Origin of the sequence: Gordonia sp. Swx-4, assembly GCF_030316175.1 — a bacterium.
Lineage (GTDB): Bacteria > Actinomycetota > Actinomycetes > Mycobacteriales > Mycobacteriaceae > Gordonia > Gordonia alkanivorans.
In genome coordinates this window covers 3,735,692-3,790,475 of sequence record NZ_CP128197.1, presented here as the reverse complement: position 1 = coordinate 3,790,475, position 54,784 = coordinate 3,735,692, and the positions used below count along the sequence as shown (strand labels likewise).

60 protein-coding genes and 2 pseudogenes (2 of these 62 cut by a window edge) are annotated in these 54,784 nt (G+C 67.6%); 33 read left to right on the top strand and 29 right to left on the bottom strand.

Annotation, left to right across the window (positions count from 1 at the left end):
- The 3 genes in view from PWF70_RS17375 to PWF70_RS17365 are tightly spaced (at most 50 nt apart) and all read left to right on the top strand, a layout consistent with a single transcriptional unit that may run on beyond the window.
- A protein-coding gene (locus PWF70_RS17375; protein WP_006357387.1) for an SDR family oxidoreductase crosses the window boundary here: on the top strand, positions 1-460 show its 3' portion. 464 nt of this gene lie to the left of the window's left edge; 460 of the gene's 924 nt are visible here — the last part of the coding sequence; its start codon lies off the left edge, out of view; it ends in the stop codon at positions 458-460.
- Positions 457-1,236, top strand: coding sequence for a fructosamine kinase family protein (locus tag PWF70_RS17370; protein WP_075863842.1), 780 nt, complete (start codon positions 457-459; stop codon positions 1,234-1,236). Before PWF70_RS17375 ends, PWF70_RS17370 begins: the two co-directional genes overlap by 4 nt.
- Before the next feature lie 50 nt (positions 1,237-1,286).
- Positions 1,287-1,850: a nucleosidase gene (locus tag PWF70_RS17365; RefSeq protein WP_075863841.1), complete on the top strand. Its 564-nt coding sequence runs from the start codon at positions 1,287-1,289 to the stop codon at positions 1,848-1,850.
- Positions 1,851-1,865: 15 nt separating this feature from the next.
- Here PWF70_RS17365 and PWF70_RS17360 read toward each other — a convergent pair whose 3' ends face one another.
- From PWF70_RS17360 to PWF70_RS17345, 4 genes are all read right to left on the bottom strand, one after another.
- Positions 1,866-2,801, bottom strand: coding sequence for a DUF6542 domain-containing protein (locus PWF70_RS17360; RefSeq protein ID WP_197028032.1), 936 nt, complete (start codon positions 2,799-2,801; stop codon positions 1,866-1,868).
- A gap of 4 nt (positions 2,802-2,805) precedes the next feature.
- Positions 2,806-4,035: a DNA recombination protein RmuC gene (locus tag PWF70_RS17355; protein ID WP_035751071.1), complete on the bottom strand. Its 1,230-nt coding sequence runs from the start codon at positions 4,033-4,035 to the stop codon at positions 2,806-2,808.
- A 55-nt stretch (positions 4,036-4,090) separates the two neighbouring features.
- Complete coding sequence (locus PWF70_RS17350) at positions 4,091-4,654, bottom strand: methylated-DNA--[protein]-cysteine S-methyltransferase (RefSeq protein WP_035751074.1); 564 nt, start codon at positions 4,652-4,654, stop codon at positions 4,091-4,093.
- 68 nt (positions 4,655-4,722) lie between these two features.
- Positions 4,723-6,255 carry a DNA-3-methyladenine glycosylase 2 family protein gene (locus PWF70_RS17345; RefSeq protein WP_035751077.1) on the bottom strand — a complete coding sequence of 511 codons (1,533 nt, stop codon included), beginning with the start codon at positions 6,253-6,255 and terminating at the stop codon, positions 4,723-4,725.
- A gap of 106 nt (positions 6,256-6,361) precedes the next feature.
- Here PWF70_RS17345 and PWF70_RS17340 point away from each other — a divergent pair, with 106 nt between their 5' ends.
- From PWF70_RS17340 to PWF70_RS17320, 5 genes are all read left to right on the top strand, one after another.
- Positions 6,362-6,691: a hypothetical protein gene (locus PWF70_RS17340; RefSeq protein WP_230461821.1), complete on the top strand. Its 330-nt coding sequence runs from the start codon at positions 6,362-6,364 to the stop codon at positions 6,689-6,691.
- Between the two features lie 86 nt (positions 6,692-6,777).
- Positions 6,778-8,079 (top strand): AI-2E family transporter, encoded by a 1,302-nt coding sequence (locus PWF70_RS17335; RefSeq protein WP_035751080.1) that lies wholly within the window; start codon positions 6,778-6,780, stop codon positions 8,077-8,079.
- 83 nt (positions 8,080-8,162) lie between these two features.
- Positions 8,163-9,242: a redox-regulated ATPase YchF gene (gene ychF, locus PWF70_RS17330; protein ID WP_035751083.1), complete on the top strand. Its 1,080-nt coding sequence runs from the start codon at positions 8,163-8,165 to the stop codon at positions 9,240-9,242.
- The gene (locus PWF70_RS17325; protein WP_035751086.1) at positions 9,235-9,591 is read left to right on the top strand and encodes a zinc ribbon domain-containing protein YjdM; all 357 of its coding nucleotides are present in this window, start codon (positions 9,235-9,237) and stop codon (positions 9,589-9,591) included. The genes ychF and PWF70_RS17325 overlap by 8 nt, the downstream gene beginning before the upstream one ends.
- A gap of 45 nt (positions 9,592-9,636) precedes the next feature.
- The gene (locus PWF70_RS17320; RefSeq protein ID WP_231380817.1) at positions 9,637-10,161 is read left to right on the top strand and encodes a putative immunity protein; all 525 of its coding nucleotides are present in this window, start codon (positions 9,637-9,639) and stop codon (positions 10,159-10,161) included.
- Here PWF70_RS17320 and PWF70_RS17315 read toward each other — a convergent pair.
- Positions 10,158-10,244 (bottom strand): annotated as a pseudogene (locus PWF70_RS17315) (carboxymuconolactone decarboxylase family protein); the annotation flags it as partial. The gene PWF70_RS17320 and the pseudogene PWF70_RS17315 sit on opposite strands and share 4 nt — an antisense overlap.
- 93 nt (positions 10,245-10,337) lie before the next feature.
- On the opposite strand from PWF70_RS17315, the gene PWF70_RS17310 reads away from it, so the two are divergent.
- Positions 10,338-10,784, top strand: coding sequence for a VOC family protein (locus tag PWF70_RS17310; protein WP_035751089.1), 447 nt, complete (start codon positions 10,338-10,340; stop codon positions 10,782-10,784).
- A 93-nt stretch (positions 10,785-10,877) separates the two neighbouring features.
- On the top strand, positions 10,878-11,381 hold the full coding sequence (locus PWF70_RS17305; RefSeq protein WP_331271827.1) for a nucleoside deaminase: 504 nt from the start codon (positions 10,878-10,880) through the stop codon (positions 11,379-11,381).
- 38 nt (positions 11,382-11,419) lie between these two features.
- Here PWF70_RS17305 and PWF70_RS17300 read toward each other — a convergent pair whose 3' ends face one another.
- The 4 genes from PWF70_RS17300 to PWF70_RS17285 form a co-directional block, all read right to left on the bottom strand.
- Positions 11,420-12,727 carry a S1C family serine protease gene (locus PWF70_RS17300; protein WP_035751092.1) on the bottom strand — a complete coding sequence of 436 codons (1,308 nt, stop codon included), beginning with the start codon at positions 12,725-12,727 and terminating at the stop codon, positions 11,420-11,422.
- Positions 12,728-12,827: 100 nt separating this feature from the next.
- Positions 12,828-13,331 carry an SRPBCC family protein gene (locus PWF70_RS17295; RefSeq protein WP_035751095.1) on the bottom strand — a complete coding sequence of 168 codons (504 nt, stop codon included), beginning with the start codon at positions 13,329-13,331 and terminating at the stop codon, positions 12,828-12,830.
- Complete coding sequence (locus PWF70_RS17290; RefSeq protein ID WP_035751097.1) at positions 13,328-14,035, bottom strand: hemerythrin domain-containing protein; 708 nt, start codon at positions 14,033-14,035, stop codon at positions 13,328-13,330. The genes PWF70_RS17295 and PWF70_RS17290 overlap by 4 nt, the downstream gene beginning before the upstream one ends.
- A 30-nt stretch (positions 14,036-14,065) precedes the next feature.
- Positions 14,066-14,713, bottom strand: a complete 648-nt coding sequence (locus PWF70_RS17285) for a TetR/AcrR family transcriptional regulator (protein ID WP_035751099.1) — start codon at positions 14,711-14,713, stop codon at positions 14,066-14,068.
- 202 nt (positions 14,714-14,915) lie between these two features.
- On the opposite strand from PWF70_RS17285, the gene PWF70_RS17280 reads away from it, so the two are divergent.
- The gene (locus PWF70_RS17280; protein ID WP_035751101.1) at positions 14,916-15,779 is read left to right on the top strand and encodes an AraC family transcriptional regulator; all 864 of its coding nucleotides are present in this window, start codon (positions 14,916-14,918) and stop codon (positions 15,777-15,779) included.
- A 34-nt stretch (positions 15,780-15,813) separates the two neighbouring features.
- On the opposite strand, the gene cynS is transcribed toward PWF70_RS17280, so the two are convergent.
- A complete protein-coding gene (cynS, locus tag PWF70_RS17275) occupies positions 15,814-16,266 on the bottom strand; it encodes a cyanase (RefSeq protein WP_006357409.1) in 453 nt (150 codons plus the stop codon).
- 319 nt (positions 16,267-16,585) lie between these two features.
- Here cynS and PWF70_RS17270 point away from each other — a divergent pair, with 319 nt between their 5' ends.
- On the top strand, positions 16,586-17,464 hold the full coding sequence (locus tag PWF70_RS17270) for a formate/nitrite transporter family protein (protein ID WP_035751103.1): 879 nt from the start codon (positions 16,586-16,588) through the stop codon (positions 17,462-17,464).
- Here PWF70_RS17270 and PWF70_RS17265 read toward each other — a convergent pair.
- Positions 17,451-19,535 (bottom strand): DUF2339 domain-containing protein, encoded by a 2,085-nt coding sequence (locus PWF70_RS17265; protein WP_286352681.1) that lies wholly within the window; start codon positions 19,533-19,535, stop codon positions 17,451-17,453. The genes PWF70_RS17270 and PWF70_RS17265 overlap by 14 nt on opposite strands.
- 98 nt (positions 19,536-19,633) lie before the next feature.
- On the opposite strand from PWF70_RS17265, the gene PWF70_RS17260 reads away from it, so the two are divergent.
- Both PWF70_RS17260 and PWF70_RS17255 read left to right on the top strand, forming a co-directional pair.
- Positions 19,634-19,966, top strand: coding sequence for a hypothetical protein (locus PWF70_RS17260; protein ID WP_280089270.1), 333 nt, complete (start codon positions 19,634-19,636; stop codon positions 19,964-19,966).
- 71 nt (positions 19,967-20,037) lie between these two features.
- Positions 20,038-21,324 carry an MFS transporter gene (locus PWF70_RS17255; protein ID WP_042375694.1) on the top strand — a complete coding sequence of 429 codons (1,287 nt, stop codon included), beginning with the start codon at positions 20,038-20,040 and terminating at the stop codon, positions 21,322-21,324.
- On the opposite strand, the gene PWF70_RS17250 is transcribed toward PWF70_RS17255, so the two are convergent.
- Positions 21,305-21,907, bottom strand: a complete 603-nt coding sequence (locus tag PWF70_RS17250; RefSeq protein WP_006357414.1) for a TetR/AcrR family transcriptional regulator — start codon at positions 21,905-21,907, stop codon at positions 21,305-21,307. The two genes, PWF70_RS17255 and PWF70_RS17250, sit on opposite strands and share 20 nt — an antisense overlap.
- A gap of 179 nt (positions 21,908-22,086) precedes the next feature.
- Here PWF70_RS17250 and PWF70_RS17245 point away from each other — a divergent pair, with 179 nt between their 5' ends.
- From PWF70_RS17245 to urtE, 6 genes are all read left to right on the top strand, one after another.
- On the top strand, positions 22,087-23,133 hold the full coding sequence (locus PWF70_RS17245; protein ID WP_006357415.1) for an oxygenase MpaB family protein: 1,047 nt from the start codon (positions 22,087-22,089) through the stop codon (positions 23,131-23,133).
- Between the two features lie 300 nt (positions 23,134-23,433).
- Positions 23,434-24,717, top strand: coding sequence for an urea ABC transporter substrate-binding protein (gene urtA / locus PWF70_RS17240; protein WP_035751107.1), 1,284 nt, complete (start codon positions 23,434-23,436; stop codon positions 24,715-24,717).
- 84 nt (positions 24,718-24,801) lie between these two features.
- Positions 24,802-25,689, top strand: coding sequence for an urea ABC transporter permease subunit UrtB (gene urtB / locus PWF70_RS17235; protein ID WP_006357417.1), 888 nt, complete (start codon positions 24,802-24,804; stop codon positions 25,687-25,689).
- Complete coding sequence (gene urtC / locus PWF70_RS17230; RefSeq protein WP_006357418.1) at positions 25,686-26,798, top strand: urea ABC transporter permease subunit UrtC; 1,113 nt, start codon at positions 25,686-25,688, stop codon at positions 26,796-26,798. The genes urtB and urtC overlap by 4 nt, the downstream gene beginning before the upstream one ends.
- Complete coding sequence (gene urtD, locus PWF70_RS17225; RefSeq protein WP_006357419.1) at positions 26,795-27,676, top strand: urea ABC transporter ATP-binding protein UrtD; 882 nt, start codon at positions 26,795-26,797, stop codon at positions 27,674-27,676. The genes urtC and urtD overlap by 4 nt, the downstream gene beginning before the upstream one ends.
- 5 nt (positions 27,677-27,681) lie before the next feature.
- A complete protein-coding gene (gene urtE / locus PWF70_RS17220; protein WP_006357420.1) occupies positions 27,682-28,374 on the top strand; it encodes an urea ABC transporter ATP-binding subunit UrtE in 693 nt (230 codons plus the stop codon).
- A gap of 1 nt (position 28,375) precedes the next feature.
- On the opposite strand, the gene PWF70_RS17215 is transcribed toward urtE, so the two are convergent.
- Complete coding sequence (locus tag PWF70_RS17215; RefSeq protein WP_035751111.1) at positions 28,376-29,119, bottom strand: hypothetical protein; 744 nt, start codon at positions 29,117-29,119, stop codon at positions 28,376-28,378.
- Positions 29,120-29,184: 65 nt separating this feature from the next.
- Between PWF70_RS17215 and PWF70_RS17210 the strand changes: the two genes are divergently transcribed.
- Positions 29,185-29,364, top strand: a complete 180-nt coding sequence (locus PWF70_RS17210; RefSeq protein ID WP_035751114.1) for a hypothetical protein — start codon at positions 29,185-29,187, stop codon at positions 29,362-29,364.
- Between the two features lie 67 nt (positions 29,365-29,431).
- A complete protein-coding gene (locus tag PWF70_RS17205; RefSeq protein ID WP_035751115.1) occupies positions 29,432-29,854 on the top strand; it encodes an Rv0313 family protein in 423 nt (140 codons plus the stop codon).
- Positions 29,855-29,976: 122 nt separating this feature from the next.
- On the opposite strand, the gene PWF70_RS17200 is transcribed toward PWF70_RS17205, so the two are convergent.
- Complete coding sequence (locus PWF70_RS17200) at positions 29,977-30,312, bottom strand: transglycosylase family protein (RefSeq protein WP_035751117.1); 336 nt, start codon at positions 30,310-30,312, stop codon at positions 29,977-29,979.
- A gap of 274 nt (positions 30,313-30,586) precedes the next feature.
- Positions 30,587-31,897 (bottom strand): cytochrome P450, encoded by a 1,311-nt coding sequence (locus PWF70_RS17195; protein WP_075863837.1) that lies wholly within the window; start codon positions 31,895-31,897, stop codon positions 30,587-30,589.
- 89 nt (positions 31,898-31,986) lie between these two features.
- Here PWF70_RS17195 and PWF70_RS17190 point away from each other — a divergent pair, with 89 nt between their 5' ends.
- On the top strand, positions 31,987-32,580 hold the full coding sequence (locus PWF70_RS17190; RefSeq protein WP_035751122.1) for a TetR/AcrR family transcriptional regulator: 594 nt from the start codon (positions 31,987-31,989) through the stop codon (positions 32,578-32,580).
- Between the two features lie 3 nt (positions 32,581-32,583).
- Here PWF70_RS17190 and PWF70_RS17185 read toward each other — a convergent pair whose 3' ends face one another.
- On the bottom strand, positions 32,584-33,669 hold the full coding sequence (locus PWF70_RS17185; protein ID WP_006357427.1) for an NADH:flavin oxidoreductase/NADH oxidase: 1,086 nt from the start codon (positions 33,667-33,669) through the stop codon (positions 32,584-32,586).
- A 56-nt stretch (positions 33,670-33,725) separates the two neighbouring features.
- On the opposite strand from PWF70_RS17185, the gene PWF70_RS17180 reads away from it, so the two are divergent.
- The 4 genes from PWF70_RS17180 to PWF70_RS17165 all read left to right on the top strand — a co-directional run bounded on the left by PWF70_RS17180 (position 33,726) and on the right by PWF70_RS17165 (position 36,700).
- Positions 33,726-34,244 (top strand): SdpI family protein, encoded by a 519-nt coding sequence (locus PWF70_RS17180; RefSeq protein WP_230461820.1) that lies wholly within the window; start codon positions 33,726-33,728, stop codon positions 34,242-34,244.
- An 18-nt stretch (positions 34,245-34,262) separates the two neighbouring features.
- Complete coding sequence (locus PWF70_RS17175) at positions 34,263-35,045, top strand: enoyl-CoA hydratase-related protein (RefSeq protein WP_006357429.1); 783 nt, start codon at positions 34,263-34,265, stop codon at positions 35,043-35,045.
- Between the two features lie 203 nt (positions 35,046-35,248).
- A complete protein-coding gene (locus tag PWF70_RS17170; protein ID WP_231380820.1) occupies positions 35,249-35,437 on the top strand; it encodes a hypothetical protein in 189 nt (62 codons plus the stop codon).
- A 126-nt stretch (positions 35,438-35,563) separates the two neighbouring features.
- Complete coding sequence (locus PWF70_RS17165) at positions 35,564-36,700, top strand: 3-ketosteroid-9-alpha-monooxygenase, oxygenase component (RefSeq protein ID WP_006357431.1); 1,137 nt, start codon at positions 35,564-35,566, stop codon at positions 36,698-36,700.
- A gap of 60 nt (positions 36,701-36,760) precedes the next feature.
- Here the strand turns inward: PWF70_RS17165 and PWF70_RS17160 are convergent, their stop codons facing one another.
- Positions 36,761-37,372, bottom strand: coding sequence for a TetR/AcrR family transcriptional regulator (locus PWF70_RS17160; RefSeq protein WP_035751127.1), 612 nt, complete (start codon positions 37,370-37,372; stop codon positions 36,761-36,763).
- 107 nt (positions 37,373-37,479) lie between these two features.
- Here PWF70_RS17160 and PWF70_RS17155 point away from each other — a divergent pair, with 107 nt between their 5' ends.
- On the top strand, positions 37,480-38,232 hold the full coding sequence (locus tag PWF70_RS17155; RefSeq protein WP_035751129.1) for an SDR family NAD(P)-dependent oxidoreductase: 753 nt from the start codon (positions 37,480-37,482) through the stop codon (positions 38,230-38,232).
- Positions 38,233-38,245: 13 nt separating this feature from the next.
- Here PWF70_RS17155 and PWF70_RS17150 read toward each other — a convergent pair whose 3' ends face one another.
- The 4 genes from PWF70_RS17150 to PWF70_RS17135 form a co-directional block, all read right to left on the bottom strand.
- Entirely contained in the window at positions 38,246-38,998 is a 753-nt protein-coding gene (locus PWF70_RS17150; protein WP_035751131.1) for an IclR family transcriptional regulator, read from the bottom strand.
- A gap of 262 nt (positions 38,999-39,260) precedes the next feature.
- Positions 39,261-39,935, bottom strand: coding sequence for an IclR family transcriptional regulator (locus tag PWF70_RS17145; protein ID WP_006357435.1), 675 nt, complete (start codon positions 39,933-39,935; stop codon positions 39,261-39,263).
- Between the two features lie 182 nt (positions 39,936-40,117).
- A complete protein-coding gene (gene bphC / locus PWF70_RS17140) occupies positions 40,118-41,032 on the bottom strand; it encodes a biphenyl-2,3-diol 1,2-dioxygenase (RefSeq protein ID WP_035751133.1) in 915 nt (304 codons plus the stop codon).
- A 29-nt stretch (positions 41,033-41,061) separates the two neighbouring features.
- On the bottom strand, positions 41,062-42,234 hold the full coding sequence (locus PWF70_RS17135; RefSeq protein WP_006357437.1) for an acyl-CoA dehydrogenase family protein: 1,173 nt from the start codon (positions 42,232-42,234) through the stop codon (positions 41,062-41,064).
- A 240-nt stretch (positions 42,235-42,474) separates the two neighbouring features.
- Here PWF70_RS17135 and PWF70_RS17130 point away from each other — a divergent pair, with 240 nt between their 5' ends.
- Positions 42,475-42,960, top strand: a complete 486-nt coding sequence (locus PWF70_RS17130; protein ID WP_006357438.1) for a nuclear transport factor 2 family protein — start codon at positions 42,475-42,477, stop codon at positions 42,958-42,960.
- 16 nt (positions 42,961-42,976) lie between these two features.
- On the opposite strand, the gene PWF70_RS17125 is transcribed toward PWF70_RS17130, so the two are convergent.
- The 3 genes from PWF70_RS17125 to PWF70_RS17115 form a co-directional block, all read right to left on the bottom strand.
- Positions 42,977-44,086: an oxidoreductase gene (locus tag PWF70_RS17125; protein ID WP_040003976.1), complete on the bottom strand. Its 1,110-nt coding sequence runs from the start codon at positions 44,084-44,086 to the stop codon at positions 42,977-42,979.
- A 96-nt stretch (positions 44,087-44,182) separates the two neighbouring features.
- Complete coding sequence (locus PWF70_RS17120; RefSeq protein ID WP_042375614.1) at positions 44,183-44,722, bottom strand: nuclear transport factor 2 family protein; 540 nt, start codon at positions 44,720-44,722, stop codon at positions 44,183-44,185.
- Positions 44,719-45,222 carry a flavin reductase family protein gene (locus PWF70_RS17115; RefSeq protein ID WP_006357441.1) on the bottom strand — a complete coding sequence of 168 codons (504 nt, stop codon included), beginning with the start codon at positions 45,220-45,222 and terminating at the stop codon, positions 44,719-44,721. Before PWF70_RS17115 ends, PWF70_RS17120 begins: the two co-directional genes overlap by 4 nt.
- Before the next feature lie 182 nt (positions 45,223-45,404).
- On the opposite strand from PWF70_RS17115, the gene PWF70_RS17110 reads away from it, so the two are divergent.
- The 3 genes and pseudogenes from PWF70_RS17110 to PWF70_RS17100 all read left to right on the top strand — a co-directional run bounded on the left by PWF70_RS17110 (position 45,405) and on the right by PWF70_RS17100 (position 48,189).
- Positions 45,405-46,271 carry an alpha/beta fold hydrolase gene (locus PWF70_RS17110; RefSeq protein WP_155225442.1) on the top strand — a complete coding sequence of 289 codons (867 nt, stop codon included), beginning with the start codon at positions 45,405-45,407 and terminating at the stop codon, positions 46,269-46,271.
- Positions 46,268-47,122: pseudogene (locus PWF70_RS17105) on the top strand (MaoC/PaaZ C-terminal domain-containing protein). The gene PWF70_RS17110 and the pseudogene PWF70_RS17105 overlap by 4 nt, the downstream one beginning before the upstream one ends.
- Positions 47,123-47,124: 2 nt before the next feature.
- The gene (locus tag PWF70_RS17100; protein WP_042375607.1) at positions 47,125-48,189 is read left to right on the top strand and encodes a ferredoxin--NADP reductase; all 1,065 of its coding nucleotides are present in this window, start codon (positions 47,125-47,127) and stop codon (positions 48,187-48,189) included.
- A 62-nt stretch (positions 48,190-48,251) separates the two neighbouring features.
- On the opposite strand, the gene PWF70_RS17095 is transcribed toward PWF70_RS17100, so the two are convergent.
- From PWF70_RS17095 to PWF70_RS17075, 5 genes are all read right to left on the bottom strand, one after another.
- Positions 48,252-49,799, bottom strand: a complete 1,548-nt coding sequence (locus tag PWF70_RS17095) for an FAD-dependent oxidoreductase (protein ID WP_042375605.1) — start codon at positions 49,797-49,799, stop codon at positions 48,252-48,254.
- A 146-nt stretch (positions 49,800-49,945) separates the two neighbouring features.
- Positions 49,946-51,097, bottom strand: coding sequence for an acyl-CoA dehydrogenase family protein (locus PWF70_RS17090; RefSeq protein WP_042375604.1), 1,152 nt, complete (start codon positions 51,095-51,097; stop codon positions 49,946-49,948).
- Positions 51,098-51,117: 20 nt separating this feature from the next.
- Positions 51,118-52,350: an acyl-CoA dehydrogenase family protein gene (locus tag PWF70_RS17085; RefSeq protein WP_042375601.1), complete on the bottom strand. Its 1,233-nt coding sequence runs from the start codon at positions 52,348-52,350 to the stop codon at positions 51,118-51,120.
- A gap of 90 nt (positions 52,351-52,440) precedes the next feature.
- Positions 52,441-53,634, bottom strand: coding sequence for an AI-2E family transporter (locus PWF70_RS17080; RefSeq protein ID WP_006357448.1), 1,194 nt, complete (start codon positions 53,632-53,634; stop codon positions 52,441-52,443).
- A gap of 107 nt (positions 53,635-53,741) precedes the next feature.
- Positions 53,742-54,512, bottom strand: coding sequence for an IclR family transcriptional regulator (locus PWF70_RS17075; RefSeq protein WP_035751149.1), 771 nt, complete (start codon positions 54,510-54,512; stop codon positions 53,742-53,744).
- A gap of 128 nt (positions 54,513-54,640) precedes the next feature.
- Here PWF70_RS17075 and PWF70_RS17070 point away from each other — a divergent pair, with 128 nt between their 5' ends.
- Positions 54,641-54,784, top strand: partial view of a 2-keto-4-pentenoate hydratase gene (locus tag PWF70_RS17070; protein ID WP_035751151.1) — the start only. It continues 669 nt past the right edge of the window; 144 of the gene's 813 nt are visible here — the first part of the coding sequence; it begins with the start codon at positions 54,641-54,643; its stop codon lies off the right edge, out of view.

The window sequence follows — 54,784 nt, the reverse complement described above, 5'->3', positions numbered from 1 at the left end:
GTCGGCCGCCGGGCTGCTCGCCCTTCCATGGCACGCCGCCTACAGTGCGAGCAAGTTCGGGATCCGCGGCGTCTCCGAGGTCCTCCGGTTCGACCTGCGCCGCCACCGGATCGGGGTGTCGCTGGTGTGCCCGGGTGGGGTGGACACACCGCTGGTCGACACCGTCGAGATCGTCGGCGTCGACCGCGATGATCCGCGAGTCAAGGCCGCCATCAACAACTTCCACAAGGTCGCGGTGTCGCCGGAGACCGCCGCCGCGGCGATCCTCAAGGGAATCCGCAAGAACCGTTTCATGGTCTACACCTCCTTCGACATCCGGTTCGGCTACTGGTGGGCACGGAAGTTCGCGCTGCCCTACGAGATCGTGATGCGGGTGGCCAACGACCGGTTCGACAAGCTCGCGCGCATCAGCGGTACCAAGCTCGAGGAGCGGGCGCGCGACCACCATTCCACTCAGTGAGCCGCGTCTTCCGTAAGACGCTGCGAGGCAGCGGTCCGCCGGGAGGGCATCCCGACTTCTTCGCCGCCGAAGCGGCCGGTCTGCGCTGGCTCGCCGACGCCGGTGCGCCGGTCGCGAAGGTGCTCGCCGTGAGCGAGGACGCCATCGAACTCGAGAAACTCGACACGACCCGTCCCGACCCCGAGGCCGCCCTCGCGTTCGGCGGGGCGCTGGCGAGGATGCACGACGCCAGTGCCCCGCGGTTCGGTTCACCACCCACCGGCTTCGACGGCCAGTTGTTCATCGGCCGACGCCCGCTGAGTTCCGTCGAATACGACTCGTGGGGCGAATTCTATGCACGGGAGCGCGTCGAGCCCTATCTGCGTCCGGCCCGGGATGCGGGCAACCTGACCGCCGCGGACTCCGACGCCGTCCGCGCCGCCTGCGAGCTGATCGCGAGCGGCGCCTTCGACGACGACGAACCCGCCGCCCGCATCCACGGCGACCTCTGGAACGGGAACGTGCTGTGGACCCCGTCGGGCGTCGTCCTGATCGACCCGGCAGCGCACGGGGGTCACCGCGAGACCGACCTCGCGATGCTCGCGCTCTTCGGCTGCTCGCTACTCGACGAGATCGTCGTCGGGTATCAAAAGACGCATCCGTTGGTCCCCGGCTGGGAGGACAGGGTCGAGCTCCATCAGTTGCATCCGCTCGCGGTGCACGCGGCCGGACACGGACCGGGGTACGGCACCGCGCTCAGCCGAGCGGCCCGGGCCGTACTCGGCGCTCACGCGTGATCGGGACACGCGATAATCACCCGGTGTCTGATGACGGAGTGTGGAGCGGCGTGTCCGGAAGCGTCCTGATCGTGTCGGCGACCCGAGCCGAGGCGCGGCATCTGCCTGCCGGGTCGCGGTTGCTCGTCACCGGGATCGGCAAGGTCCGGGCGACGATGGCGCTGAGTCGGGAGCTGGCCGCCGGTGCACCGGTCCGACAGGTGATCAACATCGGTACCGCGGGTGCGCTGCGGGACGGTGTCGTCGGTTCCGGGCGCGATCTGTTCACCCCGTCGGCGGTGCTCGAACACGACATCAGCAGTGCCGAACTCCGCGCCATGGGCTACGAGATGACCGACCGCTGGGAACTCCCGGACGGCGACGGCACGGTGCTCGCATCGGGGGACACCTTCGTCGCCGACCCGGTGCGTCGGGCCGAACTCGCCCGCCACGCCGACCTCGTCGACATGGAGGGGTGTGCGGTCGCCCATGTGAGCGCCCAGTTCGGCGTCCCGTGCCGGCTCGTCAAGGCCGTCACCGACAACGCCGACGAGGGCGCGATGGAGTGGCCCGATCTGGTCGACGCCGCAGCCCGCCGGCTGGGGCAGTGGATCGAACTGAACGTCGGTGGCTGAGGGCCACCCGGCAGATCAGGAACGGGTGTCGGCGACGTCGGCCGGACTGGCGTCGGTGGCCGACTCGTAAGCCTGGAAACTCGACGGGGCGGCCTCGGTGCGAGGTGTGTCCGCCTGACCGGTGAGCGGGGCGTCGGACGGGGTGAGATCGGGTGCGCCGAGGTCCGCGACGGTCGGGCGAGCGCTGGTCGGGGTCCGCTGGGCAGTGGTCCGTTCGACGGTCGCCGTACGAGCCGTCGTGGCCGGACGTTCGGACGAGGCCGGACGTTCGGACGAGGCAGGTCGCTCCGACGCCGAGCCGGGACGGGACCGCTGTGGCCTCGACCGGTTGGACGGCGACGTGGTGGTCTGTGCGGCGCCGGTCTGGCCGGAGCCGGACTTGGTCCGGCGATGCGTCGTCGCGCGCTCGGTCGTTTCGCCGGTCTTCGCGCGGTCGGCCTTGTCCCGGCCTGCGCTCCGCGATGCGCTGCGGGTCCCGGTCGGCTTCCCGCGGCCACCGGAGTTCTTGTCGTCGTCGCCACGGGTCAGGAACCACCGGACCAGCACCAGCGCGAGGGTCACCAGGAACACCGTCAGCATCCAGGGGAAATCCGCGGCGATCGGCAGCAACACCTTGAAGATCAGACTCTTCAGTCCGGACGACGCCTGCTCGGAATTGAGTCCGTACAGCGTGGCGATGCCGACGAAGAACGCGATCAGTGGGGGCTGCGCGGCAGCGGTGAACAGTGCGCGGCGACGGACGGCGAGGGCGGCGACGACACAGCCGACGAGATAGCAGAACTTGTAGATCCCGCCGAGCGAGTCATTGCTGCCGGCGTCGATCGCCGCGCCGAGGGCCGTGATCCCGGTAGCCAGGAGAACGGCACCCCACCACGGCACTCCGCGGACCGCGGGCATCACGGACTGCTGGTCCAGTGGTACCGCGGTCTGTAGACGTTGCGGGGAAGGCACATGGTCACGGTACCGGTTCATCGGCGGAAATCGCTCCACCCCCGGACCGTGGCGTGGACGCGGCCGCCGATGTCGTCGCAGGTGCCGCCACGGATCCGGCGGACCTGCAGGTGTCGTGGATCACCCGGGGGCGGGGTGGTTCGCTCACGTCGCCCAGAGCGTCGAGTTCGGCGAGGCGTCGAGCGGTGACGCCGAGGCGGCTCTCGACCGAGCCGATGGTCGAGTTGTAGGCGTCGACGGTGCGTTGCAGTGAGGTGCCGAGTGTCCCGAGATGCCCGAGGACACCGGCGAGCCGCTGGTGGAGTTCCATGCCGAGGTCGTGGATCACCGCTGCGTCGCGCGCCATCGCGTCGTGGCGCCAGCCGAGCGCGACGGTCCGCAGCAGTGCGATGAGGGTGGTCGGGGTGGCGATCACCACATTGCGGGCGAAGCCGTACTCGAGGACGTCGGGGTCGGTGCGCACAGCGGCCTCGAGTACCGCGTCGGCGGGCAGGAACAGCACGACCATCTCCGGGGTGTTCTCGAAGGCCGTCCAATAGGCCTTCGCGGACAACCGCGCGATGTGCGCGCGCAGAGCCCGAGCGTGCTCGCCGATCAGACGGTCTCGTGCCTTGGCGTCGGTGGACTCCGCGGCGCGCAGATAGGCGTCGAGCGGCACCTTCGCGTCGACGACGATGTCTCGTCCGCCCGCGAGGTGGACGACGAGGTCTGGCCGGACCGTCGTTCCTTCCCTCGTCTTGTCCGGCAGCGACACCTGGGTGCTGAAGTCGCAGTGCTTGGCCATACCGGCCAGCTCGACGACCCGTTCGAGCTGTACCTCGCCCCACCGGCCGCGCGAATGGGAACTGTGCAGCGCGTTGGCGAGCTGTCGCGTCTGGTCGTTGAGCGCAACCGACGCCGCATGGATGCCGCGAACCTGCTCGGTCAGTCCCGCGTAGGCGCCGATCCGATTGGACTCGACCCGGCGCAGCTCGTCGGAGAGCTGGGCGAGGGTGGCGCGCAGCGGTTCCACGATGTGCTGCACCTGGCCGCCGATCGCGGTGGATTGTCGACGTGCCGCATCCTCGGTGGCCCACGACAACGACGACGCCACCTCGCTGCGGCCCTCGCGCAGCATCTCGACCTCGGCGCGGGCAGCGGCGACCACCCCGGCGCTGCGCGCGGCGTGCGCCCACCAACCCAGCGCGATGCCGAGCAGGACGCCGAATACGAGTGACAGGGCTGCTGCGATCATGCCCTGATGGTGTCGGATGCCTCCGACAAAACCGGCTGGGCGGTGTCGCGCCGGTTCAGTCCCCGGCGGGGGCCTCGAAGTCGAGCAGCCACTTCTTGGTCTCCAGCCCGTAGCGGAAGCCACCCAGCGATCCGTCGCTGCGCTTCACCCGGTGGCATGGCACGAACAGTGCGGCGGCGTTGCGAGCGCACGCGGTTGCCGCTGCCCGGACGGCGGCCGGTTCGCCTGCCCGCTCGGCGAACTCGGTGTAGGTGACCGGCCGGCCCGGTTCGACGAGGCGCAGGGCGTCCCACGCCTTGTTGAGGAAGGTCCCGCCGGAGAGTTGGACCACCTCGACCCGGGACGGTGCCTCGACCTCGCCCGCGTAGTACGCCGACACCGCGTCGGTGAGCTTGCCCAGCGTCTCGGAACGCTGCAGTGATTCCGGGCGCAACGACCGGTGGATGAGTGCGGAGAGGTACGCCGGATCGTCGGTCCACCCGGACGCGAGTACACGTTCGGAGTCGTCGGCGACAACGGTGAACGGGCCGTTGGGGGTGTCGACGGTTGCGTATCCACCGGTGCCGGTGTTGGTCGTGCTGACGTCGGCGTCGGAGACGGTGGGGGACGGTGCGGACATGTCGCTCCTGTCGGATCGGGGTTCGGATCGAATCGGTGTCGGAGGGGGCGTCATAGGAGATCCGCTCGTCATACGTCCTCGCCGTCGCCGGCGAGGCGGTGTCGCCACAGGTGCACCGTCGCGTACGACCGCCACGGTGCCCAGTGGTGCGTGTCGCGCAGATCGAGTCCGAGGTCGGCGGCAGCCCGGGCGACGACCAGGTCGCTCGCGAGCAGGACGTCGGGATCACCCGTCACCCGCATGGTGACGATGTCGGCGGTCCAGGGGCCGATGCCGGGCAGCTCGATCAGCTGCGCACGTAGATCAGACGCATCGACCCCAACATGCGGTTCCACCCGACCTTCGGCCAGGGCCTCGGCCACCCCGATGACGGCGTCGATGCGACGGCGCGGTCCGCGTAGGACGTCCCGCCCGTCGGCGGCTATGGCAGCTGCGGTCGGGAACGCCTTCAGGATGAGGTCGCCCTCGGTTTGCCCGGCGTCGTGCAGCGGTTGGCCCAGCGCGTCGACGAGCCGGTCGATCTGATGCCGTGCGGCCGCGAGACTGACCTGCTGGCCGAGCATCGTGCGGATGATCATCTCGGCGGCGTCGAGACTGCCCGGTACGCGAAGTCCGGGTGCGTCCTCGATCGGCGTGCGGAGCGTCGGGTCGTCGGCGAGGGCGTCTTCGGCGGCGGTGATGTCGGCGTCGAGGTCGAGGAGCCGACGCACGCGGTTCACCGCGGCTCCGAGATCACGCATGTCGAGATGTGTGAGGACCACACCGACGTGGTCGTCGTGGGGTTCGATCTCGGCGACTGCGGGTCCGTGCGGGAGAGCGATGACGCGCTTGAACCGCCAGCCGAGCGGTGCGTCGGCGTCGTCGACCACCGTCTCGACCCCGGCCGCCGCGTGCGCGGACAGGAACCAGCGCATCCAGGGCCAGCGGTAGGGCGAGCGGAACGGCAGACGCAGGGCGACGGTGCCCGGGGCGGACGCCGCGTCGGACCGCGGGCGGTCGCGCCGGTTGCGGAGGCGGCGGAGTTCGGTCGGAGTGAGTCCGAAGACGGCACGGATGGTGTCGTTGAACTGCCGGATGCTGGCGAAGCCCGCGGCGAACGCGACGTCGGACATCGGTAGTGACGTGCACTGGATCAGCACCCGGGCGTTGGTGGCGCGGTGTGCGCGGGCGAGCGCGAGCGGACCGGCTCCCAGGTGGTCGGTGAGGACTCTGTTGAGGTGTCGGGGTGAGTACTTCAGCCGCGCGGCGAGACCGGCGACGCCCTCACGTTCGACCACGCCGTCGGCGATCAGACGCATCGCGCGGGCGGACATGTCGGCGTTGACATTCCACAGCGACGAACCGGGGACGGCGTCGGGGGCGCATCGTCGGCAGGCGCGGTAGCCCTGCTGCTGGGCCGCGGCCGCGGTCAACACGAACGCGACATTGTGCGGTCGGGGCGTCTGCGCGGGACAAGACGGACGGCAGTAGATCCCGGTGGTGCGGACGGTGACGAAGAACTGGCCGTCGAACCGTGCATCCCGGGCTTGGACGGCGCGGTAGCAGCGGTCGAAGTCCGGAGCCGAGCCCGGGATGGTCTGTTCGACGGATGCTGTGGTCACCTGTCCACTCTGACATCCGGCACGCACGAGTTCTGGCGGAAATCGGACGCGGCAACTGACGCCGAACATGTGATCTGAGTAACAGTCCTGTGGCACGATATGCGCCATGTCCACACGGTTCGATGGCCGACGCGGAAGCCGGCATGACGACCTCCCCCTCGCCGGGCTACCCGGATGGGGCCTGGAGATGATGATGGGCCTGTACGGCCCGGAGACGATCCAGCGCGCGCTCACGGAAGAGACCGAGCAGGGCATCACGCCGGTGCCGTGGGACCGCGGGCGAGCCGACGAGTCGCCCAGCGGGCCGATCGACGCGCCGGACATCGAGATGTGCGGTCGGGACGACGTTCCGCCGGTCTTCAACCAGGTCGACGCCGAACTCGAGGCGGTCAACTCGCTGATCCGCTTCCTCGGGCGCAAACTGCGCCGGCGCTGACCGGCCCGAGGGCGTTCGCGCTGGCGAGGCGATGCCATCCGTCACGTCGACGCCGCAATGTCATCGTGGTGTGTGAAGATCCACGGGTGACTGACAGCTCGGATGATCAGCGTGCCGACGGCGAGGCCGGAACCGACAACTCGGATTCCATCCCGGTAGGGGCCGATGCCGTCCTCGGGGGTGACGCCGTTCTCGGCGGGGTCGAGGAGAAGGCGTACCCGACGCGCGCCCAGGTGATGATGGCCGGCCTGCGCTCCTGCGCGACCGTCGGTCTGCAGATCGTGCTGGTGGCGGCCGCCCTCTGGGTGATGTTCTGGCTCCTCGGCAAGTTCTGGGTGATCCTGCTGCCGGTCCTGCTGGCCATCATCGTGTGCACGATCCTGTGGCCGCCGGTGCGATGGATGCGCAATCGTGGCGTACCGGCCGCCGCGGCGTCGTTGCTGATGATGCTGATCGGGCTCGGAGTGCTCGGTGGCGTCATCGGGCTGATCGTGCCGTCGATCGTTTCCCAGGCTCCGGAACTCGCCAACCGTGCGACCGAGGGCGTGCGGCATCTGCAGGACTGGGTCCAGGGACCCCCGCTCAACATCGAGGACGAGCAGCTCGACAACATCGTCAATGCCATCACCAGCAAGTTGCAGTCGAGTGCGTCGACCATCGCCTCGGGTGTGTTCAGCGGCGTGGGCACTGCGACGTCGCTGCTCGTCACCGTCTTCACAGCGTTCGTGCTGGTGTTCTTCTTCCTCAAGGACGGGCCGAAGTTCGTGCCGTGGCTCGACCGTTCGGTCGGCAAGCCCTCCGGTACCCACGTCGGCGAGGTGCTGACCCGGATGTGGAACAGCCTCGGCGGTTTCATCCGTACGCAGGCGGTCGTCAGTTTCGTCGACGCCGCTCTCATCGGTCTCGGCCTGTTCATCCTCGGGGTCCCGCTGGCCGGGGTGCTGGTGGTCGTCACGTTCCTCGGCGGCTTCATCCCGATCGTCGGTGCCTTCGTCGCCGGCGCGCTCGCCGTCCTCATCGCGCTCGTGTCGAACGGCCTGACCACCGCACTCATCCTGCTCGGCGTCATCCTCGCGGTGCAGCAGCTCGAGGGCAACGTGCTGCAGCCTTGGCTGCAGGCAAAGTCGATGGATCTGCACGCTGTGATCGTGCTGCTCTCGGTCACCTTGGGCGGCACCCTGTTCGGCATCACCGGTGCCTTCCTCGCGGTGCCCGCGGTCGCGTCGCTGGCGGTGGTGCTGCGCTACCTGAACGAGCAGATCGCCGAACGGGCCGGGGAGACACTGGCGCCCGAAGGTGCGCCCGTCACGAAACAGAAGGGCGTCCCCGACAAGGAACCGCCGAACGACCCGCCGAACCCGGTCAAGGGTCTGCTGGACCGCGACTGACGACGGGGCCGGCGATCGGAGCCGAGCAGCTAGGCCCGACGCAGCGTCGGGCCTCGCGGCCGGTGCCGATAGACTGGGCGCCCGTGAGTCTCACCCTGGGAATCGTCGGTCTGCCCAACGTCGGTAAGTCGACCCTGTTCAACGCCCTGACCCGTAACGATGTGCTGGCGGCCAACTACCCGTTCGCCACCATCGAGCCCAACGTGGGCGTGGTCGAATTGCCCGACGCACGACTGAAGCGTCTCGCGGAGATCTTCGGCAGCGAGCGCATCCTGCCCGCCACGGTGTCGTTCGTCGACATCGCCGGCATCGTCAAGGGCGCCTCCGAGGGCGAGGGCATGGGCAACCAGTTCCTCGCCAACATCCGCGAGGCCGACGCCATCTGCCAGGTCGTCCGCGTCTTCGACGACGGCGACGTCGTGCACGTCGACGGCCGCGTCGACCCGTTCGCCGACATCGAGGTCATCGAGACCGAGCTGATCCTCGCCGACATGCAGACCCTCGAGAAGGCGATTCCGCGTCTCGAGAAGGACTCGCGCAAGAACAAGGACCTAGTCGAGGCCCTCGAGGCGGCGAAGAAGGCGCAGGAGATCCTCGATAGCGGCAAAACGCTGTTCTCGCAGAAGGATTCGTTCGACCTGTCGTCGGTGCGCGAGCTGCACCTGATGACCGCCAAGCCGTTCCTCTACGTCTTCAACTCCGACGAGGGCGTGCTCACCGACGATGCGAAGAAGGCCGAACTGCGTGCCGCCATCGCACCCGCCGACGCCGTGTTCCTCGACGCGAAGGTCGAGAGCGAACTCCTCGAACTCGACGAAGAAGACGCCCAGGAGCTGCTCGACTCGATCGGCCAGAACGAGCCCGGCCTGACGTCGCTGGCCCGCGCCGGTTTCCATACCCTCGGCCTGCAGACCTACCTCACCGCAGGCCCCAAGGAGTCGCGCGCCTGGACGATCCGTCAGGGCGACACCGCACCCAAGGCCGCCGGAGTCATCCACACCGACTTCGAGAAGGGCTTCATCAAAGCCGAGATCGTGTCCTTCGCCGACCTCGACGAAGCCGGCTCGATGGCCGCGGCCAAGGCTGCCGGCAAGGTCCGGATGGAGGGCAAGGACTACATCATGCAGGACGGCGATGTGGTTGAGTTCCGCTTCAATGTCTGACCAGTTGCCGCCCTGCCCGGAGTGCTCGCAGGAATTCACCTACGAGCAGGGCGCACTCCTGGTGTGCCCGATGTGTGGGCATGAGTGGTCGGCCTCTGAGGCTGCGGAAGCCGCTGCCGAGGCGGTCGTGAAGGACTCGGTCGGCAACGTGCTGGAAGACGGCGACACGGTCACCATCGTCAAGACCGTCAAGGTCAAGGGCGGTGGCGGCGGCGTCATCAAGATCGGCACCAAGGTGCGCAACATCCGGCTGATCTCCGACGGCGTCGGCGACCACGACATCGACGCGAAGGTCCCGGATTTCGGTCAGATGCAACTGAAGTCGACCGTGGTGAAGAAGGTTCTCTGAACCTGGCAGTTCTTCTCGATGTGACAGGCTCGGATGATGGCATCGATGCAGACCCTGAGCGATTCCGACCGTCGGCTGCTCGCGCGCTGGGCGCTGGAGTGCGCCGAGCGGGTACTTCCACTGTTCGACGCCGATACGTCGGCGCAGGCCGAGATCCGGGATGCGGTGGCTCGCACGCGCGCATACAGCGCAGGAGAAGGCAGTACAGCCGAGGAGATCAGCAAGCGTCTTGTGGCGGTGAAGGCGGCGAAGGCTGCGACCACGCCGGCCGGTGCTGCGGCAGCGAGGGCGGTCGCCCAAGCCTCGGCAGTAGCCCACATGGGGGCGCACGCGCTGGGTGCGGCCGCCTATGCGGTCAAGGCGGTTTCGCTGGCGAACAAGGATCAGCCAGAACTGGTGGCGGACGAGATTCGTTGGCAGCTGACGCAATTGACCGATCGCGAGCGCGCCGCATTGCGGTTGCTGCCGCCCTTGGGCGCGGATGAATCTGGTCCCCTGGGTCCCGGACTTCTGTCGCAGGGAATTCTGGGGTCGACGATCCGGGAGATCCAGGAGCGGATCGGCGACTAGGGGCCGACGGGGTGGTGGCTCCGAATCGCGACGCGGTTCCACGCGTTCATGACGACCGCGAGCCAGCTGACAGCGGAGATCTGTATGCGGCGACGACGGCCAGCCGATCTATAGCTCGAATTCGCGCTGACCGCGGTTTGAAGCTATGAAACGGCGGGCGGGGTTACGGTGGCGACATGGCCATCAAACTCGAGAACGTCGGAATCGCCGTCCGGGACATCGAGGCGGCGATCGCCTTCTTCACCGATCTCGGCCTCACCGTCGTCGGCCGTGACGAGGTCAGCGGCGAATGGGCTTCCACCGCAGTCGGACTCGACGGCAACCACGCCAAAGTGGCGATGCTGCAGACGCCCGGCGCGCAGGGGCAGCTCGAGCTGTTCGAGTACATCCACCCCGACGCCATCGAGACCACGCCGACGCTGCCGAACGAGATCGGGATGCACCGCGTGGCCTTCTCGGTCGACGACATCGACGCCGCGCTGGAGATCGCCGCGCGGCACGGCTGCCACCCGCTTCGCGGCGTCGCGAACTACGACAACATCTACAAGCTCACCTACCTCCGCGGTCCGAGCGACATCATCGTGATGCTCGCGCAGGATCTGACGACGAGCCCCGTCGACTGATTCGGTGCTGGTGTGCCGGTCGTTCTCGACGCGGAGTTGGCTCGGACCGTCCCGATCCATGGCTCGAAATCGCGCTGAGCGCGGGTTGGAGCTATGAAACGGTGGGGTATGAGTTCTCGCACCGACGCCTCGGGTATCGATCTCTCGCTCCTGCTGGACACCGCCTACCAGCAGGCCCGACTGGGTCTCGACGAGGGCGGCATCCCGATCGGTGCCGCACTGTTCGCCGCCGACGGGACCCTGCTCGGGGAGGGGCGTAATCGCCGTGTCCAACACGACGACCCGTCGGTGCACGGTGAGACCGACGCCTTCCGTGCAGCCGGCCGGCAACGGGACTACTCGTCGACGATCATGGTCACCACGCTCGCACCGTGCTGGTACTGCAGCGGACTGATCCGGCAGTTCGGCATCGGAGCAGTGGTGATCGGGGAGAACCGTTCCTTCCAGGGCGGACAGGACTGGCTCGCCGAGCTCGGGATCTCGGTCACGATCCTCGATGACGAACGCTGCTACACGATGATGTCGGACTTCATCGCGACCAATCCTGGCCTGTGGAACGAGGACATCGGCGTCGTCGGCGAGGAGAACCGGACCTGACCGCCCCGATGCGATCACCGTCGGCTGAACTCATCCGGTCAGGGCAACTGACCGAACGGGTTGCCGCCGAAGGGAAGACGTGATCCTCCGGACTGTCCGTCGGACTCGGGGACCGTCGTCTGCTGCTTGTCGACGGTGCTCCCCAGCTTCACCTTGACCGTGCGGGCGCCGGAACCGGAACCGATCGTCACGGGTACCGTCTCGCCCGGTGCGTGCGTCAGCACCTGTGCCATCAGGTCGGCGTAGTCGGCGACCGGAGTGTCGCCGATCTTCGTGATCACATCGCCGCTCGAGATACCCGCCGACGCGGCCGGCCCGCCCTTCTGGACCGTTACCGTCGCGCCGTCCTCCCGGTCCGACGACGACAACGAACCAGACACTCCCAGAACGGGTTTCGTTGCCTCCCCGTCCTTCAGCAACTGGTTCGCGATGCGTTCGGCGGTGTTGATCGGGATTGCGAAGCCGAGTCCGAAGGACTGCGGGCCACCGGAGGAGGCCTGCCCGGTGTCGACGGCTGAGTTCACCGCGACCACCTGGCCCTGCAGGTTCACCAGCGGCCCACCGGAATTGCCCGGGTTGATGGGGGTGTCGGTCTGCAAGCCGTTGTAGACGGTGACCCCGGAACCGCTCTCGTCGCCGGCGGCCACGGTCCGCGAGAGTGCGCTGACGATGCCGGAGGTCACCGTGTTGGAGAGGCTGTCGGGGCTACCCACGGCCACCACCTGTTCGCCGACCTGCAGGGCATCCGAGTCACCGAGAATCGCCGGGGTGAGGCCCGACGCGCCGTCGAGCTTGATCACCGCGAGGTCGTACGACGGGGAGGTGCCGGTGATCGTAGCGGGATATTGCTTTCCGTCGCTGGTGGACACCACGATCTTGCTACCCGATCCGGCCCCTGCCACCACATGGTTGTTGGTCAGGACATATCCGTCCGAGGAGAGGACGATGCCGCTGCCCACCGCTGTGCCCTGCGCCATCTGCACCTTGATGTCCGCGGTCGATTTGGACGCAACCTGTGCCGCGTAGGTCACCGACCCGGGCTTGACGTCGGCCGCGTTCACCGTGTTCGCGGGTTGCGAGCTGAGTACCGGCGCAGTCGGTGTGGCCTGGTGGTCGAGTAGCGCGCTCCCGCCGACACCGATGGCGCCGCCGAGGAGGCCCGCGAGCAGAGCGGTCACGATGATCGGCTTCGTCACGGTACGGGGGCGTGGCGACGGGGATGGCGAGCCGGGCGCGGGTACCGGATCGACGGGCGGACCGTCCCAGCCGCCGTACGGGGGCAGGGGCGGGCCGGGCTGACCCAGCGGCGCGGTGGGGGTGCGGTCGGGGGACTGAGGTGCGTTCACGGCACCACGATGCCGGTGCTCCTTGAGAACAAGCCGCTGATTACCTGCGAACTTCCTGACAGCTCAGATGGTGGGCTTCAGGTGTTTCTCGGAATGGTCGTCACGCGTCGTGGGTCGGGAGTGGTTTGCGCGGGCGGGCTGCGGCGAGTGCGGCCAGTCGATCGAGGTCCTCGGCGAGTGCGGCCCGCCGATCGCGGTGCCCCTTGATCAGGAGCCAGTAGATGCGGTCGAAACCCGGTGCGACATGGAGCACGTCGTAGGCCTGCACGATCCGCGTGCCGCCCGCTTCCGGTTCGAGCGTGATCCGCCATTCGGTGCTGTCGATCTTGCCCATCAGCCCGGTGGTCTTCCAGGACAGTAGATGTGGTCGCTCGACGGTGGTGAACACACACGACCGGCTCCACAGGTAGATGCCGGACTTGTTGGTGCCGCGGAAGCGGACGCCCGGCGCCGCTGCCTGCTCTGGACCGACCCAGTGCGCGCCGCGGCACTCGTGACTCCACTCGCCGACCCGCGTCACATCGGAGACGATGTCGAAGACGGCCTCGGGCGGCGCTTCGGCATACGACTCTGTGCGTCCATGGTGGGCCACGCGCCGCGTCATGATGCGCTCTTCGCGCCGACGGTGACCGGGCCGATCCTCGACGCCCCGCCGTGTCCCCAGATGAGTTCGGCGCGGCGTCGGTAACCCCGCGCGAAGCCGTGGACGAGGATGAACCTCGGTACGGCCGGCACCACGCCGAGGATCAATGCCCGATCGTCATCACTGAGACCGTCGATGGCCCAATGCCCCTCCCGGCCGAGTTCGACGAATCCCTTTGGTTTGACGAAGTATTCGTGTTCGACATCGCGATACTCCGCGGTGCTGATCGTGGCCGCGACGACCGGCATCGCCTCGAGCTCCTCTCGTTCGAGGTGGGGGAGTAGGACTTCGGAGAGCCGATCCAGCGCGTCGAGAAGCGTGTTCCGTGCCTCCGCGTCCGTGCGGTAGGCAGAGGCGGCGTCGACCAAAGCGTCGACGGCGGGGGCGATGCGAAGGTGGTCGGCTTCCATGTCATCGAGAAGTGCTGCGGCACCGGGGTTTCGCGACCGGATGAGCGGCCACAGTCCCTCGTCCTCGCCGGTGTGGTGGAGATGGAGGAAGTGCATCATCCACGTGAGGTGGTCGGCGAGGGCGCGTCGTCGGGCGTCTTCGGGATAGGGCGGTGACGTGAGAACGACACGGGCACGCCTTAAGTCGCGGCGGAGCGCGCTGTGCACGACGCCCATGCTCCGGGTGTCGGCGGGTTCGTGCGGGGTGGTGGACATGGCGCTGTCCTCTCATTCGAAGGGCTGGAGTCAATTTGGACCGAGCAGCCGCAGGGTGGCGTCGGCGAGCCAGTTTTGATAGCGCGTCTGGCTCCATCCGGCGTTGTTGACGAGCAGGTCGTAGACCTCGGTGCTGATCACCGCCCACAGCCCCCCGGCTTCGTCGTCGGTGAGCGTGCGTCCGGCGATCGATTCGCCGGCGGTCCGCACGTCCGACCGTTGACGGCGGTACGCGTCGGCGAGCCGGGCGGCGAGTTCGGGGTCGAAAGAGGCGCCTTCCCGCAGCGCGCGGTACAGACCCGCGGTTCTGCCGTAGACCTCGGCGGCCAGGGCGGCGCCGGCTGCCGCACGTTCACGACGATTGCCGGCGGACATCGCGGCGAACCCCGGGCGCTCGACGAGGGGGACCGGACGATCGTCCCCGACGACCGCCACGTCGAACGCGGCGAGGAAAAGCCTTGTCTTCGAGCCGAATTTGGCATAGACGGTCTCGAAGGACACGCCGGCCCCGGCCGCGATCTCGCGTACCCCGACCGACCATCCACGCTCGGCGAACATCCTGATGGCCGTGTCGAGCACACGTGCGCGGGTTTCAGCCGCCTGGTCACGTCGCAGTGACGAGTCGTAGCTTCTCCGCGTCGCGGTGGCTGCGGAGGACTGCGGGTCTGACGTGCCCATACCTGAGTATGCGACTGGGTTCAATTCAATACAAGGGGTGTCAGACGAAAAGTTCGAGCGAGTGATCTGCGCGGCGCCGTTTCATAGCTCGAAGCCGCGGTGGGCGCGAGTCGGAGCTATGGAACGCGCTGATAATTCCTGCCCGGAACGATCGGGTCCGGGGCCATGCAGAGGGACCATGATCGTGGACGAAAGGAGAGCCATGATCGGCACGCTCAACGCACTCGTCGACCTCGTCGACCGGACCACCGACGAGCCCATCGACCTGGCCGGATTCGCCCGGTCCCACGGGACGACGGAGTATCACCTGCGTCGGATGTTCGCCTCGCTGGCCGGGATGCCGTTCTCGGAGTACGTGCGGCGTCGTCGGATGACCCTCGCGGCAACGGATCTCGTGAGCAGCCACACCGGCCTGCTGGATCTCGCGGTGCGCTACGGCTATTCGTCGGTCGAGGCGTTCGGCCGGGCCTTTCGCACGGTTCATGGAGTGTCACCGTCGGACGTGCGGGCACATGGCGGTCCTTTCGAAACACAAGCCGTACTCAGGTTTCGCCTGATCGTCGAAGGGAGTCGTCCCATGGACGTCACGATCACCGACCGACCCGCATTCGTACTCGCCGGGCACGCAGCACAGGTGCCGCTCATCTACGAGGGGGTCAATCCGCACATCCAGCAGCACATCGCGTCGATCGCGCCCGAGGAACACGCCCGACTCAAGTCGCTCAACGACACCGAACCCGCCGGCATCCTGGCCATCACGGACGGAAGCGAGCCCGACGCGCCCGAAGGGATACTGGTCACCTACCTGCACGGTGTTGCGCTGCAGCACGATTCGACGGTGCCGGCGGACCTGTCGGGCATCCCGGTGACCGCCGGGGCGTGGGCCACATTTCGGTCGTCCGGTCCGTTCCCGCAGACGCTCCAGAAGACCTGGGCCGCGACGGCCACCGAGTGGTTCCCGTCGAATCCGTGGCGACTGCGGCCCGGCCCCACATTCGTGCGCTACCTCGAACTGACCGCGTCGTACGCCGACGCCGAGATCTGGATGCCGGTCGAACGAGCCTGAGCACCACAGAACGGCGGCGAGGCCGACGAGGCGGTCACCAGTTGTAGTCGAGGAACTTCCCGTCGAAGGTCACGACGACGCGGTCGCCACCCGGGTCGGCGCGACGCGCGATGTCGACCTTGAAGTTGATCGCGCTCATGATCCCGTCGCCGAACTCCTCGTGGATGAGTTCCTTGAGCGCCGGACCGTAGACGTCCAGGGCCTCGTAGAAGCGGTAGATCGTGGGGTCGCTGGTCGCGGCTTCGTCGGGGGTCCGGGTCGGTTGTCGGCGCAGGCTCTCGGCGACGCCCTCGCCGAGGCCGAGCATCTCGACCACCGCGGTGGCCTTGTCCGCCGGGACGGGATGTTTGCCGAGCAGGGCCGCGACCGTCCACACCAGCGGCGCGTCGATCTTCTCGGCGATCGCTGCCCAGGTGAGTCCCTGCCGGATTCGGGCCGCGACGATGAGGTCGGCGGCGTCGGACTTCGGCATGATCGGGGTGGTCATCGTGTCTCCTCGGTCGGTTCGGTGATGCCCGTCGACGCGGGGATCGGCGATCTGGTCGAATCCTGTTGATACGTCGAGGGTGATCTCCACCATGCGCACGTGCCGGCGGATTTCCAAGGTGCTGCCGGACTCAGCCGAAGAGTTCACACGACGGACACGGCGGTACGAGGAAGAGGTAATCGCGGTGAAACATCACCGCGGCGAACCGCTCGAGAGAGGTCGATGTAACACCGGGTCGTCCCGACGACACCTCCACGACATGTGGCCTCGTTTCGATGGGGGACAAGAGTCACGAATCGAAACGCTCGGGGAGAATGTCTTGTCTTATGTGAATCCGTCCGAATTCGCGGTGAAGATGGTGGACGCCGGTGAGGCGAAGGTGTTCCTGTCCACCCGCGACACGATCATCCGCGCTTACATGGCCGGAGCGATCCTTGCTCTCGCGGCCGCATTCGCTGTGACGGTCACCGTCCGCACCGGTGAACCACTGCTCGGGGCGTTGCTGTTCCCGGTCGGCTTCTGTCTGCTGTATCTGATGGGTTTCGACCTGCTCACCGGGGTGTTCACGCTCGTCCCGCTCGCCCTGATCGACAAACGACGCGGTGTGACGGTGAAATCCATGCTGCGCAATTGGAGTTGGGTGTTCCTGGGGAACTTCCTGGGCGCCTTCACCGTCGCGGTGATGATGGCGGTGATCGTGACCTACGGCTTCAGTGTCGACCCGGACGAGGTGGGCCGGCAGCTCGGCGAGATCGGGCACAGCCGGACCGTCGGATATGCCGAGCACGGCGCCGCCGGGATGCTCACGCTGTTCATCCGTGGCGTCCTGTGTAACTGGATGGTGTCCACCGGTGTCGTCGGAGCGATGATGTCGACGTCGTTGCCCGGCAAGGTTCTCGCCATGTGGATGCCGGTGATGGTGTTCTTCTACATGGGATTCGAGCACTCGATCGTCAACATGTTCCTGTTCCCCTCGGGTCTGATGCTCGGTGGCGACTTCTCGATCGGCGACTACCTCGTCTGGAACGAGATCCCCACGGTCATCGGTAATCTCGTCGGTGGTCTCACCTTCGTCGGGCTCACGATCTACATCACCCACGCACGCACCGCCGCCGACCGTCGGCCCGTCTCCCATGATGAGACGGCCGAGGTCGACGTCGCGGCACCCGCCGAGATCGAGAGCGTCAAGACGGTCTGACCGGAGTATCCGCTCCCGGGGTTGTCGTCGGCGACCCCGGGACGCGTTCGCCCTGGAGCGCCCTGGCATACCAGGCGCCGAGCCCCAGCAGGATCAGGCCCGTCACGATGAACACGAGGACCCGGAAGATCCCGTCGAGGGTGGCAAGGTCGAACAGGAACAGCTTGGCCATCGCCGCGGCGACGAGCACCAGACCGCCGGTGACCGCGGCGGTGCGCTCGTTGCCGGTATGGCGCCGGGCGAAGGCCAGCGCCGCGCCGGCGAGAACGACCCAGCAGGTGGTCGCGACGACATGCCCGCCGAGGAATCCGTCGGCCCCGGCGAACAACACCCCGGCGTTCACGCTGATGGCGGTCACCGCGTACACCACGACCACGCCAGCCGCGGCGTAGGCGACACGGGCCAGATCCCCAGCGGTCAGCCGGGTCCACCCGACGGCAATCGCGATGGCCCCGACGGCGGCGAGCATGCTGCCCACCAGGATCGACAGGGAGGCGTTGTCCTCGACCAGTCGCGCCTGGGCCAGGACGTAGGGCGGCATGTCGTCGAGCAGTGCCGCGAAACCGATGCCCCAGATCACCGTGCTCCCGGCCAGCAGGACCAGCGACGTCGCCGACCAGGCACGGGCGACCAGGGCGGTCACCGTCGCGAGGCCGAGCACCGCGGACACCGCCACCGTGCCGTCGAAGCACACGAGGATCGCGACGAACAGTACGACGAGCGAGGTCGCGGTCCAGATCTGAGCGACCACGTCGGGGAGTTCGAAGTGCTCGGTCCGGACCGCCGAGCAGGTGACGGCGACACCGATGACGAGCACGGCGACCGCCGCCTGCAGCGCAACCGCACCCGCGGTGTCCAGGACCGCACCGGCGAACAGGACCGGGATCGTCGTGGCCGACGCCAGACCTGCGAACAGCTCACGGAATCGGGTGGTGGGCATCGCCACGAGCGCGCCCGCGAACCCGAGGACGATCACGACGAGTGCGGCACCGGCGAACTGGAATCCGGTGTTCGTGGTGCTCGTTCCGCCCAGGGCGGCCAAGCCGACGACGGTGAGCGGGATCGTGGGCGCGGCCAGTCGCACGGTGTGCAACCAGATCCAGTCGCGGCCCCACTGAACCCACGCCGACGCAGCGGCGAGAACCACCATGAATGCGATCAGGGTCATGTCGAGACCGCCGGTCAGCATCGGACCGAGAACGATGAGCGGAACCACCACGAGCAGGCCGAGATATTCACTGCGCCAGCGATATGCGAGGACCAGGCCGCCGGCCGCAACGATCCCGGCGACGGTCAGTCCCGCCACGATGGGCAGCCACTCGTAGATCTTGGTGGCGGCCAGGACGTCGAGATAGCCGGCCGCAATTCCTGTTGCGGCCGTGGCGATCGCGCCGATCCGGCCATCCGGCTTGCGGCGCAACCAGATCGCGGTGCCGACGAGCGCAGTCGCGAGCATCGCGCCGCCCGCAACGCGGAACTCTGGGCGCAGGATGCCGGCCTGCGCGGCCAGGACCAGCAGCAGGGCGATGCCGATCAATGTGACGCCCACACCGGCGGTGGCGAGAATCTTGCCGATCAGACCTCGCTCGGCGGCCGCGGCGACACGCTCGGACAACGGGCGCGCGGGGGGACGCGGCTGCGGAGGAGCGGCCGGCGGTCGCACCATCGGACCGTACGCGGGATGCGGCCCCGGACGTGACGGAGCCGGCGGGATGGGCGGTCCGTAGGCGTACGAACCCTGATTCGGCGGACGTCCGGGTGACGCCCACTGAGTTGCCGGTTGCGGGTTGGCCGGCGGCGGGCCCATCGGAGGTGCGGGTGCCGGGGCCACGGTCGGCGGGGTGAGCGGTCCGGCCGGATGCTCCTGCTGGAAAGGTTTCGACTGTACCGGACGGTCGGGCCGCGCGGCGTCGCCGGCAGGACCCTCGACATCTGCGACGATCCGCCGCAGTTCGGCGAACTCGGCCGAGACGGTGGACATCTGGCGGGCGATGGCATCGAACTCGGTGGAGATCCGCGCGAGTGTCGCGGCGCCCGGATCGCCCCCGAACGTGCTGCTGGATGTGGTCATGGAATGACCGTGTCTCCTCGAGGTCCACGGGACATGAGTAGTGCTACTCACCGGGGTTGGGGGTTTCGTGCGCAGGTCGGCATGGGTATGCCATCGGCATGAACGACGTACAGAATCCCACCGACCGCGGGCGACAGGACGTCGAGAAGAGGTGGCAGGACACCGGCAGTTACCGGTCCGCAGCCCTCTACGTGGCCGCCGTCGTCGGAGTCGGAGCCATCGCGTGTGCGATCTTCCTCGCTGTCGATCGCACGAACATCGTCCTCGCATCCCTGGTTCCCGGCGTATTCGTCCTCGGTGGTCTCGGCGCGCTGGTCATCGCCTACCGCACCTACCGCCGCGGCGGAACCTGGCCGATGTGGCAGGGCGCCGCGTGGTTCCTCTTCGCGTTGATGCTGGTGACTCTCTCGTTCCCGTCCATGGCGGGTTGACCGCGCCGGAGTCGCTGAGAAGGGTCTGACCGCGACGACCCCGTCCTCGTGACTGCGGCATGATGTCTGCCATGTCGACCCCGTCGCGCACCGGCACGCTCGCCGTCGGCACCATGGTCCTGCTCACGGCGCTCTACTTCGCGCAGGGCCTGCCGTACGGGTTCTTCAGCCAGGCGGTGCCTGTCATCCTGCGCGAGGAGGGATACTCCCTCACGCAGATCAGCGTGTACGGGCTGCTCTTCGCGCCGTGGGGACTCAAGTTCCTCTGGGCGCCGTATGTCGACCGGTACGGAACCCGACGCCGCTGGCTCCTCGCGATGCAGCTGACCTCCGCGACGGTCGCCCTCGTCCTGGCCTGCATCGATCTCTCCGGGACGCTGGTCTGGCTCCTCGTCGGCATCGCCGTCATCAACCTGGCGTCGGCGACCCAGGACATCGCCACCGACGGGCTGGCCGTACAGACCCTCGGACCCCGACAACGCGGTCTCGGCAACGGGATTCAGGTGGGCGCTTACCGGGTCGGCATGATCGTCGGCGGCGGTGGGCTGCTGTGGCTGTTCTCGCTCGCCGGATGGCGGAGCCTCTTCGTCGCGATGTCGATCCTGCTCGTCGCTCTCACAGTGCCGGTCTGGTTCCTTGCCCGCACACCCGCGGACGCGACGACAACGTCGACCGCACAGGCGCATGTCTCGCGGATGACGCCGTCACTGCTCCTCACCGGTTGGCTCGCCCGGCTACGACGCCCCGGCGTTGTGGTGTTCATCCTGGTCGTCGGGGCCTACAAGTTCGGCAACTCGATGGGTTCGGCCCTCGTCGGCCCCTTCATGTCCGACATCGGCCTGAGCCTGGGACAGATCGCCCTCGTCGAAGGGGCGTTGTCGTCGGCGGGTGCGCTCGCCGGCGCGGCCCTCGGCGGGTGGCTGGCGTTCCGCTACGGACGGCGTCAGGCCTTGTTGTTCGGCGGTGTCACCCAAACTCTCAGTCTGGCTTTGTATCTGGTGGCCGCATCCGGCGTCGGCGGGTTCTGGCTCGTGGTGAGTGCGAGCCTGGCCGAACACATTCTCGGTGGGGCGGCGACCGTCGCGGTGTTCACGCTCATGATGGACGCGTGTGAGAAGGGATACGAGGGCAGCGACTACACGCTGTTCGCCTGCACGGTCGTCGGCGTCCAGGGCGCGGCCGGGTTCGCGGCGGGCGTCGTCGGTGATCTGTTCGGCTTCCCGACCCTGTTCGGGACGGCCCTGGTGCTCTCGGGTATCGGCGTCGTCGTCATGATCCGCGCGCTCGATCGCGGTATGGGACCGGAGTCGATCCAGGCTCTTGCGCGCACTGGGTCGATCAGCGACGACCGGGGATGAGCGTGGCCAGGGCCTCGTCGACGACCCGTTCGAGATCGTCCCCGAGGCTCCCGGCGAGGAACTGTTGGGCGAGCTCGGCCATGGCGCCGGTGAAGACGGCCGCCCGCACCCGACCGGTGAGCGGATCGGTCTCCCGGGCGTCGGCCTCGGCGAAGGAGAGTTCGAAGAGCATGTTCTGAGTCGCGGCACGCCGCTGCGCGAGCACCGGATTGGTCCGTCCCTCGGTGAACAGGATGCGGCCGCGACGCGGGTCCTCGGACGCGTGACCGAGGACCGCGAGCATGCCGGCGCGGGTGCGTGCTCGGACCGAGTGACCTGCGGTGGTCATGGCGGCTTCGACCACTGCGCCCAGCTCGGCGGCAGTGGCATCGTAGACGGCGCCGAGTAGCTCGTCGGTGTCGGCGAAGCTCTCGTAGAAGTAGCGGGTGTTGAACCCGCAGTGTCGGCACACCGACCGCACCGACAACTCGGTCTCGGGTCCGCTGCCGCCGAAGATGTCGAGAGCCGCGGCGATCAGGATTGCTCGACGCTCGGCGCGGCGGTCCTCCAGGGGGACGCCGGCCCATCGGGTCGGACTCGACATCGTTTCACCATAGACGGGCTGACCCGGCACGGAGCAAGGTCTGGTCACGTGTGTACCCAAAGCGTTAAAGTGGGTACAACCGTGACCACATGACGACCGTGCCCATGTGGCGTCGTCGTATCGGTGGTCCGGGTCGGGGATGACCCGCTCCGGACGTCGGTATCGAGAAAGGACGATCGATGAACGTTCCCTTGGCGCCCCTACGGCTGCCGTCGACGGAATGGGTCCCGCTGGACCTGCCGCACGAGATGCTGGGATCGTGGCTCAACGGCAAGTTCGACGAGAACGTCCGCGCGAAGTTCTTCCGCGGGATGGAATTCGAGAACCCGGCCGGTGACCCCGGGTGGTTCGGACCGGACAGCGCCACCTGGTACGTCCACTCGCACACGCCTGCGCTGATCTTCGGACTGCAGAGCGCGTCGTACATCGAGCGCCTCGACCCCAGCATCTTCTGGATGGGCATGCATCACTCCCGTCTGGTCCGGCGACGTGAGGACGGCACCGCGACCACCGCCATCGATCCGGACGGTGCGATGACCCGCCTCGGGCACTCGCTCGCGTTCTTCATGGGGACCGCCTACGGATCGACGGAAACCGCTGAGCGACTCGCCCGTACCGTGCGGGCGATGCACCATACGATCAAGGGGGTCCGGCCCGACGGCGCCGCCTACGACGCCGACGATCCCGAGTGGTTGCGATGGAACTACGCGACGGTCGTATGGGGTATCGCCACGGCACACGAGATCTACCACCCGCGACCTCTGCGCGGAGCCGAACTCGACAGGTACTACGGGGAATTCGTGCGCGTGGGTCATGCGCTCGGCGGAACCGGCCTGCCCACCACCAAGGCCGACACCCTGGAATGTCTCGAGTCGTACCTGCCCCGGCTGGCCCTGACGCACGGCAACGCGATGGCCACGGGCGCCAATCTGCGGAATCGTGCTCAGGCGGCGGTGGATTGGGCGATCCGGGACATCCAGCCGCGCTGGGCCCAGCAACTCATCTCCTACCGGCCGCCGAACCCGGTCGAACGGCGCGCCCGCCGATCCGCCGTGTGGACCATCATCAACTCGGCCCATCTGTCGATGGGGGAGGCGCCGGAGTTCGCCGCCGCCAAGCGCCGCGTCGCCGGCGGCACCGACGTGCCCCATACCTTGCCCCGGTACGAACTCGGCTCCGATCCCGAGCTCAGTCGCACGGAGGTTGAAGCCGCTTTCTCCCACTAGGTCGTCGACTCGAAGGGCGGCGCATCCTAACGGATGTGTCGCCCTTTGTCGTCGAAAAAGCCATTCCCGCAACAAGATTCGCCAGTGTGAATCCGGCGTGAGCCTATCTGAAGCGGAAACAGGGAATTCATCTCACGTCACGCCGGTGTAACAAAGCCTAAATACGTTTACCCGACATACGCGAGATCGCTAACCAAGTAGCGGCGCGTATCTCATCGGGGGGTCGAGGTGCGGAGTTGCACCTGCTATCTGTCATGGCCCGCCTGAGCCGACCTGAGACGTATTGAGAAAGGCCTTCGGATGCCGTTTGATTCATTGCCGTCCGCCGTCACCCCCACACGCCGTAGGCGGTACGGAATCCTCATCCCGGCGGCGCTGTCCGCCGTCGCACTCGCGCTGAGCGCCTGTGGCAGCTCGGCCAGTGAGGACGCGGCTTCGGGCGCCGAGTCGTGCGTCGACACCTCGGGCGACACCATCAAGGTCGGTTCACTGAACTCGCTGTCGGGCACGATGGCGATCTCCGAGGTCACCGTGCGGGACTCGATCAAGCTGGCCGTCGACCAGATCAACGACAACGGCGGCGTGCTGGGCAAGCAGATCCAGCTCATCGGCGAGGACGGCGCCTCCGAGCCCACCATCTTCGCCGAGAAGGCTGAGAAGCTGATCTCGGCGGACTGTGTTGCAGCGGTGTTCGGCGGCTGGACGTCGTCGAGCCGCAAGGCGATGCTGCCGGTCTTCGAGGACAACAACTCCCTGCTGTACTACCCGGTGCAGTACGAGGGCCTCGAGTCGTCGAAGAACATCTTCTACACCGGTGCCACCACCAACCAGCAGATCGTGCCGGCCCTGGAGTACCTGAAGGAGAAGGGCGTCAAGTCCCTCTACCTCGTCGGCAGCGACTACGTCTTCCCGCAGACGGCCAACCGCATCATCAAGGCCTACGCCGCGGCGAACGGCATCGAGATCAAGGGTGAGGACTACACCCCGCTCGGCTCGACGGACTTCTCGACCATCGTCAACAAGGTCCGCACCGCCGACGCCGACGCCGTGTTCAACACCCTCAACGGCGACTCCAACGTGGCCTTCTTCCGCGAGTACAAGAACGTCGGTCTGACCCCGCAGGCGATGCCGGTCGTGTCGGTCTCGATCGCCGAGGAAGAGGTCGGCGGCATCGGTGTCGAGAACATCGAGGGGCAGTTGGTCGCGTGGGACTACTACCAGACCGTCGACAACCCGGCGAACAAGTCCTTCGTCGAGGACTACAAGGCCGCCTACGGCGCCAACAAGCCCACCTCCGATCCCATGGAGGCGGCCTACGTCTCGGTCTACCTGTGGAAGAACACGGTCGAGAAGGCGAACTCGTTCGCGGTTGCCGATGTCCAGAAGGCCGCCGGCGGAGTCACTTTCGAGGCTCCCGAGGGCCTGGTGACCATCGACGGCGAGAACAACCACATCACCAAGACCGCTCGTATCGGTGAGATCCGCGGTGACGGACTCATCTACTCGGTGTGGGATTCGGGCCAGCCGATCGAGCCGGACCCCTACCTCAAGTCCTACCCGTGGGCCGAGGGCCTGAGCAGCTGACGCGTCGTGCCCCGTCTCGCGCCCGTGCGCGGGGCGGGGCACACCCGTTGTTCTCACCGACACCCATGACGAACGGATGGTGACGTGGAAACCGTTATCGGACAGCTCTTCACCGGGCTGAGTCTCGGCTCGATTCTGCTCCTGGCAGCACTCGGTCTGTCCCTGACCTTCGGTCAGATGGGCGTGATCAACATGGCTCACGGGTCGTTCATCATGGCCGGCTCGTACACCGCGTACTCGGTGCAGGAATATCTGATCTCGAACGCCGGCGTGTCCCTGATCGTCTCGCTCGTCATCGGCTTCGGAGTCGGTGGCCTCATGGGTGTGCTGCTCGAGGTCACCCTCATCAAACGCATGTACGACCGTCCGCTCGACACCCTGCTGGTGACCTTCGGCGTCGGCCTGATCCTGCAGCAGCTCGCGCGCGACATCTTCGGTGCGCCCGCGGTCCGCGTGACCGCGCCGCCGTGGCTGTCCGGTGGCGTCGACATCCTCGGAGCGGTTGTTCCCAAGACCCGCCTGTTCATCATGCTGCTGGCCGTCATCGCGGTGGTGGCGATCGCCGTCACCATGAAGTACACCCCGATGGGGCGTCGTATCCGCGCGGTCGTCCAGCACCGTGATCTGGCAGAGACCAGCGGGATCTCCAGCCGGACAACCGACATCACCACCTTCTTCATCGGTTCCGGGCTCGCCGGTGTCGCCGGTGTGGCGCTGACCCTCATCGGTTCCACCAGCTCCAACACCGGTATGACGTATCTGATCGACGCCTTCCTGGTGGTCGTCATCGGCGGTCTGGGCCAGATCAAGGGCGCGGTCATCGCGGCGGTCGCCCTCGGCATCCTGAACTCGTTCATCGAATACAACACGACCGCATCGGTGGCCAAGGTCGCCGTGTTCGTGATCATCGTGATCTTCCTGCAGATCCGCCCCCAGGGCCTGTTCACGGTCCAGTCGAGGAGTCTCGTGTGAAGGACTATTTCAGCGGTCACTGGAAAACCTACGCGGGGTTCGCCGTCGCGGCGGTGCTCCTGTTCGGCGTCGCACCTTCGGTGCTCTCCGACTTCCGACTCAACCTGCTCGGCAAGTTCCTGTGCTTCGGTATCGTCGCGGTCGGCATCGGTCTGGCCTGGGGTCGCGGCGGCATGCTGACCCTCGGTCAGGGTGTGTACTTCGGTCTCGGCGCCTACATCATGGCGATGCACCTGAAGATCGCCGACGCCGAGATCCGCGGCGACGACGTACCGGACTTCATGCAGATCGCCGGTATCCGCGAACTCCCCGGATACTGGAAGCCGTTCGCCTCACCACTGGTGACGATCCTCGGAATCCTCGTCGTGCCCACCCTGATCGCGGTCCTGTTGGGCCTGGGTGTGTTCAAGCGGAAGGTCAAGGGAGCCTACTTCGCGATCCTGTCCCAGGCGCTCGCTGCCGCCTTCGCGATCCTGCTCATCGGACAGCAGAGCACCGGCGGCAGCAATGGCCTCAACCGATTCCGAAGCTTCTTCGGTCTCGCCCTGAACGACCCGGTGAACCGTCACCTGCTGTTCTACATCGCCTCCGCCGCCCTGCTCGTCGTCGTCGCGATCACCCGGCAGCTGATGTACAGCCGCTACGGAGAACTGCTCGTCGCCGTGCGCGACCAGGAGGAGCGCGTCCGCTTCCTGGGCTACGACCCGGCCAACGTCAAGGTCGTCGCCTACGCGATCGCCGCCCTGTTCGCAAGCATCGCCGGCGCCCTGTTCGTGCCGATCGTGGGCATCATCTCGCCCGCCGACGTCGGCATCGTGCCGTCCATCGCCTTCCTGATCGGCGTCGCGATCGGCGGCCGCACAACACTTCTCGGACCGGTTCTCGGCGCCATCGCGGTGGCCTGGGCGCAGACCAGCCTGTCGGAGAACTTCCCGTCCGGATGGACCTACGCGCAGGGCATCCTGTTCATCGTCGTCGTCGGCTTCTTCCCGGCCGGACTCGCCGGGATCGGCGCCGCGCTCAAGTGGCGCCGGAAGAAGTCGGCCGATCCGTCGCCCACCGGTGACATCGACGAACACACCGACAGCAAGGTAGGAGCCTCCTCATGAGCGGATCCGACACGGTGGGCACGGTCGAACCGGTCGCCGGTGGCAACGCCGGGATGGACAGCGACTACCTTCAGGTGCGCGGACTGTCCGTCGAGTTCGACGGATTCAAGGCCGTCACCGACGTGGATCTCACACTGCTGCAGGGTGATCTGCGGTTCCTGATCGGTCCGAACGGCGCCGGGAAGACCACCATCATCGACGCGATCACCGGTCTGGTGAAGGCCACCGGGTCGATCCAGAAGTCGGGTGTGGAACTCGTCGGCAAGAAGGTGCACCAGATCGCGCGCCTCGGTGTCGGCCGAACCTTCCAGACCGCCAGCGTCTTCGAGGAACTGAGCGTGCTGCAGAACCTCGACATCGCTGCCGGCGCGGGCCGATCGGTGTGGACCATGCTGCGCCGTAGACCCACCGAGATCCCCGAGCCGATCGCCGAGGCCCTCGAGACCATCGGCCTGCAGGACCTGCGTGACACCCCGGCCGGCGTCCTCGCGCACGGTCAGAAGCAGTGGCTGGAGATCGGCATGCTGCTGGTGCAGAACGCCTCGGTGTTGCTGCTCGACGAACCGGTCGCCGGTATGAGCCACGAGGAACGAGAGGAGACCGGAAACCTGTTGCGCCGGATCGGCGGTGAGCGGACCGTGGTCGTCGTCGAACACGACATGGACTTCATGCGGGCGTTCGCAACGTCGGTGACGGTCCTCGCCCGCGGTCAGGTGCTGGCCGAGGGCAGCGTCGCCGAGGTGCAGGCCAATCCGAAGGTCCAGGAGGTGTACCTCGGAACCGCCGCCGGCGGTGAGGAACTCGAGGAGATCGCCGCCGGATCCGACGGACCCGAGGCCGGGGACGTCCCCGCCGTGTCGACCGAGAAGAAGGGCTGAGCCGGATGCTGAAACTCTCCGGGGTGCACGCCGGATACGGCCGCACCGAGGTCATCCACGACGTCGACATCGAGGTCCCGTCCGACGGCGTGGTCGCCGTGCTGGGGCACAACGGCGCCGGGAAGACGACGCTGCTCCGGGCCGCCGTCGGACTGGTGAAGACCACCAAGGGCTCCATCACGTTCGACGGCGTCGACATCACCAAGGCCCGTCCGAGCGCGCGGGTCAAGCACGGCATCGCCTATGTCCCGCAGGGGCAGCAGAGCTTCGGCCACCTCACCACCGCGGAGAACCTGCAGGTGGTGGCCGACGGCCGCAAGCGCGGCAAGGAACTCATCGCCGAGATGCTGGACATGTTCCCGGCGCTGGAGGAACTGCTCGGGCGGCGCGCGGGCCTGCTGTCGGGTGGTCAGCGTCAGCAGCTCGCGATCGCGCGGGCCCTCATCACCGAGCCGCGGATGCTCATTCTCGACGAACCGACCGAGGGCATCCAACCGTCGGTGGTCGCCGAGATCGAGCAGACCATCACCACCCTCACCCGGCGGGGCGGACTCGGCGTTCTCCTCGTCGAACAGCACATCGGATTCGCTCTCGAAGCGGCACAACAGTATTACGTCCTCGAGAGTGGCCGGGTCACCTCGTCGGGCGAGGGCGGTACGGCTGCCGAGGCCACCGTTCGCGAGGCCATGACCATCTGACCTACCGGAGATGGACCGCGATCTCCGGTCCGAGGGTGTGCGGGGCGTGGAGGGGGAGGCGGTCGCCGCTCCAGAACCGGCCGGGGTCGAACCAGTTGGAGTCCTTGGTGGTGTCGAGGATGCTCATGTCGCGGTAGGTGATCGCGACCACTTCGGCGCAGTACGCCGCCTCGAGGCTCACCGGATTCGACGGCGAGACCTCGTGCTGCCGTTGCTCACGACGCTCCCGGACCTTTCGGTCGAGATAGGGGATTCCGCGCACCAGATCGGTGGAGTTGGGGACGCGACCACGGAACCACCGACCGGCCAGGCGTGCGGTGGTCGGGAACGGGGTGCCGTCGAGGCGTGCGATCACCTTGAGCAGCTCATCCTCCTGCGCCCGGCTGACTTCCGGACTCAGCTGACGAATCCAGCACGCTTGCTCGTATCGGACCATCCACTGCTCGACGGCCTCGCGCGCATCGTGCAGTTGGACCCCGCGGTGATTCGACCCGGTCCAGACGTCGGTCAGTTTGTCGCCGAGCTCGGCATGCCACAGCAGCGGCGGCAGATCGTCGATGCACACCGCCATGGCCACATGGTTGACCGGCGCATTGGTGAGTGTGCGGATGGCTCGGTCGGGGCCCGACTGGCCACGGAACAACCAGACGTCGCCGGTGCGGGTGGCCTCGAGCGCGGTGGTCAGGGAGACACCGCCGGACTCCCCGGCGAGATCGGCGCGGCGCGGTCTTCTGCTGGTGGGCATCCCCGAAGACTAGAGCGTGCGGGTGAAGACGGCCATCGGCCGCGGATGCGACTTATCCTGCCTCCATGAGGAATCTGTGGAAGTGGCTCGGGCTCGCCGGCGCCGTCGGGGTGGCCACCGGCGGTGTGCTGATCGCACGAGACCAACGCCAGCGCAAGGCCTACTCGGCCGACGATGTCCGCGAGCGACTGCATCAGCGTCTGGCGGAGGTCGACACTGCTGGTGGCGAGGACGAACGAACCTGAGGACACTGGTTGGCACGGTCGGCCCCCACGGCCGGCCGGGCAAGCCGAACCACAGATAGGGAACACCATGACCGACAACAGCGGATTCGGCGGAGGACCGTTCAACTTCGGCCCCGAGGACTTCGACCGCTTCGCACGCGAGGCGGGCGAGGGGCTGCGCGACGTGTTCGGCAAGCTCTTCGAGGGTCAGGCAGCGCCGGGAGCATTCTCCATGTTCTTCGATGAGGCGGCCCGGGGTCGCACTCGGACGCAGCCGCGGCCGGAGACGGCCGGTGAGACCGGGTCGGGTGTCTGGGCCGTGTTCGTCGTCGACGAGGACGGCGGCGCCCGTGTCGAGCAGGTGTATGCCACCGAACTAGACGCGCTTCGCGCCAACAAGAACAACACCGACCCGCGTCGCAAGGTGCGGTTCCTGCCGTACGGCATCGCGGTCAGTGCTCTCGACGAGGCGCTCGACGGGGAGCCGGGCGAGGACGAGAAGTCGGACTGAGAGGCTTCTCGGAGACGAATGAGGCCGGTGAGTCCGAGTGGACTCACCGGCCTCATGCCGTACGAAGCACGGCTCGTGCTTCTGGTGATGCAGTCACGGCACCTCAGGCGCCGGCGCTGCTATCAGAGGTTTGCGCCGCAGGTCGGCCACGCACCGGGGCCCTGGGTGGCAAGGACGTTCTCCGCGACGCGGATCTGCTCCTCGCGCGAGGCGTTCGCCGGGTTGCCGGAGCCGCCGTTGGCCTCCCAGGTGCTCTGCGAGAACTGCAGACCGCCGTAGTAGCCGTTGCCGGTGTTGATGCTCCAGTCGCCACCGCTCTCGCACTGGGCGACAGCGTCCCAGTTGCCGGAGGCGGCCGAGGCGTTGGAAGCCAGCATGCCGAGGGGGGCTGCGGTGAGGGCGCCGACGATGGCGGCGCGGGCGGCGAGCTTGGTCATGTGGGTCTTGCTGATACGCATGGTCTTCGTTCCTCCTGATCACCACCCGGGGTTGGCAAGGTGGTTGATTTCGGACGGGGCCGACCCTACGTGCTTGGTAACGGTCAGGTCACGTCAGGGTCGTGACCTGCAAGATTTCGGTAACGCATGGATAACGCCGTTAGCTTTGGGGTAAAACCCCAGCGCATCGCGGCATTCCGCGAGCGGACGCGAACCCGAGTGTTCGGACGTGTTCGATGACGAAGGTCACACCCTGGTAGTGGTGTGGACCACTTGCTTGCGAGGTCTCGCGAGACTATCGGCGCCGTCGGACGGCAATGCGTCCACCGCGTGCGGGCGCATAGGCGACGCCCCGGGAGAACCACCGCTCGGCACGGGCGTCGGTGGGAAGCAGTTCGAAGTCGCTCAGGATCGTCCGGAGCGCCACGTCCATCTCCATCGTCGCGAAAGCGGCACCGATGCAGCGTCGGGTGCCGCCGCCGAACGGCAACCACGCCGGTGACGGCGCGGTGCCCAGGAAGCGGGTCGGATCGAACCGCTCGGGATCGGTGAACTCGCGGCTGTCGTCGTGGAGCAGAGCGATGGAGACCATGACGTTGTATCCGCGAGGTATGCGCCATTCGCCGAGTTCGAGTTGGTCGGCGACGACGTAGCGGGCGGCGAAGTCGATGACCGGGCGGCTGCGCTGGGTCTCGAGGATGGTCGCGTGCCGGTACTCGGTGCCGCCTTCATCGACCTCGGCGACAAGTCGTCCCAGGACTTCAGGGTGGCGACGCAGGCGCTCGAACGCCCAGGCGAGCGTCGTTCCGGTCGTCTCGTGTCCGGCGGCGAGCATGGTCATCAGCTCGTCGCCGATCTCGTCGTCGCCCATCGACGCGCCGTCGTCGTAGCGGCTGCGCAGCATCAGGGCGAGGATGTCGTCGCGTTCCTCGAGTCGGGGGTCGTTGCGTGACCTGGTGATCAGGTCGCCGAGGAGTGCCTTGCCTTCCGCGCGCATGCGCTCGTACCGATGGTTGGGGTCGACAGCGCGCAGCACGCGGGGCAGGTTGGGGACGGTTGCGGCGCGGGAACCGACGGTGACCATCGGCGGGATGATGCGCCGCAAGTTCTCCAGATCTTCGCCGACAGCGCCGAACACCGCGCGGAGGATCACGTTGAGGGTGATCCGCATCATCGGTTCCATCGAGGCGAACTCGGTCTCGACCGGCCACGTGGAGGTCTCGGCCCGGACCTCCTCCTCCACGATCTGTTCATACGTCTTCATCCGCTTGCCGTGCAGCGGCGGGGTCAGCAGCTTGCGGCGTGCCCGGTGCTCCCGTCCCTCGAGGGAGAAGATCGACCCGGCTCCGAGGATGCGGCCCAGGTTGGGTTGGATGTTGATGACCTTGTCGCCGGCGGTGAACAGCTCGCGGGCGAGTGAGGCGTCGGAGATCACCACGGCCCGCCCGAAGACCGGGAGGTGCACGGTGAAGGCTGTGCCGTGCCGAGCGTGGAGGTGGCCGAAGAACAGTCGTCTAGAGGTAATCGCCGCCAGTCCCTGCATCGCCGAGGGGACGCGCGTGGCGGGCGGCAGATGCGGGTCACTGCGCAGGACGGATGTACTCATCGGCTCGAGGCCTCCCAGGTCTGGTACGTCGGCGTACCGGCGACGGTACGCGTGGGTACCGGGGAGGGCAAGAGGCATATGCTCGCTACGTGGAATTGTGGCCGAACGGTGCGACGTCGACGAGGGAGCGACTCCTCGCGGCGATGCTCGAGTGCATCACCGAATCCGGTTACCGCGAGACCACCATCGCCGACGTCGTTCGCGTGGCCCAGACGTCGCGACGCACCTTCTATCAGGAGTTCGCCGACAAGCAGGACTGCTTTTTCGAGCTGCTGCGGGAGACCAACCGGTTCATGATCGCGCGGATCGCGGAGGGCGTGGATCCCGAGGGGAGCCCGGAAGCGCAAGTGCGACAAGCGGTCACGGCCTACGCCACCACCAGTGACCGATACCCGGGACTCATGCTCTCGTGGATTCGCGAACTACCCGCGCTGGGCGGAGCCGCTGCACAGGTGAAGAACGAGGCGATGGATGACTGGGTCGACCTCTTCGTCGGACTCACCTCCACGCCCACGCTGGCCGCGGCCGGGGTGAAGCCGATCAGCCGGCAGCGCGCGGTGTTCCTGTGGGGCGGGGTGCGCGAACTGACGGCGAGTGCCGTCGAATCCGGATCACCGCTGAGCGACATCATCGAACCGGCAACGGCCGCTTGTTTCGCGCTCATGGGGCCCGCCCCGAGCTGACGATCAGCGCCAGGCACCCCGCAGATACTGCGGCGGGTAGGGCGCTTCGTCGCGGGAGAGGCCGAGTTCGTGTGCGGCGCGCTGCGGCCAGGACGGTTCGCGCAGGGCGACGCGTCCGAAGAGGACGGCTGTGATGTCGGCGTCGCCGGCGACTTTCTCGGCCTGATCGGGCTCGACGATCAATCCGACCGCCGCGGTCGGGACTCCGGAGTCCCGGTGGATGGAGCGGGCCAGGTCGACCTGGTAGCCGGGGCCGACCGGGATGTCGGCGAGCACATTGCCGCCCGAGGAGACGTCGATGAGGTCGACGCCGCGTGCGCCGAGGATCTCGGCGAGCCGGGAGGACTCGGCGACGCCCCAGCCACCGTCGCGCCACTCCGTACCGGAGAGACGGATGAACAGCGGCTTCGACTCGGGCCATACGGCCCGCACGGCCTCGACGACCTCGAGCACGATGCGGGTGCGGCCGGCGAAGTCGCCGCCGTAGGCGTCTGTGCGGGTGTTGGAGAACGGCGACAGGAACTGGTGCAGCAGATATCCGTGCGCTGCGTGGATCTCGACCACGTCGAACCCTGCCTCGTCGGCGCGACGAGCCGCCTGGGCGAAGGCGTCGACGACCTCGGCGATCTGCTCGGTGGAGAGGGCGACCGGATCGGCGTATCCCTCGAACGGCACGTCGGACGGGCCGACGGTCGTCCAGCCCCCGTCGTCGAGGGGGATGCTTCCGGACCGTTCGTCGAACGGCGAGTACGTCGACGCCTTGCGGCCCGCGTGGGCGATCTGGGTGCCGATGGTTGCGCCCTGTGAGTGCACGAAGTCGACGGTCCGCTTCCAGGCCTGCGCCTGGTCGTCGTTCCACAGTCCGGCGTCTTCGGGGCTGATCCGACCTTCAGGGACGACCGCGACGGCTTCGGTGAGGATCAGCCCGAAACCGCCGGCGGCGCGGGCGCCGAGGTGGGCGAGATGCCAATCGGTCGGGATTCCGTCGCCGGCGAAGCAGCTGTACTGGCACATCGGCGCGAGCCAGATCCGGTTGGGGATCTCGACATCGCGGAGCGTGATCGGTTCGAAGAGTGCGGTACTGGTCACGATTAGGGTCAACCGCCTCGACTCCAGGCTATTCCCCGGGCGGTAGGTTGAATTCCATGACGCAGCCCTCGCGAGATGCGCGCCGCATGCTCCTGCCTCTGTCGATGGTGGTGTTCGCCGCGGTGTGGACCGGAGTCGCCGTGCTCGGTTCCGACGAGATGGCCGGGCACATCGGCCTGGACGGTGAGGTCACCCGCTGGGACTCGAAGTGGGGGCTCCTGAGCGGTCTCGGTCTCATCGCGGTGCTGGTCGCGGTGCTCTTCGGTCGCGCCGAGCGGATTCTGTCGCGCATCCCGGCCCGCGCAGTCAACTTCCCGAGCCGGCGGCGCAAGGCGTACTGGATGGAAGGTTCGAATCGGGACGAGTTCAATCGCCGGATGGGCGAGGACCTGGCGTTGATGGGCGGCGCGACACTGCTGATGATGGCCTGGCTGCTCGCGGCGTCGGCGATCATCGGCAGCGGCGACAGCGCGTCGTGGACCTTGGCGATACCGGTCCTGACCTACCTGGTGGCCGTGCTCGGTTACACCGTCCACATCAGCGTCGGGTCGCGGTACGCGATCCCCGGCCACTGACACCGAAGGAGCCCGACGATGAGCGAGACGACAGACGCGGTGTCGGTGGAGGTCGACGCGCCGCTCGGGGTGATCACCCTGCGCGCGGCTCGGCGCCGGAACCCGTTGTCCACCACCACGATGAAGGCCGTCACGGCCGGACTCCGCCGATTCGACGAGGACTCGGACGTGCGGGTCATCGTGATCCGTGCGGAAGGTCCGGCCTTCTCGGCCGGGCACGACCTCGGTGAACTCGTCGACCGCACACTCGACGACGAACGCGCCGTTTTCGACACCTGCGCCGAGCTGATGCGAACCGTCCACGAGGTGCGCCAGCCGGTGATCGCGGAGGTCGCGGGCATGGCCTTCGCCGCCGGATGCCAGCTCGTCGCGACGTGCGATCTCGCGGTCGCCGGTCGCAGCGCGAAGTTCTCGACCCCGGGCGTACGGATCGGCCTGTTCTGCTCGACGCCGATGGTCGCGCTGACACGGGCCGTCGGCCGCAAGCGCGCCATGCACATGCTGCTGACCGGGGAGGCGATCGACGCCGAGACCGCTGCCGATTGGGGGCTGCTCAGCGGCGTCGTCGACGATGCAGATCTCACCACGACGGTCCGGGAGCTGGCGCTGCAGATCGCCGGCTCGAGCGCGCGTACGGTGTCGATCGGCAAGCAGGCCTTCTACAAGCAGATCGAGCTCGACGAGGCGTCGGCCTACGTGGAGATGGCGGAGACGATGGCGGCCAATGCGATGACGTGCGATGCGCAGGAAGGGATGTCGGCGTTCCTCGCCAAGCGTGCACCGGTGTGGACCGACAGCTGATCCCTCCGCTCCTGTTCCGCTGAGCTGAAATCGTGTGGTGCCCGACACATCCCGGTTCTTAGTCTTTCCTCATCCGAGGAAGGGATGGACCAATGCAGCCGCTCGTCTGTCAGACCTGCGACGCCCGCGTGTCAGTCGCGAAATACAGTCCTGCTCACACGAGCATCCAGTGGACCGCCGACGCCAAGCAGTCCTGTCATGAGATGGCGTCCGCGTCCGCCGTCGGGAACGCGAACTGCGGTTACGTTCTGCGCTGTGCGGCATTGGATCGCAGCATCGACCATGCGGTGACGCGCGGGGACATCCCGATGTCGACGAGGTCGGAGCCCCGTGTCCGTCCGCTGTCCGCCGGCGATGTCGTCGCCGGGTCCGCGGCCGTCGTGCCCTCCTGACCGTCGCGAAAACCTCATCCGCTCAGTCATTCTCATCGATCGCTTCGGGCATCACTCCCAGCTCGAGGCGATTTCTCGACGATTTCAGCCCCGTCAGTTCCAGCCCCTACACCCATTGGAGACATCATGACCGTCGAACAAGAAAGAATCGAGATCCGCAGCATCGACACCGGCACCAATCCGACGCGTTTCGCGCGCGGGTGGCACTGCATCGGGTTGGCGAAGGATTTCCGGGACGGCAAGCCCCATCAGGTCCAGGTCTTCGGTACCGATTTGGTCGTCTTCGCCGACTCGACGGGCGAACTCCATGTGCTCGACGCGTTCTGCCGGCACATGGGTGGCAATCTCGCCCGGGGCGAGATCAAGGGCGACACCATCGCCTGCCCGTTCCACGACTGGCGGTGGAACGGCAAGGGCCGCTGCGAATCCGTGCCCTATGCGCACCGGACGCCCAAGGTCGCACGCACCAAGGCGTGGACGACCATGGAGCGCAACGGCGTTCTGCTGGTGTGGCATTGCCCGCAGGGGACCGAACCCACCCCGGAACTCGCGATCCCGGAGATCGAGGGCTACGAGGACGGTGAGTGGAGCGACTGGACCTGGACGACGATCCACGTCGAGGGTTCACACTGCCGTGAGATCGTGGACAACGTCGTCGACATGGCGCACTTCTTCTACGTGCACTACCAGATGCCGGAGTTCTTCAAGAACGTCTTCGACGGTCACATCGCCGGCCAGCACATGCGCTCGTACGGACGCGACGACATCAAGACCGGTGTTCAGATGGATCTGCCGGAGGCACAGACCATCTCGGATGCCTTCTACTATGGCCCGTCGTTCATGCTCGACACCATCTACACCGTCGCCGACGGCACGACCATCGAATCCAAGCTGATCAACTGCCACTACCCGGTCACCACGAACTCGTTCGTCCTGCAGTTCGGCACGATCGTGAAGAAGATCGAGGGCATGTCCGACGAGCAGGCCGCCGAGATGGCGACGATGTTCACCGACGGTCTCGAGGAGCAGTTCGCGCAGGACATCGAGATCTGGAAACACAAGTCCCGCATCGAGAATCCGCTGCTGACCGAAGAAGACGGCCCGGTCTACCAGCTGCGTCGCTGGTACAGCCAGTTCTACGTCGACGTCGAGGAGGTCACCCCCGATATGACCCAGCGGTTCGAGTTCGAGGTCGACACCAGCCGTGCACTCCAGAACTGGCACAAGGAAGTGGAAGAGAACCTGGCTGCTCCCAAGGAATGACAGTCTTCCCCTCGGCCCGATCTGGACAAGGTCGGGCCGAGGGGGCACCAGGTTTCACCCCTACGTGCCGAGATCGCCCGTCGCGCTCGCGGCGGGGTTCCGCATGCCGCTCACGAAGACCGTGATGATGGTGCGTGCCAGGTCTGCCAGGGTGTTCTCCGGCGTCGGGCGGAACCATCGCGAGGCGTGCCAGACCGCGTCGTAGATCAGCTCTTGGAAGACCCTCTGGTCGATGTCGGTGCGGAACTCGCCGAGGTCGACCCCTTCTGCGATCGCCTCCCGCCAGGCGATCTCCATCAGATCCGCGGTCGCCGTCATGTCGGCTTCCACGACCCGCTCGCGCATGTAATCGCCTTCGCGCCGCCAGATCGAGGTGGCGCCGTCGTACTGCTCGTTGGTCTCCAATGCGATCTCGGCGAGTGCCACGAGCCGCTCGACGGGCGCGAGACGGCGTGCCAGCACGTCCTCGCATCGGCTCGAGAGGTCGAGGATGTACTCCCGCATGATCTCGGTGACGATGGCTTCCTTGGACGGGAAGTAGTGGTACAGAGCGCCCGAGTGCACTCCCACCGCATCCGCGATCTCTCGGATCGTGGTGGCGGACACGCCTTTACGTGCGAAGATCGCCGCCGAGCGGTCGAGTATCAGCTTTCTGCGTTGCTGCGGATCCACAAATCCCCACCCCTGCCAGGTTCGGGCACCGTCCGTGCCGTGCACGGAGATTGTGCCACATTCATTGATCAAACGATCAATGAACCGTCTCGGAATGAGGAGTACACATGGTTCTCGATGATCGCGTCGCGCTCGTGACCGGCGCCGGCCAGGGCATCGGCCGGGGAATCGCCCTCGCGTTGGCCGCCGCAGGTGCGACAGTAGCCGTCGTCGGTCGTACGCCGGGCACGATCGAGTCAGTGGCCGGGGAGATCGTCGCCCGTGGCGGCAGCGCCGCACCGTTCACCTGCGACGTCACCGACGAGAGTGCGGTCTCAGCGCTCGTGGCCGCGGTGGCCGGGGAGTTCGGCGGTGTCGACGTGCTGGTCAACAACGCGCAGACGCCGGCGCCGGGGACCCTCCTCGAAATCGACGAGGCCACCTACCGGGCCGCCCTCGACTCGGGCCCGACGGCCACCTGGCGACTGATGCGCGACTGTCACCGGTACCTCCGCGGGGGTGGCGCCGTCGTCAATCTCGGTTCCGCCGCGGGTATCCGGTGGAATCCGTCGGGCACCGGCGCCTACGCTGCCGCGAAAGAGGCGGTGAGGGTGCTGACCCGAACCGCGGCCTGCGAGTGGGCGGCCGACGGTATCCGTGTCAATGCGATTCTCCCGCTGGCGAACTCGCAGACGATGGAGCAGTGGGCGCAGTTCGATCCGGAGGGTGCCGCAGAGTACCTGCAGACGGTCCCGCTGGGGCGTCTCGGTGATCCGGAGACCGACATCGGCCCGGCCGTGGTGTTCCTCTGCAGCGACGCCGCCCGGTACATCACCGGCCACACGCTCGCCGTCGACGGCGGGCAGGCGCTGGTTCGCTGAGGCCGGCCCCGGCTCAGCCCGCGCGCCGGACGGAACCGTTGTCGGACAGGGCCTGCCAGATCGCGTTCGCCGTCGCTCGGACAGGGGTTGCCAGAAGTGCGCCGTCGACCGTCTCCACCGGGCCGGTGACCGCGATCGCGCCGGCGCAGCTGCGCAGGTCGCCGATCGGTGCGGCCACACATGCCACGCCGAGGACGGCCTCGTCGCGCTCATAGGCTGTGCGGCGCTGACGTACGACGGCCATCTCGTTTCGCCGACGCGCCTCCTCGGCCGCCGAGGTCAGGACCTCGACTGTCGGCCTGCGACGCGCGGAACCGTTGTCGCAGAAGGCGAGCAGCGTCTTGCCCAGCGCCGTGCGTCCGGCGGGCTGCAGGCCCCCGATGTGCGTCGGCAGGGCGATGGGGCCGTATCCGACCTTGTCCAGGATTCGGACGTCGTTGCCCTCGAGCACGCCGAGGTGGACGACGAGTCCGGTGGTCGCATACAGCTCGTGCAGGAACGGATGCGCGATCTCCTGGAGTCCTGAACGCCGTCGGGCCAGCGCGCCCCACTCGAACAGTGACCGGCCGAGCGTGTAGGTCTGTCCGTGCCGTTCGACCCACCCCAGGTCGACGAGCTGGGAAAGGAGTCGATGCGCCGAGGATCGGGGGAGGTCCGTTCGATTCGACAGCTGTGAGAGTGTCAGCTCGCCGCCATCGCGGAACTCCTCGAGCAGGACCGCCGCACGGTCGATGACGGCGGGGGAGAAATCGTCACTGTTGCGCATGTGAACCTCCAGCGGGGCAGGCCGGGCGGTGGCCTGAGGGCGCTCGGTGGGGGCGCCCGGGGGACGGTCAGAGATCGATCGGGGCTCATTGATCAAGCGATCAATCAATAGGGAAAAGATAGCAGGACTGTGACGTGTGTCAAAGCCGTTTGCGCGAAAACGTCGAATCACAGCCGCGATGTGCATGGTGACCCGGTGGCGGGCTGTGGCAGCACGAACCGCCCGGCGGCCTGATAGGCCGTCGGGCGAGGCGGGGTGTTCGCTAGGAGAGTGAGTGCACCACGGCGCTCACGCCCCGGCGGAGCTCCTCGTCGGCGCTCGGATGGATGCGGGCGGCCGGGAAGGTCAGCGAGATCACCGCGACGCCCCCCGTGGACTCATGCGTCGCGCCCTGGCCGGCTACGTCGAATGTCGCTGCGAGACAGCGGATGTGTTCGCCGCTGTCGAGGGTGCGGTGGATGTCGTGGAACTGTGTCGGACCGCCGGCCTCATGCCGCGTCAGTGCCGCCCCCTCGGCCGTCTCACCCCGGCCGCGACGCTGGCCGACACGAGTGTCCAGGTTGGCGGCCGCCCACCGTCCGCCGATCTTCTCCAGCAACAGGACATCCTCGCTCGCGGCGACGGCCACGTGAACCGCGCCCCGTGTCCGACGGTAGAGCTGGTAGGCGACGGGCTGCGCCGCTTGGTGGACGCGGTCGTGTACCTGGGCGATCGAGCCCAACTCGGCCATCTTGGGGCCGAGGAGGTAGGTCGTGCCCTCGCGACGGATCCAGCCCACGGCCACCAGTTGCGTCAGCATCCGATGCGTGGTCGAGCGCGGAAAGCCGGTGCGTTCGGCGAGCTCGGTCAGCGTGAGACCTTCGCGATGCCGGAACGGCTCGAGCAGGAGGAGTGCGCGTCCGAGGACGGAGGGGGTCTGGCCGACTGGGGTGGTCACGATGCCTCCGACTATCAGCCCAGGTTCTCGGCCCGCGCTGATTGATTGATCGATCATTCAATGCGATGCTATCGCGCCCGGCGCGCGCAGGGAAGACGCTCGGGGACAAAAACGACGGAGCACCGCGACGACGTCGTCGCGGTGCTCCTCTGTGTGGCCGAGAGGCCGAGTGGTCGGGATGCTCAGCCCTCGCCGACCGGGATGAACGCCTTCAACGGCTCCGAGCCGCTCTGATCATGGCCCCAGTAGGCGTCGGCGGTGATCTCCTCGGAGGTGTAGTGCCGCTCGTCGACGAGCATTCCCTCCGTGCCGAACTCCAGGTCCCAGCCGCCGGGGGCCCGGACATAGAATGAGATCATCTTGTCGTTGGTGTGCCGGCCCAGCGTCGACGAGATCGAGAACTTCTGCTGGTTCACCCGGTCGAGTGCCTGACCGACCGCGTCGAGGGTGTCCACCTCGGTCATCAGGTGCACCAGGCCGGGCTCCTCGGTCGGCGGGGCCGGGCACAGCGCGAGGCTGTGGTGCCGCTCGTTGATGCCGAGGAAGCGGACGCGGGCCAGGCCCTCTTCGTCGAGCCTGATGGAGCCGCGCGGCAGGAAGCCGAGCACCTGGGTGTAGAAGTCGTACGACTCGGCGAACTGGGCGCTCGGGAGCACCACGTGTCCCAGTCCGAGGCCGCCGGTGACCCAGCGTCCGCCGAAGGGCGTCACGACGGGGCTGTGGTCGAGCACCGGACCGTAGAAGACCTCGAGCCGGGTTCCGGCCGGATCGTCGAAGGCGATGGCGCCCTCGGCGTCGATGTAGCCGGCTTCCTTGCGGGACATCACCGTGACGGCGACGCCGGCGGCCTCCACTGCCTGACGGACGCGTTCGAGTGCGAACTCGTCACGCACCTCCCAGCCGACGGCCAGTGCCTTGTCGGAATCGCCGGGCAGTACGGCGATCCGCGAACGACGCTCGTCGATCCGCGCGTACAGTGCGTCGGCTTCGGGGCCGCTGCCCACGGCCATGCCCAGGCCGTCGATCAGCAGCTCGCGCCAGCGCGAGACATCGGTGCTCTGGACTCGCAGGAAGCCGAGTCCGCGTAGTTCTGTCATCGTTGTCATCCTCGAGAAGTGTTGTCGGGTCAGATCATCGCGCGGTAGGCGCCCTGCGGGTCGCCACCGAGTTGGGTGAGGGCGGCCGAGTGGTAGATCAGTCCGGGGACGTGGATCGCGTGGGTCAGGCCGACGTGCGCGTCACGCCAGAAGCGCTGCATCGGGGTGTTGAGATGAGCCGCTGCGCCGCCGGCGCGGGCGAAGATCTCGTCCATCGCCCTGGTTGCGCGCCACGCGGCCGACACCTGCGTCCGGCGCCCCTCGGCCCGCTCGGCGAAGCTGATCTCCACGCCCTTCTCGGTCTTGTCCCAGAACCGGTCGACCATCTCCAGCAGGGAGACCCGCGACGCGGAGATCTCCGCTGCGGCCTCACTGATGGCGAACAGGACGTAGGGGTCCTCCTTGATCGGGATGCCGCTGACCTGGACGCGCTCCTTCTGGGCCGCGACGTAGCAGGCGAGTGCGCCCTCGGTCATGCCGATGAGTGCGGAGGTGATGCCCAGCGGGAAGATGTAGGAGAACGGGAACTTGTAGAGGGTCTCGTCACGTCCGGCGTGCTTCCAGCCCTGACCGCTCAGGACGATTTCCGCGTCGATGGTGCGGTAGGTGGGGATGAAGGCGTCCTTGACGATCAGGTCCTTGGAGCCGGTGCCGCGGAGTCCCACGACATTCCAGCTGTCGGCGTCGATCTCGTAGTCCGAACGCGGCAGCACGACGTGGAGGATCTGACCGGTGCGGTTGCCGTCCTTGTCGCCCACCGCGGCACCGATCATGACCCAGCCGCAGTGGTCGGTGCCCGAGGAGAAGGACCAGCGACCGTTGAGGACGTAGCCGCCGTCGGTCGGCACGGCCACACCCATCGGTGCGTACGGGGAGGCCATCCACATGTCGTTGTCGGCGCCCCAGATCTCGTTCTGCGCCTTGTCGTCGAAGGCGGCGAGTGCCCACGGGTGGACGCCGACGATGCCGGCGACCCAGCCGGTCGCGCCGTCGAGTGCCGCTGTGGCCATGACGGTCTCGGCGAACTCGCGAGGGTGCGATTCGAAGCCGCCGTACTCCTTCGGCTGCAACATCCGGATGACCCCCGAGTCGCGCAGGCTCTTCGCCGACGCATCGGTCAGACGCATCAGCGTCTCGCCCTCAGCGGCATCCGCGCGGATCTCGTCCGCGTGCTGCATGATTCTGTCCAATACCTGGCCCATGATGTGACCCTTCCTCGGGACGGCCTCGAGACGGCCGGAGACTTCCGTGTTCTTCCGAACGCACCCGCCTGGTCGGTGCAGGTGTGATGCGTCCTACATTCGCAGTGAGTGTGCGCTCGGCGCACGGGAGTTTCAGTTGAACGGGACAGCGGTGGTGGCCTCGGCCGGGTAGGCGGTAGGAAAGTGGTTGAACGGCCACCGCTTCCGACACCACAGGTCGTCTCGGAGAAGGGATCGCAGATGACAGACATCCAGGAGAAGCTCGACGCTCTGCTCGACCGGGTTCGGGTCCTCGAGGACAGAGCAGCCATCGGTGACGTGCTGAGTGCCTACGGCCCGGCCGTCGACGCGGGCGATGCCGAGGCGGTGGGCAGGCTGTGGGCGCCGGATGCCGTGTACGACCTCGACATCGGCGTCATGAACGGGCGGGCGGCGATCACCGAGATGGTGCGGACCTCACCCCACCAGGACTACATCCACGGTGGATGCGGACATCTGTTGGACCCCATCAACATCCGCCTCGACGGTGACACCGCGGTGGCGACCTGCCACTCCCTTCTCGTGCGCCGCAACACCGACGAGGATTCGTTCCGGGTGTGGCGCGCGAGCGCCAACCGTTTCGAGCTCGCGCGCATCGACGGGGAGTGGAAGATCACGCGTCGGACCGCCCGGCTGCTCGACGGCAGTGCCGACGCGCGCGAACTGCTCGGGCGCGCGTCGGACTGAACCGGCGGAAGGCGTCTCAGACCAGGCTGCCCTCGTGGACCGCACGATCGAACGCGGTCAGCGGGGCGCCGGTCCGCAGAGCGGTTGCCAGCCCCGGGTTGGCCAGGTGCAGTCGGCCGATCGCGATCAGATCGAACTCGCCGGATGCGATGCGGTCGTCCACCTCGCCGATGTTGTCCACCAGCGGCGCCGCACCCTCGATACGGCTGTCGCGCATGGGCTTACCGAGCCCCACGCTGCCCACGGCCATGACGCGAGCGCCGGTGAGCATCTTCGCCCAGCCCGCCAGGGACAGGTCGCTGCCCTCGAAGGCCGGCAGGTCGAATCGTCGGATGCTGGCGTCGAAGACGTCCACCCCGGCGTCGGCGAGCGTCCCGAGGATCACCCCGAGTTCATCGGGGGTTTCTGCGATGCGGGCGGTGTAGTCCTGCTGTTTGTGCTGGGAGAAGCGGAAGAAGATCGGTAGGTCGGGCCCGATCTCCGCGCGGATCGCCTTGACCACTTCGGCGGGGAAGAGGGTACGCGCGTGCAGGTCTCGTCCCCAGCGGTCATTGCGACGGTTGGTGTCGGCCCACAGGAATGCGTCGAGCAGATAACCGTGACCGCCATGCAGTGCGATACCGTCGAAGCCGACCTCGACCGCGTTCGCGGCCGCTGACACGAAAGCGTCGATGACATCGTCGATGTCGCGCTCGGTCATGGGCGGGGTCTCCGGCAGCGAGCGTGCCACGTAGTCATCGGAGTACGAGGTGACCCCGGGGGTGCCCCACCGGCCCGAGGGTCGCATCGGGCGGATCGCCGGGTCGACCTCACACATCGCGCCCCACAGCGGTCCCACGTGCCAGAGTTGCGGGACGATGCGCCCGCCTGCTGCGTGCACCTCGTCGACGACGGTTCGCCAGCCGGTCAGGGCGGCGTCGCCGTACATCCGCGGGACCGCCGGATTGTCCACCGCCGCCACGTGATCGATCGCCACGCCTTCGGTGACGATCAGACCGGTGCCGCCGGCGGCGCGTCGTGCGTAGTAGTGCGCGACGTCGGAGCCGGGGACACCGCCGGGGGAGGAGGACCGGGTCATCGCCGACATCGCGATCCGGTTGGGCAGCTCCATTCCCCGAATGCGCAGCGGCTCGAAGAGAGCGGAGGGGTTGTCGGGTGGCGCAGTGTGCTCGTCGGACGCGGGAAGACCGTCGGATACCGAAGGATTCTCAGACACGGGCGATCACAGCGCTTTCAGGAAACGGAAGAAGTGGGGGGAGGAGTCCACGCGCAGGCGGGTGAGCTTTCGGTAGCTGATCAGCCACTGGCCGTTCACCTTTCGATACTCCTCGTGGTAGTGGCCGAAGCCGCGCAGATGGTACTCGCCGGCGTCGTCGGACCACCAGAGGTTGTCTTCCATCGCCCAGATGCCGCGCGCGGTGGTGGGCGAGGTGAGCACGATCTCGGGACTGTGCCCGTGATGAGCGGTGGTCACGGGGACCGGACCGTCGAGCAACGCGCGGATGGTCGACGCCAGCTTCTCCTTGCCCACCACGCGATTGGACTCGCCGTCGGTACGCGGCTGCTTGTCATCGGGTAGGCCGCCCCACGTCTCGCTGATGACGTCGTCGGTGTGCAGGCCGGCGTAGAGATGCCACTGCTTGGTGTCCATGCAACGCAGACGGACGGCGAAGACCCGTTTGATCTCCTCGATGGCGAGGAGCGCCTCGGCGGCGGACATGCCGTCCGGGATCCCGACGGACACGGCGTCGGTCTCGCTCATGCGGTGAGCCGATCGGCGGGGGAGTCGATCCCGAGCTTGCCGCGGAAGAAGAGGAGGGGGCGTTCCTCGCTGGGCGTCTCGAGTTCCAGCACCCGGCCGATCACCACGTCGTGGTCGCCTGCGGTGTGGACATCGTGGATGTCGGCGTGCACGCGCATCAGCACATCGGGCAACGACGGCGTCGACCAGTTGGACAGCTCCCAGTCCAGGCCGTCGAACTTGCGCCCGTCGCGGGAGCCGAACCGCGAACAGATGTCGGCCTGGTTCTCGTGCAGCACGTTCACCGTGAAGCGTCCGGCCCGCAGGATGCGCGGCCACGACCGGCCGCGGTGATCGGCACAGAACAGGACCATCGGCGGCTCCAGCGACACCGAGGCGAAGGACTGGCAGACGAAACCGGCGGGTCCGGAGTCGTCGAGCCCGGTCACCACGGTCACCCCGCTCGCGAACTGACCAAGCGCCTTACGCATATCAGTCTGGGACATCGCTTCGATCGACATCGTGCACCTTTCCGTTTGTCCGCCGTCGCCGAGAGGCCGGCTCCATCCACCGGGCCAGCGTAGGGTCCGCGGGCGTTCGCGCCCAGCACGCTTTCGTTCAGTGGGAAACCGACACGGCCGGTGTTCCGCTCAACTGGAGCGGTGCTGCACGACGGGGCGCAGCACTGGCAGCCTCACCGTTCATGAGCGTTGACGTCACCTATGGGGGCAGCCGCCGCAGGCTCGAGACGAGCCTGGGCGTGCTGCAGTATCACGAGGCCGGCGAGGGGCCTCCCTTGCTGCTGTTACACGGGTCCGGCCCGGGCGTGACGGGATGGCGGAACTACCGCGGGGTCATCGGCGAGCTCGCCGATCACTTCCGTTGCCTCGTCCTCGAATTCCCCGGCTTCGGCGTCAGCGATCCGGTCGACGGACATCCGATGGTGATGGCCGAGACGGCGGTCGGGGTGTTCCTCGACGGCCTGGGCATCGGATCCGCCGACATGATCGGCAACTCCATGGGCGGGATCGTCGCGACCAAGGTCGCCATCGCCGAACCGGAACGTGTCGGCAAGCTCGTCACCATCGGCGGCATGGGCAAGAACATCTTCTCCCCGGCGCCCAGCGAAGGCATCAAGCTGCTGATGGAGTTCACCGACGAGCCCACCCGCGAACGCCTGATCCGCTGGTTGTCGGCGATGGTCTACGACCAGTCTCTGGTGACCGAGAAGCTCATCGAGGAACGGTGGGGACTGGCCACCGAACCGGAAACCCTCGAGATCGCTCGACGCATGTACAGCACCAAGGCCTTCGCCGCGACGATGGCCGCCAACGCGATGGCCGACACCGTCCCGTACTGGGCACAGCTGCACAAGGTGACGTCCCCGACGTTGATCACCTGGGGCCGGGACGACCGCGTCAGCCCCGTTGACTCGGCGATCCTGCCGATGCGCGACATCCCCGACGCCGAGCTGCACGTCTTCCCCCGCTGCGGGCACTGGGCGATGATCGAAGCCCGCGAGGCCTGGTTGTCGGCCGTGCTGGCCTTCCTGAAGCGCGGTGCGGCATGACGTCATCGGCCGCGCGGACACAGCCGACCGGGACGCCGGCGAACACCGGGGAGTGGCGCGGCGCCGATCTCGGCAGTCGAACCGTTGCCTATGACGAACGCGACGCGATCCTGTACGCACTCGCCGTCGGCGCTCGGGCGGACGAGCTCGACCTCGTCTTCGAGAAGCGGTTGCGGGTGCTGCCGACCTTCGCGCTGACGCTCGCACAGTGGGCCCCGGACGAACTCGGCGCACGCGGCGCCTTCGATCCGACCACTGCTCTGCACGGCTCGCAGTAACTGGACGTGCTGGCCCCGCTGCCACCGCGCGGTGAGGTGACCATGACGGCCTCGGTGGGCGAGGTGTGGGACAAGGGTTCGGCAGCGGTCATCGAGGTGGTGGTCCGCAGTGACCACTTCGTCGCCACCTGGTCGCTGTTCGCCCCCGGCGCAGGCGGATTCGGTGGCGATCGCGGACCGGGTAGGCCACCGGCATCGGATGCGGCGCCGACGATCAGCGGTCCGGTGCGTACGACCGAGAACCAGGCGGCGCTCTACCGGCTGACCGGTGACCGCCATCCCATCCACATCGATCCCGCGGCCGCCGCACGGATCCACCAGCCGCGCCCGATCCTGCACGGGCTGTGCACACTCGGTGTCGCGGCGCTCGACGTGGCGCGGCTGATCGGTGCCCATCCGGCGGATCTGCGTTCGCTCGACGGGCGATTCGCCACCGCGATCTTCCCCGGCGACGACGCGGAACTGCGGGTCTTCGGCGACGGGCGCGAGGTGATGTTCGACATGGTGAGCGGTGGCAATCCGGTCATCGCGAACGGGGCGGCGGGTTTCCACGAGTCCGAAGGGCGGAACTGACCATGACCATCACCGATGTGGCCGAGCAGGTCACGACTTCCTCGCGTGCGGTGCGGCTGGAGGTGGCCGCCGTGATCGAGGAGACCGCGGATGCACGCTCACTGGTGTTCACGGTGCCGGCCGATCGTCGAGCCGACTTCGCCTACACGCCGGGACAGTTCCTGACGCTGCGCATACCCAGCGAGGAGACCGGCTCGGTCGCCCGGTGTTACTCGCTGGCCAGCTCGCCGTTCACCGACGAGCTGCTGAAGGTGACGGTCAAGCGGACCCGCGACGGTTATGCGTCGAACTGGTTGTGTGACCACATCTCCGCGGGTGACACGCTCGAGGTGCTGCCTCCCGCGGGGGTCTTCACCGCCAAGGACTTCGACGACGATCTGCTGCTGTTCGCCGCCGGTAGCGGGATCACCCCGGTGATGTCGATCCTGAAATCGGCTCTGAGCCAGGGGTCGCGGAAGGTGGTGCTGCTCTACGGCAACCGCGACGAGAAGTCGGTGATCTTCGCCGCCGAACTGCGGGAACTCGCAGCTGCACACGGCGATCGGCTCACGGTGATCCACTTGCTGGAGAGCGTGCAGGGTCTGCCGACCGTGCCCCAGCTCGCAGCGCTCGCCGCCGCCTACGCCGACCACCGCGTCTTCCTGTGCGGCCCGGGCCCGTTCATGGACTCGGTTCACGCGGCGACGGCGTCCGCCGGGTTCACCCGGGACCGGGTGCACGCCGAGGTCTTCACCTCGCTGTCCGGTGACCCGTTCGCCGACGTCGAGCTGCCCGACGTGGACGCCGATGCCGGTGATGCGGCGTCGGTGACGGTGAACCTCGACGGGCAGGAACACGAGTTCCCCTGGCCCCGCACGGCGACCCTGGTGGATGTTCTCCTCTCTAAGGGGATCAACGTCCCGTTCTCGTGCCGCGAGGGTGAATGCGGTTCGTGCGCAGCCACACTGACCACCGGTGAGGTCGACATGGACAACAGTGCGGTCCTCGACGAGGAGGACATCGCCGGCGGGATCATCCTGGCCTGCCAGGCACGGCCCCGCAGCGAGAACCTCAGCGTGGAGTTCTAGCATTCACGTCCCCCGGATCGCACAGCGGCGCAGGCGAGAGACCGCCTGCGCCGCTGTCGTGTTCACCGCAGCAGGTCGCTACCGAGCATGTGATGGACCGCGCGGTACGAGAACGTCATCGCGGTGCCGAGCGGGACTCCCGGACCGGGGTAGATCGCCCCGCTCACCGACGCGCTCGTGTTTCCTGCGGCGTACAACCCCTCGATCGGGCTGCCGTCGACCGTCAACACGCGGGCATCGGCGTCGGTCCGGACACCGCCCTTGGTTCCGAGGTCACTGAGGACGATGCGCGCCGCGTAGAACGGCCCGGTCGCAATCGGCGGCAGCGCCACGTTGGGCAGCTCCCGCGGCGGGCAGAAGAACGTGTCATACGGGTCGCCGCCGCGGCCGAAGTCCTCGTCGACGCCGCGTTCGGCGAAGCCGTTGAACCTCTCGACCGAGGCGCGCAGCGTGGCCGCGTCGACGCCGATCTTGGCGGCCAGTTCCTCGATCGTCTCCGCCGAGACCCAGGTGCCCGCGGCGAAGTGGTCGTCGGCCGAGGCCTCCGGAATCGACATCGCCGGCAGGACCGGGCCGCCCTCGGACGAGTCGAAGATCAGGTACGACGGCAGCGCGGACTCGCCACGCGCGATCATCTCCCGGCCGAACCGGTCGTAGGGCAGCGACTCGTTGAGGTAGCGGTTGCCGGTGGCGTCGACGAGAATGCCACCGCGGACACAGACCATGAAAGCGCCCGAGCCGTCCGGCAATTCGACGCCGGGGCAGAACCACGCCTGATCGAGGAGTGCGGTGTCGGCGCCGAGCGCGACGGCCGCGCGGATCATGTCACCGGTGTTGGCGCCCGCCGGGCCCATGCTCCACTGCGACTTGCCGGGGGTGCCGTGGGCGGCGCGCATCTCCTCGCTGCCCTCGATGCCGCCGGCGGCGAGCAGGACACCGCGCTCGGCCCGGACACGAAGCGTCCGACCATCGGCATCGGTGGCCTCGACACCCACCACCCGATCGTCCTCGGTCAGGAGCCGGGTGACCGATGTGCGGGCGCGCAGGTCCGCACGACGGGTGCCCCGCAGCGCCAGCAGGAGTCGCCCGATCAGCGCCCGCCCCGCGATGAGGGTCTCGTCGGGGTGCAACTGTCCGGCGCGGTCGACGATCGGAGCCGGACGCACCAGCTCGCGCACCTCTCCGGCAGCCTCGCTCGGCAGGTCGACCGGGATGATCGACCGGCCGGCATCCATGCGTCCCGGAGCGTCGAAGTAGTCGGGGAACGGCTGGTATTCGAACTCCAGGTGCGGATCGCGTTCGAGGAACTCGACCACCGCCGGTGCGGTCGTCACATACGCATCCTGCCGGTCGGCCTCCGCGTCACCGAGCAGTGCCCGCAGATAGGTGCGGGCGTTGTCGGTGGAGTCGTCGAGACCTGCTCGCTCCTGAACGACGCTGCCGGGCAGCCACAGTGACGCACCCGAGTACGACGATGTGCCGCCGAAGAGCGCGGTCTTCTCCAGAACGACCGTGTCCAGTCCGTTCGCCGCCGCGGTGTAGGCGCCGGCGAGGGCTCCGCCGCCCGACCCGACCACCACGACATCGCAGCGAATATCCCAGTCCTGCATGCTTTCTACCTCCGAGTTGTTCGTAGGTGTCATGCAATCGCACGGTGTGACCCGACGCACGCGGGTTCCCGCCCATTGAACATCCCGGACACAGAACTCCCCCGACGCAACGGGGGCCGTCGCGACGGGGGAGCGGATACCTGGTGTCAGGCGTCGATCTGTGCGGTGGCGGTCGCGAACCGCGCCAGATGCGCATCGGCGGTGCCGAACTCGTACTCGATGGCGGTGAGGCGCTTGAAGTAGTGGCCGATCGCCAGCTCCTCGGTCATGCCCATGCCGCCGTGCAGCTGCACCGAGTTCTGCCCGATGAAGCGTGCGGCCCGGCTGATCGTCGCCTTGGCGGCCGAGACCGCGGCGGCGCGTTCGGCGGGCTCGGCGTCGAGCGACAGGATCGCGAAGTACTGGGCGGCCACCGACTGCTCGAGCTGCAGGTGCATGTCCACCATGCGGTGCTGCAGCACCTGGAAGCTGCCGATCGGGACGCCGAACTGTTCGCGTTGCTTGGCGTATTCGACCGTGTCGGTGAAGACCTTGCGCATCAGTCCGACGGCCTCGGAGACCACGGCGGCGGTGGCGGTGTCCCAGGCCTTCTCGAGCAGGTCGATGGCACCGTCGCCGGCGATGAGTGCGTCACCGGGGAGCCGGACGTCGGTGAACGTGATGTCGGCGGCCTGCCGGTCGTCGATGGTGCGCAGCCGCTGCAGTTCGAGTCCCTCCGGCGCGCCGTCGGCGAGATCGATCAGGAACAGCGAAACGCCCGCCGGATCGTGCGGCTCACCCGAGGTGCGGGCACTGACGATGAGGTAGTCGGCGATGGGTGCGGTGGTGACGACGGCCTTGCTGCCGTTGAGCTTCCATCCCTCGCCGTCGCGGTCGGCGCTCGTCTCGATGCGCGACAGCACGCCACCCGAGCCGTCCTCCAACGCGGCGAGCGCGCTCAGGGCCTCCCCCGCGGCGATCCGGCCGGCGGCTTCGAGCGCGACGGCGTTGCCGGTCGAATGCAGCAGTCCGGCACCGAGAACCACCGAGTCGACGAACGGCTCGACGACCAGCGCGTGTCCGAGTGCCTCGGTGACGACCATCAATTCCTCGGCGCCGCCGCCGAATCCGCCGATCTCCTCGGGCAGGCAGGCGCCGACGACACCGAGGTCCTCGACGAAGGCCTTCCAGATCTTGGGCTGCCAGCCCTCGCCGACCTTGGCCGCGTCGCGGCTGACCTGCAGGTCGTAGCGTGCGTCGAGGAACTTGTTGAGTCCGTCGGACAGCAGCTGCTGTTCGGGGGTGAGTGTGAAGTCCATCAGTTTTCTCCTGTGACCCGTCAGAGACCGAGAGCTGCTTTGGCGAGGATGTTCCGTTGAATTTCGTTGCTGCCCGCGTAGATCGAACCCGCGCGGTCGTTGAAGTAGTGCAGCGGGGCGACGGCCTGCCAGGGCTCACCGCTGACGTAGCCGTCGGTGGGCGGCGTGTACTGGAAGATCGGACCGCCCGGGCGGGTCGCATGCGGCTGGAAGACGCGGCCGTGCGGGCCTGCGGCCTCGAGCGCCAGAGTGGTGATCTCCTGGCTCAGCTCGGTGCCCAGGATCTTCAGCATCGACGCGATCGAGCCGGGATCCTTGCCCGACGTCATCGCTGCAAGTGCTCGGTACTCGAGGACTTCGAGGATCTTCGCGCGGATCTGGAGGTCGGTGAGCTTGCCCGCGAACGCCGGATCCTCCGACAGCGGACCGCCGTTGGGTGCGGTCACCGAGGCGGCGTCACGGCCGAGCTGCTCGGCCATGACCTGCAGGGCCGGGGCGGCCGCACCGCCGCCGCGCTCGAAGACGAGGAGGTACTTGGCGACGGTCCAGCCGTCGTCGATCTTGCCGAGCACGTTCTTCTTCGGGACGCGCACGCCATCGAAGAACACCTGCGCCTGGACCTGCTCGCCGGAGGCGAAGACGAGGTTCTGGACCTCGATGCCGGGGGAGTTCATGTCGATGAGCAGGAAGGTGATGCCCTGCTGTTTGCGCTCCTGGCGCGAGGTGCGGACCAGGCAGAAGATCCAGTTGGCCTCGGCGGCGTGGGTGGTCCAGATCTTGGAACCGGTGACGACGAGGTCGTCGCCGTCGTCGACCGCGGCCATGGACAGCGACGCGAGATCGGAACCGGATTCGGGCTCGGAGTAGCCCTGGCAGAAGAAGACGCTGCCGTCGAGGATGCCGGGGAGGAAGAAGTTCTTCTGCTCCTCGGTGCCGAACGCCATGATCGCGTGGGAGACCATGCGGATGCCCATCGGCGACAGCGCCGGTGCGCCGGCCAGGATCGACTCGCGGCTGAAGATGTAGTGCTGCGACTGCGACCAGTCGCAACCGCCGTACTCCACCGGCCAGGCCGGCGCGGCCCAGCCGCGCTCGTGCAGGATGGCCTGCCACGTCATCGAGGCTTCGTGGTCGGAGTAGACCGAGGTACGCAGCGTGCCCGCCGCCCGCAGGTCAGGAGTGAGCTTCTCGTCGAGGAAAGCCCGTACCTCGTCGCGGAACGCGGTGTCGGCCGGAGACCAGTTCATGTCCATGGGCGGTGCGCAACCTATCTGTAAACGGTTGTGGTCAGATTGGGGTCGAATGGCAATCTACCGAATGTTCGCTCCGGAGCGTAGTCCGGCTCACGAATCGGTTCCCAGTGTGACGTGCGCGGGGTCGTCCGGGGGCGATTCGGGCGTCGTCGGCGGGGGCGACTCCTCGGGAACCGGCTTGGTGCCCGACGAGGACAACAGGACGTCGGCCCAGCGGGTGGCCGGGTCGATGTCGATGAGCAGGGCCTTGGCCAGCAGCGTCAGCGGTACCGCCAGGATCGCACCCAGGGGCCCGATCGCCCAGGCCCAGAAGATCAGGGACAGGAACGTCAGCGTCGTCGACAGGCCGACGGCGTCGCCGACGAATTTCGGTTGGATGACCGATTGGATGATCACGTTGATGACGCTGTAGACCGCGATGACGACGAGCATCTTGGTGACGCCGCCGTCGAGCAGCGCGAGAAGCGCGGGCGGTACGAGACCGATCACGAACCCGATGTTCGGGATGTAGTTGGTGATGAAGGACAGCAGACCCCACAGGATCGGCAGCGGGACCGACAGCAGTGCGAGGGCGATGCTGTCGAAGACGGCGACGATGAGGCCGAACACCGTCGACACCCACAGGTAGCTCCGGGTGCCCTGGGCGAAGGAGCCGAAGGCCGCGGCGATGTCGGGACGCATCCCGCGCAGGTGTTCCATCCGGGCGTCGAAGCCCACCGAGTCGGCTGCCATGAACAGCAGCAGGGCGAGCACGAGAACGAGGGCCGACGCGACGCTCAGCGTGCTGGAGAGCAACTCGGTGACCACGTTGACGACCTTGCTGGTGTCGACATTGGAGATCATGTCGTGGACCTTGTCCTGGCTGACCCCGTGGGCGGTCAGGAAGTCCTGGAAGCTCGTGATGATGTCGTTGAACTTGTCGTCGTAGTCCGGCAGGATCGATGCGAGTCTGGCCACCGAGAACACCAGTGACGCGAACAGTCCGATCAGGATGCCGTAGACGAGGACGATCGTCGTCAGGAATGCCGCCCAACCGGGAAACCCTTTGGTGCGCAACCATCTCGGCACCGGTTGCACTGCCACGGTCAGCATCAGCGCCAGGAACGTCGGCGCCGCGAACGACGAGACCGCCTTGATGCCGCCGACCGCGACCACCAGACCGGCGATGGTGATCAGGACTATCGTTCCGCGGGGGAGCGTCCAGGCGGGCGGGTCGGTGCGGTAGGGCGGTGCCTCGGGCGCGCGCGTGGTGGCTCTGGAGCGGTTCGTGCCCCGACGTGCCATGCTCTCGCCTCACTCTCTGTACGACGCGGATCGTGCACGGTGTGCGCGACCGTCATCCAGTGTTCAGTACGACGATCTGCGGCGGAGTGCTTTCCGGTGGCGGGGTGTCAGCCGTCGATGATGTGGGCCCGTCGTGCCAGCGTCGAACTCGCCCCCGCCGCGGCGGCCCGGACCGCGGTCGCGTGCGCTCTCGGGTGGAAGCGGTGTACCGGGCCGGTGACGCTGATCGCGGCGAGCGGGGCATCGTCGGCGTCGAGTATCGGGGCGGCGACGCAGACGAGGCCGAGGGTCGATTCCTCGAACTCGAAGGAGACCCCGTCCTCGGCGATCTGGGAGAGCTGTGCACGAAGGAGCCCGGGGGCGACGATGGTGTGCGGTGTGCGCCGGCGCAGTGGGCGAGCGAGCTGCTCGGCGATGACGGGATCCGGCGAATTCGCCAGCAGTGCTTTCCCGATGGCTGTGCAGTACAACGGCATTCGACCACCGAGTCGCGACGGGGCGGCGGCCTGGCGATGTCCGCCGATCTTCGAGACGTAGACGACCTCGAGATCCTCGGGGATGCCGAGATGGACGGTTTCGCCGGTACGGACGTAGAGGTCCTGCATGAACGGCGTCGCGACTTCGATCAGTCCTCGCTCCGGGGATGCGCGCATGCCGAGCTCGAACAGCCCGCTGCCGAGCGCGTACCCGCCCGCTGTGCGGGTGAGAAGACGAGCGGCGACGAGCTGGCCGGCCAGTCGGTGCACGGTCGTCTTGGGGAGCGCGGTGCGCTGGGCGAGGTCGGCGAGCGTGACCTGCCGGTCATTGGAGTCGAAGGCCTGGAGCACGGTGATCGCCTTACCCAGCACGCTCGAATGGTCGAGCTGTTCCTGGCTCATCTGCGACCTCCTGTCGTACCGCTCACCGGAACGCGATGCTCGACCCAGGGTATAGCGGCACCCCACGATGGTGCGGAGTCGCCCGAGGAGATCGCGGCCGACGACCGAACCGACAACAGAGGCAGCACATGAGTTCCCCGACCTCGGCCCCCGACCGAACCGACCGCGACCCCGCGATCGCCGCTGCGGCGCAACGGCTCAGCAGCGCGCTGACGAATCGCCGGCCCTGTGCGCCGATCCGAGATCTCATCGCGGCCGACGACATCGAGTCG

Excerpts from the sequence above, each read along its gene's own strand:
- PWF70_RS17210 (WP_035751114.1), top strand. The coding sequence starts at position 29,185 with ATGAGGAATCTGTGGAAGTGGCTCGGGCTCGCCGGCGCCGTCGGGGTG.
- PWF70_RS17245 (WP_006357415.1), top strand. The coding sequence starts at position 22,087 with ATGAACGTTCCCTTGGCGCCCCTACGGCTGCCGTCGACGGAATGGGTC.
- PWF70_RS17180 (WP_230461820.1), top strand. The coding sequence starts at position 33,726 with ATGACGCAGCCCTCGCGAGATGCGCGCCGCATGCTCCTGCCTCTGTCG.
- PWF70_RS17285 (WP_035751099.1), bottom strand. The coding sequence starts at position 14,713 with ATGGGCACGTCAGACCCGCAGTCCTCCGCAGCCACCGCGACGCGGAGA.
- PWF70_RS17340 (WP_230461821.1), top strand. The coding sequence starts at position 6,362 with ATGTCCACACGGTTCGATGGCCGACGCGGAAGCCGGCATGACGACCTC.
- PWF70_RS17350 (WP_035751074.1), bottom strand. The coding sequence starts at position 4,654 with ATGTCCGCACCGTCCCCCACCGTCTCCGACGCCGACGTCAGCACGACC.
- PWF70_RS17250 (WP_006357414.1), bottom strand. The coding sequence starts at position 21,907 with ATGTCGAGTCCGACCCGATGGGCCGGCGTCCCCCTGGAGGACCGCCGC.
- PWF70_RS17175 (WP_006357429.1), top strand. The coding sequence starts at position 34,263 with ATGAGCGAGACGACAGACGCGGTGTCGGTGGAGGTCGACGCGCCGCTC.
- urtA (WP_035751107.1), top strand. The coding sequence starts at position 23,434 with ATGCCGTTTGATTCATTGCCGTCCGCCGTCACCCCCACACGCCGTAGG.
- PWF70_RS17295 (WP_035751095.1), bottom strand. The coding sequence starts at position 13,331 with ATGACGCGGCGCGTGGCCCACCATGGACGCACAGAGTCGTATGCCGAA.
- PWF70_RS17110 (WP_155225442.1), top strand. The coding sequence starts at position 45,405 with ATGAGCGTTGACGTCACCTATGGGGGCAGCCGCCGCAGGCTCGAGACG.
- PWF70_RS17100 (WP_042375607.1), top strand. The coding sequence starts at position 47,125 with ATGACCATCACCGATGTGGCCGAGCAGGTCACGACTTCCTCGCGTGCG.
- PWF70_RS17195 (WP_075863837.1), bottom strand. The coding sequence starts at position 31,897 with ATGAGTACATCCGTCCTGCGCAGTGACCCGCATCTGCCGCCCGCCACG.
- PWF70_RS17155 (WP_035751129.1), top strand. The coding sequence starts at position 37,480 with ATGGTTCTCGATGATCGCGTCGCGCTCGTGACCGGCGCCGGCCAGGGC.
- PWF70_RS17085 (WP_042375601.1), bottom strand. The coding sequence starts at position 52,350 with ATGGACATGAACTGGTCTCCGGCCGACACCGCGTTCCGCGACGAGGTA.
- PWF70_RS17310 (WP_035751089.1), top strand. The coding sequence starts at position 10,338 with ATGGCCATCAAACTCGAGAACGTCGGAATCGCCGTCCGGGACATCGAG.
- PWF70_RS17130 (WP_006357438.1), top strand. The coding sequence starts at position 42,475 with ATGACAGACATCCAGGAGAAGCTCGACGCTCTGCTCGACCGGGTTCGG.
- PWF70_RS17200 (WP_035751117.1), bottom strand. The coding sequence starts at position 30,312 with ATGCGTATCAGCAAGACCCACATGACCAAGCTCGCCGCCCGCGCCGCC.
- PWF70_RS17320 (WP_231380817.1), top strand. The coding sequence starts at position 9,637 with ATGCAGACCCTGAGCGATTCCGACCGTCGGCTGCTCGCGCGCTGGGCG.
- urtD (WP_006357419.1), top strand. The coding sequence starts at position 26,795 with ATGAGCGGATCCGACACGGTGGGCACGGTCGAACCGGTCGCCGGTGGC.
- PWF70_RS17080 (WP_006357448.1), bottom strand. The coding sequence starts at position 53,634 with ATGGCACGTCGGGGCACGAACCGCTCCAGAGCCACCACGCGCGCGCCC.
- PWF70_RS17355 (WP_035751071.1), bottom strand. The coding sequence starts at position 4,035 with ATGATCGCAGCAGCCCTGTCACTCGTATTCGGCGTCCTGCTCGGCATC.
- urtE (WP_006357420.1), top strand. The coding sequence starts at position 27,682 with ATGCTGAAACTCTCCGGGGTGCACGCCGGATACGGCCGCACCGAGGTC.
- PWF70_RS17290 (WP_035751097.1), bottom strand. The coding sequence starts at position 14,035 with ATGTCCACCACCCCGCACGAACCCGCCGACACCCGGAGCATGGGCGTC.
- PWF70_RS17115 (WP_006357441.1), bottom strand. The coding sequence starts at position 45,222 with ATGTCGATCGAAGCGATGTCCCAGACTGATATGCGTAAGGCGCTTGGT.
- PWF70_RS17095 (WP_042375605.1), bottom strand. The coding sequence starts at position 49,799 with ATGCAGGACTGGGATATTCGCTGCGATGTCGTGGTGGTCGGGTCGGGC.
- PWF70_RS17255 (WP_042375694.1), top strand. The coding sequence starts at position 20,038 with ATGTCGACCCCGTCGCGCACCGGCACGCTCGCCGTCGGCACCATGGTC.
- PWF70_RS17325 (WP_035751086.1), top strand. The coding sequence starts at position 9,235 with ATGTCTGACCAGTTGCCGCCCTGCCCGGAGTGCTCGCAGGAATTCACC.
- PWF70_RS17150 (WP_035751131.1), bottom strand. The coding sequence starts at position 38,998 with ATGCGCAACAGTGACGATTTCTCCCCCGCCGTCATCGACCGTGCGGCG.
- PWF70_RS17135 (WP_006357437.1), bottom strand. The coding sequence starts at position 42,234 with ATGGGCCAGGTATTGGACAGAATCATGCAGCACGCGGACGAGATCCGC.
- PWF70_RS17170 (WP_231380820.1), top strand. The coding sequence starts at position 35,249 with ATGGCGTCCGCGTCCGCCGTCGGGAACGCGAACTGCGGTTACGTTCTG.
- PWF70_RS17120 (WP_042375614.1), bottom strand. The coding sequence starts at position 44,722 with ATGAGCGAGACCGACGCCGTGTCCGTCGGGATCCCGGACGGCATGTCC.
- cynS (WP_006357409.1), bottom strand. The coding sequence starts at position 16,266 with ATGACCACCCCGATCATGCCGAAGTCCGACGCCGCCGACCTCATCGTC.
- PWF70_RS17305 (WP_331271827.1), top strand. The coding sequence starts at position 10,878 with ATGAAACGGTGGGGTATGAGTTCTCGCACCGACGCCTCGGGTATCGAT.
- PWF70_RS17090 (WP_042375604.1), bottom strand. The coding sequence starts at position 51,097 with ATGGACTTCACACTCACCCCCGAACAGCAGCTGCTGTCCGACGGACTC.
- PWF70_RS17215 (WP_035751111.1), bottom strand. The coding sequence starts at position 29,119 with ATGCCCACCAGCAGAAGACCGCGCCGCGCCGATCTCGCCGGGGAGTCC.
- PWF70_RS17075 (WP_035751149.1), bottom strand. The coding sequence starts at position 54,512 with ATGAGCCAGGAACAGCTCGACCATTCGAGCGTGCTGGGTAAGGCGATC.
- PWF70_RS17165 (WP_006357431.1), top strand. The coding sequence starts at position 35,564 with ATGACCGTCGAACAAGAAAGAATCGAGATCCGCAGCATCGACACCGGC.
- PWF70_RS17265 (WP_286352681.1), bottom strand. The coding sequence starts at position 19,535 with ATGACCACATCCAGCAGCACGTTCGGGGGCGATCCGGGCGCCGCGACA.
- bphC (WP_035751133.1), bottom strand. The coding sequence starts at position 41,032 with ATGACAGAACTACGCGGACTCGGCTTCCTGCGAGTCCAGAGCACCGAT.
- PWF70_RS17280 (WP_035751101.1), top strand. The coding sequence starts at position 14,916 with ATGATCGGCACGCTCAACGCACTCGTCGACCTCGTCGACCGGACCACC.
- PWF70_RS17205 (WP_035751115.1), top strand. The coding sequence starts at position 29,432 with ATGACCGACAACAGCGGATTCGGCGGAGGACCGTTCAACTTCGGCCCC.
- PWF70_RS17260 (WP_280089270.1), top strand. The coding sequence starts at position 19,634 with ATGAACGACGTACAGAATCCCACCGACCGCGGGCGACAGGACGTCGAG.